This window comes from Pseudarthrobacter sp. 01T43 (assembly GCF_056398665.1).
On record NZ_JBFTPV010000026.1, the window covers coordinates 1 to 49,108 of the forward strand.

Genomic DNA, 49,108 nt, shown 5'->3' on the forward strand with positions numbered 1-49,108 from the left:
GTCCCATTCCGAACCCGGAAGCTAAGACCCACAGCGCCGATGGTACTGCACCCGGGAGGGTGTGGGAGAGTAGGTCACCGCCGGAACACCATTCAGGTCGAGACCCCCTGACACACACGTGTCAGGGGGTCTCCCACTTTAACCAGACAMACCAAAAACCCAGACCACCACCCACACCCCACACCCACCCGCGAGAGCGTCCCGGGAAAACCCGCAGCAACTGCGAGAGCCTTCCAGGAGATGTGAACATTCCCACGACCGGGGTCTGCAAGCGGATCTATGTCATGCGCCGGTGGCGTCTCGCTTAGAATTGACTGAGATGTACGGACTTCGAAGCGCTTGATTTCGGGTTGCGTAGGAGAACGAAACACGGAACGAGCGGCTGCGATTGCGCCAGTGGTCGGCTCATAACAGGAGGAATCCCCATGGCTGAGCACAACGGCGGCAATCGCGGCGGCAACGACCGCGGCCCTTTCCGCGGGACAAACAATTCCGGCGGTGAACCGCGGGGGTTCCGTTCCCGTGATGATCGGAGTTCTGAGGGTCCGAAGCGCGGAGCGGGTGGCGGTGGCGGTGAGCGTAAGCCGTTCAGTGGTGGCGGAGAGCGCAAGTCCTATGGCGACCGTGACAACAAGTCCTATGGTGATCGTCCGCGCCGTGAAGGTGAGGGTGATCGTCGCAGCTTCGGCGGCGGTGGCGGTGGCGGTGAGCGTAAGCCGTTCAGTGGTGGCGGAGAACGCAAGTCCTATGGCGACCGTGACAACAAGCCTTACGGTGACCGTCCACGTCGTGAAGGTGAAGGCGATCGACGCAGCTTCGGCGGCGGTGGCGGTGGCGGTGAGCGTAAGCCGTTCAGTGGTGGCGGAGAGCGCAAGTCCTATGGCGACCGTGACAACAAGCCTTACGGTGACCGTCCACGTCGTGAAGGTGAAGGCGATCGTCGCAGCTTCGGCGGCGGTGGAGGCGAGCGGAAGCCTTACGGCGACCGTGACAACAAGCCTTATGGTGATCGTCCGCGCCGCGAAGGCGACGGTGAACGACGCAGCTTTGGTGGCAGCGGGGGAGAGCGTAAGCCCTTCAGCGGTGGAGGCGAGCGGAAGCCTTACGGTGATCGTCCACGTCGTGAAGGCGACGGTGAACGACGCGGGTTCTCCGGTGGCGACAACCGCAAGCCCTTCGGCGACCGCCAGGACCGTGCACCCCGCAGTTTCGACCGCGGTGACTCCGGTCCCCGCCAGTTCGGACGGGACCGTGCTGAGGACCGTCCGGCGCGTGTTCCCAATGCGCGTGATCTTCGCAGCGCCAACCGACCCGATCGCGAACGTTCCCCTGAGATCGACGAGGACGTCACGGGCAAGGAACTTGACCGCGCCACCCAGCACCAAATCAAGACGCTGGAAGCCAAGAGCGCGGAGTGGGTATCCCGTCACTTGGTGATGGCCGGCCGTTTGATTGATGAAGAACCCGAGCTTGCCTTCCAGCATGCCCTCGCCGCGAGCCGGCGTGGTGGCCGGCTGGCTGCCGTCCGTGAGGCCGTCGGACTGACCGCTTACGCGGCAGGACACTACGGCGAGGCGCTGCGCGAGTTCCGGACCTACCGCCGCATCAGCGGTTCCAACGTCCACCTGCCCGTGATGGCGGACTGCGAACGTGGCCTGGGCCGGCCTGACCGTGCCCTCGACGTAGTGCGTTCCGAGGAAGCCAATGACCTGGACGCTCCCGGCAAGGCCGAGTTGGCCATTGTGGCGGCAGGAGCCCGGACAGATCTCGGCCAGCTGGACGCTGCCGTGGCTGAGCTTGAAATCGCCCAGCTGGACATCAACCGCGCGTTTTCCTATAGCCCCCGGCTGTTCCGCGCCTACGGTGACGCCCTGGCCGCGGTGGGCCGCCAGGAGGAAGCCGCCAAATGGCAAAAGCAGGCCGTGGTGGCTGAGAACGCCCTCGGTCTCGGTGTTGACGAGGAACCGGACATCGTGGATCTGGGATGGGACGAGGAAGAGGAAGCCCGCGAGGAAGCCCAGCGGCGACGCCTGCTGGAACGTGCTGCCGGAGCCACTGAGGCCAAGTCCGCCGCTTTTGCAGCCCGGACGGAAACCTCCGCTGAGACCCCTGACGGGACAGCCGGTGTGGACGCCGCCATCGATGACGTGGAATCCGACTACTTCGAGTCCGATGACGCAGAGTCTGATGAGGACTCCGTCGAATCGGATGAGCTCGACTCCGATTCTTCCGGAGGGCCGGCTTCGAATCACGACGACTCAGTCCACGAGGATTCAACCGACGCCGGCGACTTCGACGGCGGCAACGCCGACGACGCCGGCCACTCCGAGCGACAGGACAGCTAGCCTGCTATGACTGAAGTTTCCCTGATCTCCCTGTTTGACGCGCTTCTGGCAGACCTCGACGGCGTGGTGTACGCAGGCCCGCACGCCATCCCCGGCGCCGTGGAGTCGCTGCAGCAGCTGGCCGGCCTGGACATTGGCCTGGGATATGTGACCAACAATGCGTCCCGCACACCTGCACAGGTTGCTGCCCACCTCCGTGAACTGGGAGCGCCGGCGGAGGACGACCAAGTGGTCAGCTCATCGCAGGCGGCCGCCGAACTGCTGTCCTCGATGCTGCCCCCCGGAGCCAAGGTACTGATCACCGGCAGCCCGGCGCTGGCGGAGGAGATCGAGCGGGTGGGCCTCACACCGGTCAACAGCCAGGACGAGGACCCGGTGGCTGTGGTCCAGGGGTTCAACCCCGGGATTGGGTGGACGGAGCTGGCCGAGGCGTCCTACGTTGTGTCTGCCGGTGCGCTCTGGGTGGCCACCAATACGGACATGTCCATTCCGCAGCCACGCGGGATGGCCCCCGGAAACGGAACCCTGGTGGCAGCCGTCAAGGCAGCCACCGGCCAGACCCCACTCGTCGCCGGGAAACCCGAGGCCCCGCTCTTCCATGCCGCGGCCAAACGGCTTGCCGCTGAACGCCCGCTGGTAGTGGGCGACCGGCTGGACACCGACATCCTCGGCGGCAACAATGCAGGCTTTGCCACTGTGGCCGTGCTGACCGGCGTGGACAATAAAAAGACCATCCTCGCTGCGCGTACTGCAGAACGCCCGGACTACATGATCAGCGAACTCTGCGACCTCCACCGGCCCTACCCCGCCGTAAACAACACCGACGGAACGTACCGGTGCGGCGACGCCACGGCACGGGCCGAAGGGGAGACCGTCAGCGTCCAAGGCCGTGAGGATGACCTCAATGCCTGGCGGGCTGCCTGTGCCGCATGGTGGGCCGCCGTACCGGAAACCGCCGAGGCCCGGGCGCCCCAACTCGAATGGCGCACTCAGTGAATCAGTAGACTGGTCCAATGACTGAGCTGAACCACGAGCACACCCCCGAACCAGCCCAGCAAGCACCCGAATGGCCCGGGACCGCCGCACACACCATCGGCGATCCGGGGATTACGGCAATCACTGCGGCCCTGGATGGCGTCTCGGACAGGCCTGTCGCAGAACACGAGGCGGTCTATGCGGAACTGCACGATGCCCTGCTTCAGGCGCTGAACGAAGACGCTCCCAACGGCGAAGGAAAGGCCTAAGCATGGCACGGCTTGACCAGGCCCTGGTGGCCCGCGGCCTGGCGAGGTCGCGGACCCACGCCGCCGCACTGATCGCTGAGGGCAAAGTCAGCTCCGCGGGGCAGGTCCTTTCCAAAGCCTCCCTCCAGGTGCCGGAGGACAAGGACCTGGACGTCGAGCAAACCGACGAGGACAGCTACGTCAGCCGCGCCGGCCATAAACTCGCGGGAGCGCTGGATGCTTTCCCGGAGATCATCGTTGAAGGGAAAAGGTGCCTGGACGCCGGTGCGTCCACCGGCGGCTTCACTGAAGTGCTCCTTCGGCGCGGTGCGGCACACGTGGTGGCGGTCGACGTCGGGCACGGACAGCTGGTGCCGCAGCTCCGCGAGGATGCCCGGGTCGCCGTTCACGAAGGCATGAACGTGCGTTACATGACGCCGGCGGATATCGGCGGACAGGCCGAAATTACGGTGGCCGACCTCTCCTTCATCTCGCTGACCCTCGTGGCCCACCCGCTGGCCCTGTGCACACAACCTGGCGGTGACCTGGTGCTGATGGTGAAGCCTCAGTTCGAGATCGGTAAGGACCGGCTGGGCCGCACCGGGGTGGTGAACTCTGAACGCGAACGCCGGATGGCCGTGGAAAAAGTCGCCAATTCAGCGCTCGACGCCGGACTGGACCTGTGCGGATTGGCGGCAAGCCCACTGCCCGGCCAGGACGGAAACGTCGAATACTTCCTGTGGATAAAGCGCAGGATGACGCAGGACCTGCCTAAGATCGAAGAGCGCCAGGCAGCCCTTGACGGCTTGCTTGGACGAATCTGGCCGAACCACTAGAAAGCTGAACCTGATGACCAGGCGAGTACTTGTCCTTGCCCACACTGGCCGCGAGGAATCGCTGAAGGCTGCCTGGGAGGCCTGCGCCCAGCTCCATGACTCAGGAATCATCCCGGTGATGCAGGAATCCGAGCTGGCGGACATGGAAAGATTCTTCGGCCACCTCACCCAGCCGGTGGAAATTCTGCACGACCATGTGCGGCTGCCGGACGTGGAGCTCGTTATGGTCCTGGGTGGTGACGGTACCATCCTGCGCGCCGCCGAGCTGGTCCGGGAAGTCGACGTTCCGCTGCTGGGCGTCAACCTCGGACACGTAGGGTTCCTGGCCGAGAGTGAGCGGGCGGACCTGGCGCAGACTGTGGAATGGATTGCCCGCCGCGACTACACGGTGGAAGAGCGGATGACCATCGACGTGCAGGTCTGGGTCCGCGGCCAAAAGATCTGGCACACGTGGGCCCTCAATGAGGCTGCCATCGAAAAGGGCAATCGCGAACGCATGCTTGAGCTGGTCACCGAAGTGGACGAGCGGCCCCTTTCTTCCTTCGGCTGCGATGGTGTGGTGCTGGCCACGCCCACCGGCTCCACCGCCTACGCTTTCTCCGCAGGCGGGCCTGTGGTCTGGCCCGAGGTCGAGGCCCTGGTGATTGTTCCCATCAGCGCCCACGCACTCTTCGCCAAGCCCCTGGTGGTATCACCCCGGTCGCGGCTGGCAGTGGAAGTCCTCACCCGGACCGGTGCCGAGGGAGTGCTCTGGTGTGACGGCCGCCGGTCCGTGGACCTCCCGCCCGGCGCGCGCGTGGAAGTGACAAAGTCCCCCACCCCGGTCCGGCTCGCACGGACCCACCAGACGCCGTTTTCCGCCCGGCTGGTCCGCAAGTTCGAGCTGCCCATCCACGGCTGGCGCGGGCCGGTTCCCCAGTCGGATGCAATCCACACCGGCCCCATCCCGGTAGTCAGGACGCCCTCCCCGATGCCGCCGCTTCAGGTGCCCTCCCAAGACCAGCCAGAAGACGAAACCGATCCCGCGAACGCAAAGTGAACCATGCTTGAAGAACTGAGAATCCGCGATCTGGGCGTCATCACCGACGCCACCCTCCCACTGGGCCCCGGGCTCAGCGTCGTCACCGGCGAAACCGGTGCCGGCAAAACGATGGTGGTCACCGCCGTTGGCCTCCTGCTGGGGGCCAGATCCGACGCCGGGGCGGTGCGGAGCGGCGCCAAGAGCGCCACTGCGGAAGCCGTGCTTAGGCTCGACGCCGGGCACCCGGCGATTGCCCGGGCAGTGGACGCGGGTGCCGACGTCGAAGAGGTCGACGGCGGCGCGGAACTCATCCTCGCCCGCCGCCTCGGAGCGGACGGGCGCAGCCGTGCCTTCCTGGGCGGGCGTGCAGCGCCGGTGGGTGTCCTCGCCGAGATCGGCGAAACCCTCGTGGTGGTCCACGGCCAGTCAGACCAGATCCGGCTTAAGGGCGCGGCTGCACAGCGCGGCGCCCTGGACAAGTTTGCCGGCGACACACTGTCGGGCCCGCTGGGCACCTACCAGTCGCTGTACAGCCACTGGAAGGCCAGCCAGGCGGAGCTGGAAACCCTCCGCAGCGCCGCCCGGGACAGGATCCGCGAGGCCGAGTCGCTGGAAACCGCGCTGGCCGAGATTGACGAAGCGGATCCGCAGCCGGGGGAGGATGAATCCCTGAAGGCCGAGGCCATGAAGCTGGCCAACGTGGAGGAACTCAGGATCGCCGCGAGCACCGCGCACCAGGCCCTCATTGCGGAGGACTACGGTGACGCCGGCGATGCCACCACCCTCGTCGACGCCGCGAAGCGGACGCTCGAGCATGTGGCTGAACACGACGCCGAGCTGGGAGCAGCCGCTGCACGTCTGGCCGACGTGGGCTTCCTGCTCAACGACATCGCGACGGAACTGGCCAGCTATCAGGCCGGTCTGGACTCGGAGGGCCCTGAGCGGCTCGCCGAAATCGAGGACCGCAGGGCAGCCCTGGCCAAGCTGGTCCGAAAGTACGCCCCCAGCATCGACGAAGTCCTGGTCTGGGCCGAGAACGCACGCGTCCGCTTCGACGAACTGCAGGACGATTCCACCCGCATCGAAGCCCTGGACGCCGAGGTTGTCCGGGCCGAGGCGGAGCTGCGGAAGCAGGCCGCCGCCGTCAGCAAGATCCGGGCCAAGGCGGCGAAGGACCTCTCCGGCCGCGTGAGCGCCGAGCTCAAGGCGCTGGCCATGGCCGACGCCACCCTGAAGATCAATCTCGAAGCTGCCGGACAGCTAACCCCATACGGCGCTGACGAGATCTCGTTCCTGCTGCAGCCGCACTCCGGGGCCCCGGCGCGGCCGCTTGGGAAGGGTGCCTCCGGCGGTGAGCTGTCCCGTGTGATGCTTGCCATCGAAGTGGTGCTGGCAGCGGTGGACCCGGTGCCCACCTTCGTGTTCGACGAAGTGGACGCCGGCGTCGGCGGGCGTGCCGCCGTCGAGATCGGACGCCGGCTGGCCATGCTCGCCCGGCACGTGCAGGTTTTGGTGGTCACCCACCTGCCTCAGGTGGCGGCGTTCGCCGACCAACACATCACCGTCACCAAAACGTCGGTCAGGGGAGCCGACGGCGGCACCGCCACCGGGTTCACCTCCAGTGATGTTCGACTCCTCGATGGCACGGAGCGGGTCAAGGAACTCGCCCGCATGCTCGCAGGCCAGGAGGACTCCGAATCCGCGCAGGCGCACGCCCAGGAGCTCTTGGACGACGCAAAACTGCTGCCGCAGCGGGCCTGACCCGTGGCCAACCCTTGATCGCAGGGGGCCCTTCCGTGCACACTGGATCATTTGGGGAACCAGTTCCTGATCCGGGAAAGGCTCAATTGATGATAGGCTCGAATTCCGTGGTGCAGCGATCAAATTCCCGTGTAAATTCCCGGTTTCCGGGCTCGTCCAAGACGACCAAACACATCTTCGTAACCGGTGGTGTGGCGTCCTCGCTCGGTAAGGGACTGACGGCTTCGAGCCTGGGTCACCTCCTGCGGGCACGCGGCCTGTCTGTAACTATGCAGAAGCTCGATCCCTATCTGAACGTGGATCCGGGCACGATGAACCCCTTCCAGCACGGTGAAGTCTTCGTCACGGACGACGGCGCTGAAACCGACCTGGACATCGGACACTACGAGCGGTTCCTCGACGAGAACCTCGAAGGCTCGGCCAACGTAACCACCGGCCAGGTCTATTCCACCGTGATCGCCAAGGAGCGCCGCGGAGAATACCTCGGCGATACCGTCCAGGTCATTCCCCACATCACCGATGAGATCAAGCGCCGCATGCGCCTGCCTGCTGAAGGCAAGAATGCGCCGGACGTCATCATCACCGAAATCGGTGGCACGGTCGGCGACATCGAATCGCAGCCCTTCCTCGAGTCAGCCCGCCAGGTCCGCCAGGACGTCGGCCGCGGCAACGTCTTCTTCGTCCATGTCTCGCTGGTTCCCTACATCGGGCCGTCGCAGGAACTGAAGACCAAGCCGACGCAGCACTCCGTTGCGGCCCTGCGCTCCATCGGCATCCAGCCGGAGGCAATCGTGATCCGCTCGGACCGCGAAGTGCCCGAAGCCATGCGGGCCAAGATCGGCCGTATGTGCGATGTCGACATCGAAGCCGTGATCGGCTGCCCGGATGCGCCGAGCATCTATGACATCCCCAAGACCCTGCACACGCAGGGCCTGGACTCCTACATCGTCCGCGCCCTGGACCTGCCGTTCAAGGACGTTGACTGGACCAGCTGGGACAAGCTGCTCGAAGCAGTCCACAACCCCAAGCACTTCGTCGAAATCGCGTTGGTGGGCAAGTACATCGACCTCCCGGACGCCTACCTGTCCGTGACCGAGGCGCTGCGCGCCGGCGGCTTCGCCAACGACACCAAGGTCAAAATCCGCTGGGTGCCGTCGGATGAATGCGAAACCCATGAGGGCGCAGTGGCGTCCCTCGACGGCGTGGACGCCATCTGCGTGCCCGGTGGCTTCGGAATCCGCGGGCTCGAAGGAAAGCTGGGCGCCCTCAAGTACGCACGCGAAACCAAGCTGCCGGTCCTGGGCCTCTGCCTGGGCCTGCAGTGCATGGTGATCGAATATGCGCGCAACGTGGTGGGCCTCGAAGGTGCATCCTCCAGCGAATTCGAACCCGATTCCAAGTACCCGGTGATCGCGACGATGGAAGAGCAGCTGGACATTGTGGAAGGCAAGGGCGATCTCGGCGGCACCATGCGCCTGGGCCTCTACGAGGCAAAGCTCGACGAAGGTTCCGTCATCGCAGAAACCTACGGCAAGACGACCGTAAGTGAACGCCACCGCCACCGCTACGAGGTCAACAACAAGTACCGCGAGCAGATCGCAGCCAAGGGACTGGTGTTCTCCGGCACGTCACCGGACGGCAAACTCGTGGAATACGTTGAACTGCCACGCGAAGTCCACCCGTACTATGTGGCAACCCAGGCGCACCCGGAACTGAGCTCGCGTCCCACCCGGCCCCACCCGCTCTTCAGCGGGCTGATCAAAGCCGCGCTGGACCACCAGAATGCACAGAACCAGAACGCACAGGACGCACCGGCAGCCAAGCCGTCACGTACGGTTGCCGCACAGTAGAACCGAATAAGTAGAGGACGGCGCGATGCCCGGTACACCTGAGATAACCCCAGCTGCGAAGCAGGTTTCGGATGCACCGAGCCCGCGCCGTCTTTTGTCTACGGAAAAGGTCTATGAAGGCCGGATCTGGGACGTTGTCAGTGACAGCTTCCAGCTGAGCGAGACCGGCGAGGCCCTGACCCGGGATTACATCGACCACCCCGGCGCCGTTGCGGTTCTGCCGATGAACGAGGCCGGTCAGGTCCTGCTCATCAGGCAGTACCGCCACCCCGTGGGCATGGACCTCTGGGAAATCCCGGCCGGCCTCCTGGACGTGGAAGGCGAGGACTTTGTGGTGGGCGCCGCCCGCGAGCTGGCTGAAGAAGCAGACCTCGCGGCCGCCACCTGGAACGTCCTGGCCGACTTTTTCAATTCACCGGGGTCCTCCAGCGAGGCCATCAGGATCTACCTGGCACGCGACCTCACCGAAGTGCCTCACCATGAGCGCCACGAACGCACCGATGAGGAAGCGGAAATCGAATTCCACTGGATCGCCCTCGACGAAGCCGTGGCGGCCGTCCTGGCCGGACGGCTGCACAACCCGTCCGCCGTCGTCGGAGTTCTTGCCGCAGCGGCGGCGCGCGCAGACGGGTTTGCCGGACTGCGCCCCGCCAGCGCATCCTGGCCTGCGCACCCTAGCCAGCGCTGATGACGGCCGCTCCGTCAGCGGAAGCCGCAGCCCCGGAAGCCCCCGCGCCGACCGTTCCTCCCCAGACCCCCATCGACCGTGCCGTCACGGCCTATCTCCAGCACATGGGCGTCGAACGCGGTCTGGCCCCGAACACGCTGGCTGCCTACGGCCGTGACCTAGCACGGTACTCCCGCTATCTGACAGCACTGGACTGCCAAAGCCCCGACCAGATCACCCGCCACCATGTGACGGGGTTTGTGCTGGCCCTCAACGACGGTTCCGACGGCGGCACTGCCCTGGGCATCAGATCTGCGGCCAGGACCGTGGTGGCTGTCCGGGGAGTGCACAAGTTCTGGGCGCTCGAAGGGCTGACGACGACGGATCCCGCCAGCGACGTCCACCCTCCCATGCCGGGCAAAAGACTGCCCAAGGCCATCAGCGTGGACGAAGTCACCCGCATCCTTGAAGCGGCCGGCACAGACACCGCCACGGGTCTCCGGGACCGTGCCCTGCTTGAGTTCCTCTATTCCACCGGGGCCAGGATCAGCGAGGCCGTGGGATTGGACGTGGACGATATTTCCCTGCAGGACTTGGAAGCAGGGCCTGCAGTGGTCCGGTTGTTCGGCAAGGGGTCCAAGGAACGGCTGGTGCCGCTCGGCTCCTATGGAGCGCGGGCCGTGGAAGCCTACCTCGTGCGGGGCCGCTCGCTGCTGGCGGCAAAGGGCAAAGGCACACCTGCTCTCTTCCTGAATGCGCGGGGCGGCAGGATTAGCCGGCAAAGCGCCTGGACCATCCTGAAGGCGGCAGCTGATAGAGCCAACATCACCAAGGACGTGTCGCCACACACCCTGAGGCACTCCTTCGCCACGCACCTGCTGGAGGGTGGAGCGGATGTCCGTGTGGTGCAGGAACTGCTGGGCCACGCCTCGGTCACCACAACCCAGGTCTATACCCTCGTCACAGCGGACACCCTCCGCGAAATCTACGCCGCCGCCCACCCGCGGGCGCTTGGCTGACATGGCTGGCGCTCCCGTCACGTTGTGCTTTCTCACCCGCACCGTGCGCGGCGTGCCCCAGGTCCTGCTGGGAACGAAGAAAACCGGCTTCGGGATGGGCAAGATCGTTGGTCTTGGCGGCCACGTGGAGCCGGGGGAGACTGATGAAGAGGCTGCCTGCCGCGAAGTGCAGGAGGAAGCCGGCGTGGTGGTCCTTGAAACGGATCTCCGCGACGCCGGCGTGGTGGTCTTCGACTTCCCGGCCCGGCCGGACTGGAACATGACCACCCGCCTGTTCGTGGCGGAGCGCTGGGACGGTGAGCCATCTGAAAGCGTGGAGATCGCACCGGAATGGTTCGACGTCGGATCCTTGCCGGTTGAGCGAATGTGGCAGGACGCAGCCCACTGGCTTCCGCTGGCGCTGGACGGGTCCGTGCTGCGCCTCACGGTGGTCCTGAACGATGACAACGAAACCGTCCGCGAAGTGCTGGACTACTTGACCCGCTGACGCCGATACACAGACGGCGGGCCAGCCACCTTCGTATGGTGACCGGCCCGCCGTCGTACGCTGGTGGGGATTACGGCACGTGCCGTTCCTCCGGACCGTTGTATTCGCTCAGCGGCCGGATCAGCGAGTTCGCGGCGGCCTGCTCCATGATGTGCGCGGTCCAGCCAGTGATCCGGCTGGCCACGAAGAGCGGCGTGAACGTGGGGGTATCGAAGCCCATGAGGTGGTAGGTGGGCCCGGCCGGGTAGTCCAGGTTTGGCTTGATGGCCTTCGCCTCGTCCATGGCCTGCTCGAGGCCGTTGTACAGCCCCAGCAGCTCCGGCCGGCCGTAGTGGGCGATCATCTTATCCAGCGCGGCCTTCATGGTGGGGACCCGGGAATCGCCGTGTTTGTAGACGCGGTGGCCAAAGCCCATAACCTTCTTCTTTTGGGCCAGGGCGTCCTCCATCCAGGTCTTCGCCCGGGCGGCGGCCTCCTCCAGCGATTCCTCGGGCCGAATGCCGATCTCGTCGAAGGTGTGCATCACTGCCTCGTTGGCGCCCCCATGCAAAGGCCCCTTGAGGGCGCCGATTGCAGCCGTCACAGCCGAATGAAGGTCAGCAAGGGTGGAGGTTACTACCCGTGCCGTGAACGTCGAAGCGTTGAACGAGTGCTCGGCGTACAGGATCATCGAGACGTTGAAGGCTTCAATGACCTCGTCCACCGGGTCTTCACCGAATGCCATCCACAGGAAGTTGGCTGAGTAGCCCAGGTCTTCGCGCGGTTCCACCAGGTCCTGGCCGCGGCGGCGCCGCTGGTCGTAGGCGACCACTGCGGGCATGGCGGCGAAAAGATCCACGGCCTTGGCCATGTTGGCCTCCGGCGAGGAATCCTCGGCGAGCTTATGCCGCGCCCCCAGCACCGACGCTGCCGTGCGGCACACGTCCATGGGGTGTGCGGTGGTGGGCAGGGCGTCAATAACCTGTTTTACCACCGGATCGAGGGCACGGCCGGCGCGCTCGCGCTTGGTAAACTCCGCAAGCTCATCGGGGGTCGGCAGCTCGCCGTTCCAGAGCAGGTACGCCACCTCTTCGAAACTGCACTTTGCGGCCAACTCCTGGACCGGATAGCCGCGGTACAGCAGCGAGTTGGTGTCCGGGTTGACCTTGGAGACCGCGGTGTAGTCCACCACGACGCCGGCCAGGCCCTTCTTGATATCTTCAGCAGCCATGTTGAACTCCTTCGTTCTTGCGGGGGTTCGGGTCCTAGCGGACGCCGGGAATCTGGAAGTTGAAAACGCCGGTATCGAAGTGGTTATAGGCCTCATAGTCCACAAGGTCATAGAGCCGCGCACGGGTGAGCATGTTCTCCACCTGTGCTTCCTGCGACCCTGTTGCCTTGATTGTTTCCAGCGTACGCTCTGCAGCTCCCATGGCAATGCGCAGAAGGGTGACCGGGTAGATCACCATGTTGACGCCTACGGACTGCAGCTGKTCRRYSGTGAAGAGWTCGCTTTTGCCGAATTCGGTCATGTTGGCCAGGACCGGCACGTCCACGGCATCGCGGATGGCCTGGAACTCTGACAGATCCCGCATCGCCTCCGGGAAGATGGCGTCCGCGCCGGCCTCCACCAGGGCCCGGGCGCGGTCCTGTGCCGCCGCGATCCCGTCCACGGCCCGGATGTCGGTGCGGGCCATGATGAGGAAGTTGGGGTCCCTTCGCGCATCGGCTGCTGCGCGGATGCGCTTGGTGGCGGTGTCCAGATCAACGACATTCTTGCCGTCCAGGTGGCCGCAGCGCTTTGGGTTGAACTGGTCCTCGATGTGGCAGCCGGCCAGGCCGGCGTTTTCGAGTTCCTGGATGCTGCGTGCCACGTTCATGGGCTCGCCGAACCCGGTGTCCGCGTCCACCAGGCAGGGCAGGTCGGTCATGCGGGCGATTTGCCCGGCCCGGGTGGCCACCTCGGTCAGTGTGGTCAATCCAATATCCGGCAGGCCAAGGTCATTGGCCAGCACGGCGCCTGAGATGTACACACCTGCGAAGCCTTTTTCCTCGATCAGCCGTGCCGAGAGCGGACTGAAGGCGCCGGGGAACTGCTGGATGGTGCCGGAGGCGAGCATCTGGCGCAGGGCGACGCGCTTCTGCTCCGGAGTTGTCTTGGAATACAGCATGGGTTCTCCCTGTCGGAGGTCGGAAAAGGTGGGCCTAGAAGAGGCCGGCGGGTGCGTCGCTGAGGTTGATCACGCCGGGGGCGGCGGTGATGTTCAGCTGGTCAAGCTCGCCCGGGCCCAGGTCCGGGAGGCTTTCGGCGGCGGCGAGGAAACGCTCGATTTCCTCCTCGGTGACGAGCCCGGCCGCCAGTGTGCGGAACTTGTTGATGTACTGCTGGCGGGCGAAGGGCCTGGCTCCCAGCGGGTGCGCGTCGGCCACGGCGATCTCATCGGTAATGACGGTGCCGTCGTTCAGGGTGATCTCCACGGATCCCCCGAAGGCCTTCTCCGAGATGTCCAGCGAGTGGTAGCGGCGGGTCCATTCCGGGTCTTCCTCGGTGGTGACCTTGTGCCACAGCTCCACCGTGTCGGGCCGGCCGGCGCGTTCGGGGGCGTACGAATCAACGTGGTGCCAGGAGCCGTCCTGCAGGGCGACGGTGAAGATGTAGGGGATGGAGTGGTCCAGGGTTTCGCGGCTGGCCGTGGGGCTGTACTTCTGGGGGTCGTTGGCGCCGGAACCGATCACGTAGTGCGTGTGGTGGCTGGTCTTGATCAGGACCGACTTCACGTTGGCGGGGTCGGTAGCCTCCGGGTGCTCCTTGTGCAGCTTGCGGGCCAGGTCGATCCAGGCCTGGGCCTGGTATTCGGCGGAGTGTTCCTTGGTATAGGTGTCCATGATGGCGCGCTTTGCTTCGCCGGCTTCGGGCAGCGGCACCTCGTAGGAGGCATCCGGGCCATCCAGCATCCAGGCGATGACACCGTCTTCGCCTTCGTAGATCGGCACGGGGGAGGTCTGGCCGCGCATGGCACGATCCACGGCTTCTACGGCCATTTTGCCGGCGAAAGCGGGAGCGTGGGCCTTCCAGGTGGAAATTTCGCCCTTGCGGGACTGGCGGGTGGCGGTGGTGGTGTGCAGCGCCTGGCCGACCGACTGGAAGATGGTTTCGACGTCCAAGCCCAGGAGCGTGCCGATTCCGGCAGCGGCGGACGGGCCGAGGTGCGCCACGTGGTCGATCTTGTGTTTGTGCAGGCAGATGGCCTTGACCAGGTTGACCTGGATCTCGTAGCCGGTGGCGATGCCGCGGATCAGGTCCCTGCCGTTTGCTCCGACGTGCTGTGCGACGGCGAGGATCGGCGGGATGTTGTCCCCGGGGTGCGAGTAGTCAGCAGCGAGGAAGGTGTCGTGGTAGTCGAGTTCGCGGACGGCCACCCCGTTGGCCCAGGCTGCCCATTCGGGGGAGACCCTGTCGGTGATGCCGAAGACGCCGGCGCCCTTGCCGTTCGTGGTGGGTGCGTGGGTCAGTGCCTGGGCGCGGGCGGCGACGATGGGCCCGCGGTTCAGGGAAGCGATGGCAACGGAGGCGTTGTCGATGACCCGGTTGATGACCATCTCCGTGACCTCCGGGGTGACCTCGACGGGGTCGGCGGCGACCTCTGCGATTTTGTGGGCCAGCTGGTCTTCACGGGCGAGGTTCTCTTCGCTCTTGTAGACACGGACGTGGTTGAGCTTAACCATGGTGCTCCTCAGTAGGTGAGTGGGTGGCTTTGACGTGGGAAAGACTGCGGTGCAGATGAACGGTGGTGGCAGCTTCGGCGAGTTTGGCGTTACCGGCGGCGATGGCCTCGGCAATCGCGGCATGTTCGACGGCGGCCGCGTTCAGTCGCGGTGCGTCATCGGCCGCGAGGCGGCGGACCCGGACCAGGTGGACCCGCAGGCTGCGCATCGCCTGAGCGAGGTAGGAGTTGGAGATTGCGGCGTCGATCGCCTCATCGAGGCGACCTACCAGCGCGTAGTAGGCATGCCGTGCGGGATCATCCTGGCTGATCAGTTCGGGGGCACGCAGAAGGTCGGCATGAAGCTGTTCGAACACCGCGCGCTCGCCCCGTTCGGCGGCGAGGGCCGCCGCCTTGCCCTCGAGGGTTACCCGGAGTTCGAACATCTCGTCGATATCGTCCAGCGAGATATCGGTGACGACGACGCCGCGGCCGCCCGCCGCCGTCGTGAGTCCCTCGGCGTTCAGCCTGCTGAGCGCCTCCCGGACCGGGGTGCGCGACACGCCGAGGCGTTCAGATTGTTCCACTTCGGCAAGGACGGTACCTGGCGCGAGGCGCCATTCGATGATGTCTTCGCGGAGTGCCGCATAGGCTCTGTCGCTGGCTCGCAAGGTTCCCTCCCTTCATTCCGTGGATCATTCCCAGTGTATACACAAAAGCGGGTTTAGGCCCAGTCTTTAGCGCCAATAGGGTTTTCCAAGACGGTTATGTATACACAACCCTTGTGTGGCGGGAAATCTGCGCCTAGCATGGAGGGCAAATGTCAGCGTGGACGGGAGCTCATCATGGTCGGCACGAACTATCAGGAAACCTATTCGCGGAGCCTGGAGAAGCGGGACGAGTTTTGGCTGGAGGCCTCCAGGGCAGTGGCGTGGAGCAGGGAACCGTCTGAGGCGCTGGATGACTCGGCGGCCCCGCTGTACCGCTGGTTTCCAGATGGCATGCTGAACACCTCCTACAACGCCCTGGACCGCCACGTCGAAGCCGGCCGCGGTGACCAGGACGCCCTCATCTACGATTCCGCGATGCTGGGAATCAAACGCAGCTTCACCTACGCCGAGCTGACCGCACTCGTGGCACGCTTCGCCGGGGTGCTGCGCTCGCAGGGCGTGGGCAAGGGCGACCGCGTGGTCATCTACATGCCCATGATTCCCGAAGCAGCCATTGCCATGCTGGCGGCCGCGCGGCTGGGGGCGGTGCATTCAGTGGTGTTTGGCGGGTTCGCGCCGAAGGAGCTGGCAGCCCGGATTGACGACGCCAAGCCTTCCGTCATTGTCACCGCCTCGGGCGGCATCGAACCTTCCCGGCGGGTGGAGTATCTGCCTGCCGTTGCCGAAGCACTGGCACTGAGCAGCGCCGGCACGCTCCCGGTCATCGTCAAGAGCCGGGAAGGTTTCGCCACCGTATTGTCCGGCTACCCGGGATGGCTCGATTGGGACCAGGCAATGGAACAGTCGGTTCCTGCGGCCCCCGTCAACGTAGCCGCCACGGATCCGCTTTACATCCTTTACACCTCCGGCACCACTGGGACTCCCAAGGGAGTGGTGCGGGACAACGGCGGCCACGCAGTAGCCCTGTCCTGGACCATGGCGAACATCTACGACATTGGTCCCGGCGACGTGATGTGGACGGCATCGGATGTCGGCTGGGTGGTAGGCCACTCGTACATCGTTTACGGCCCCCTGCTGGCCGGCGCCACGACGGTGCTCTACGAAGGCAAGCCGGTGGGAACTCCCGACGCCGGCGCGTTCTGGCGTGTTGTCCAGGACCATCACGTGAATGTCCTCTTCACGGCACCTACTGCCCTCCGGGCGATCCGGAAGGCCGACCCGCAGGCCGCAGAGCTGGACCGCTACGACATCTCGAGCCTCCGGACGCTGTTCGCCGCCGGGGAACGGCTCGATACGGAGACGTACCGCTGGGCCGGCGCGGCGCTGGGCATCCCCGTGGTGGACCACTGGTGGCAGACCGAGACCGGCTGGGCGATTTGCGCCAACCCCCGCGGCTTGGAGGATTTGCCCTTCAAACCCGGTTCACCCACCGTGCCCATGCCCGGCTATGCCCTGAGTATCGTGGACGGTTCCGGCGAGCCGGTGGGGCAGGGGGAGGAGGGGAACATCGTCCTGGGGCTGCCGCTGCCTCCCGGCACCCTCACCACGCTCTGGCAGAACGATGAGCGCTACGTCTCCTCCTATCTGGCGGCTTTCGAGGGCAGCTACGTGACGGGCGACAGCGGCTACCGGGACGCCGATGGCTACGTCTTTGTGATGGGCCGCACCGATGACATCATCAACGTGGCCGGCCACCGGTTATCCACTGGTGCGATTGAGCAGGTCATCTCCAGCCACCCCGCTGTGGCGGAGTGCGCCGTGATCGGGGTGGCGGACCCCCTCAAGGGGCAGCGTGCCAGCGGCTACGTGGTGCTCAAAGCCGGAGTGGACACCGACGAAGCCGAGCTGGTCCGCGAGCTGGTTGCGCTGGTACGGAAGGATATTGGGCCCGTGGCCGACTTCAAACACGCAACCGTGGTGCAGGCCCTGCCCAAGACCAGGTCGGGCAAGATCCTGCGCAAGACAATGCGGCAGATCGCCGACGGCGACGAGTACGTTGTGCCCTCCACGATTGAGGACCCGGACGTGATCGGACAGTTGTTGGGCGTGCTGCGTCCGGACGGCGCCGCCTAGGACCGGTTCCAGCCGTATTCGTTCTCCGGACGCCCGGGCGTGCCGTAGCGGGGTGCCCGCGTGGCGGTGCCGGCGTCGGCAAGGTATTCGAGGTAGCGGCGGGCGGTCACCCGCGACATGCCCAGCGCAGTCATGACCTCAGTGGCCGAAACCGCGCTCCCTTGCTGTTTCAGGTACTCCTTGACGGAGTCGAGGGTGGAGCCGGACAGGCCTTTGGGCAACGGAAGTTCCGACGGCGCGCGGAGGCTTGCGAACGCCTGGTCCACTTCGCTCTGGGACGCCCCGGCCCTGCCCGCCCCGGAGGCCGGCGCCGCCAGCTGCTGCCGGAACAGCCGGTAGCTGCCCAGCTTGTCCGCAAACGTGGCATACGTGAAGGGCTTGATCAGGTACTGGACCACGCCGATGGCAACGGCGCTCCGGACGATCGCCACCTCGCGTACGGCCGTGATGGCGATGATGTCCGCCAGGATCCCCGCGGCCCGCATCCGGCGGGCAATGTCCAAGCCGTGCAGATCCGGGAGGTTCATGTCCAGCAGGACGAGCTCCACCGGTTGGCCGGCGGCCGTGAGTTCGGTCAGGAGCCTGAGCGCGGACTGGCCATCCGGTGCGGTACCTGCCAGCGAGAACCCGGGAATTCGGCCCACATAGGCAGCATGGGCGGCCGATGCCACCGGTTCGTCCTCCACCACGAGGACACGGATATCACTCACAGGACCTGCTCCTCTTGATCGATTCCGGTGGCCAGGGCCGGCAGGAAGACATGGAAGCGTGCGCCGTGCTTGCCTGTGATGGTCATGGTACCGTTCAGGCGCTGCACGGCCTGGCGGACGAGGGCCAGTCCGATGCCGCGTCCGAAAGGACCTGCTGCCTTGGTGCTGAAGCCGTGCCGGAAAATATCCTCCACGGCGGCCGGGTCCACGCCCGGGCCGGAATCCTCCACGGTGATGTCCAGGCCCTCGGCGTCGGACTCAACGGTCAGCTGCACCGACTTGGGTGCTGCGCCGTCCGCAGCCGCGTCGATGGCGTTGTCCAGCAGGTTTCCCAGGATGGTGACAAGGTCCTGCACAGCGAGGCCCGTGACTGACGCAGAGCCCTCGGCGGCGAGCGTCAGCTTGACGCCACGTTCATTCGCTTCGGCCGCCTTCCCCATGATCAGGGCGCTGAGCACAGGCTCGTCCACGGAGCTCACCATCTCATCCGTGAGCTGCTGGCTCAGTTCGAGGTCCTTGGTGGCGAATTCCAGGGCCTCCCGGGTGCGGCCCAGTTCCAGCAGTGAAACCATGGTGTGCAGGCGGTTGGCGTGCTCGTGGGTCTGGGCACGGAGGGCATTTGACAGTGTCCGCATCGTCTCCAGTTCACTGCCCAGTGACTCGATCTCCGTCCGGTCGCGGATGGTGGCAACCGTCCCGAAGACCGCGGGGCGGCGGATGCCGGGGGAGGCCGGGCCAACGGCCGGGCCCTGGTTCACCACAACGATCCGCGGACCCGTCAGGTGGATCTCGTCGTGGGCGGTCCGGCCCGATTCGAAGAGACCCTTCAGGCTCGGTGCCAGCGGGAGGTCCGCCAGCAGCGGTGGCCGTGAGGGGTCGTCGTCCGAGCCGCGCTGCTCCAGTCCCAGCAGGTCCGCGGCCTGGTCGTTGTACATCACCACCCTGCCCTTGGTGTCGATGAGGATGAGGCCCTCCCGGACGGAGTGAAGCACGGACTCGTAATAAGCGAACAGCTGCGCCAGTTGCTCCGGGCCCCAGCCCCGGGTCACGCGGCGCAAGTAACGGCCCAGCAGCCAGGAGGCCAGTGAACCGCCCACGAGCAGGGCCCCGCCGATGGCAAGCAGTGCCGGCAACCGGCCGGACAAGGCAACGTCGACAGTCCGGACGGTGACGCCGGCAGCCACGAGGGCCTTGACGTTGCCTGCAGCATCCTTGACCGGGACAACCGTCCGCACGGAAGGCCCCAGCGTGCCTGCCGTGACCTCGGTGAACACTTCCCCGCGCAGAGGAGCATCGATGGAACCGATGTACGGCTTGCCGAGTTCCTCATTCCGTGGATGTGTCCAGCGTGTCCTGTCCGGTGCCATGATCGTCACGAAATCCGCTCCGGAACCCGCCATGACGTCCAGCGCATAGGGCTGCAGCAGCGCCGTCGGATTCGGCGAGTCAGCAGCCTGCAGGACCAGGGGATTGGCGGCCACCGCGGCCGCCACCCCGGTCATCCGCCGCCCGGCTTCGTCATAGCTGCGGTCCCGGGCATCAACGTAGGTCGCAGTGCCCACGATCGCGGTGAAGGCAAGCACGATCAAGAGATTGGCCACAAACAGCCGGCGGGCGATACTCCAGCGGTGGATCATTTGTACCTTCCACGACCAATATGAACGCAACGGTGAGCTGGGTCACTGCGTACCCAATGATGGATATCACAACAGACTGACGCGATGGCCCAAAGACTGCGCCGCAGCGTCTACCAGATTATCCATAAGGAGACACATCTTGGCTTCTCAACGAGGAGAGTCAGCAGCGCCTGCAAAGGCCGCCCGCAAGGGGCTGGACAAATCGCACTACCTCTACATGGCCGTCATTGCCGCCGTCATTCTGGGAGCCGTCATCGGCCTGTTATTCCCTGAGGTCGGCAAGTCGCTGAAGCCACTGGGCGACGGCTTCATCAAGCTCATCAAGATGATGATTGCACCCATCATCTTCTGCACCATCGTCCTGGGCATCGGTTCTATCGCCAAAGCGGCCACGGTGGGCAAAGTGGGAGGCCTGGCGCTTGGGTACTTCTTAGTCATGTCCACCTTTGCGCTGGCCATCGGCCTGGTGGTGGGCAACCTCATCCACCCGGGTGAGGGGCTCAACCTGACGCCGTACGATCCCAACAAGAAGGCTGCCACGGACAGCACGGTGGACTTCCTGCTGGGGATCATCCCCAGTGATATCCCTGTCCTGCCCACCCTCCTCGCTGCCATCCTTGTCGGATTTGCCCTGCAGAAGATGGGTCCGCAGGGCGCTCCGATCCTTAAGGCCATCGGTCACGGCCAGGCACTCGTCTTCCGCATCCTCATCATGATTATGTGGCTCGCCCCGGTAGGCGCGTTCGGTGCCATCGCCGCTGTTGTCGGCGCCACGGGCTTCCAGGCAATCGTCAGCATGTTCACGCTGATGGTGGCGTTCTACATCACGTGTGCGCTGTTCATCGTGGTGATCCTGGGTGGCATCCTCCAGGTTGTGGCTGGTGTCAACATCTTCAAGCTCATGAAGTATCTGGCCCGTGAGTATCTGCTGATCTTCTCCACCTCATCCTCCGAGGCTGCGCTGCCGCGCCTCATCGCAAAGATGGAACACCTGGGTGTTTCCAAGCCGGTTGTCGGCGTCACCGTCCCCACTGGCTACTCCTTCAACCTGGACGGCACTGCCATCTACCTGACGATGGCGTCGCTGTTCGTGGCGAACGCGATGGGCATGTCGATGGATCTTGGAGCCCAGGTTTCCCTGCTGATCTTCATGATCATTGCCTCCAAGGGTGCCGCTGGCGTCACCGGTGCCGGCCTGGCCACCCTGGCTGCCGGACTCCAGGCACACGCGCCCCAGCTGCTGGGGGGCGTGGGCATGATTGTCGGCATCGACCGGTTTATGTCCGAGGCCCGTGCACTGACCAACTTCACCGGTAACGCCGTCGCTACCATCCTTATCGGGACCTGGGTCAAGGAGATCGACGGGCAGCAGGTTGTGGAAGTACTTTCAGGCCGCGCCCCGTTCGACGAGCAGACCATGATCGCAGGCCACGGCGTGCAGGCCGCTGACCAGGCCCAGCCGCCGGCCCTGGCCAACGCCTAGCCGCAGCGCTCGCTGAAACCCTTACGAACAACCACAAACCGCTTGTGCAGCCTCGGCTGCGCAAGCGGTTTGTGCGTTCGGAAGACTAACCTTCTACCTCTAGTAGAAGGTAAAGGCTCAAAATGTACACAAAGTCAAGTTCCCTCGAATACCGTGTCGGGGCCTGTAGCCTAGGTGAAAAGCAGGATCGGCGCTGGATCATCAGCGGCAGGAAAAATCACCGTCATCGAAAGTGTGGATAGATACGTGAGCAGCGAGCAGGGTTCGGCAACTCTGGAAGGCACGGAACTCGATCTGGAAGACGCCGTGATGGGTCCCACCGGGCGCCCCCACCGCGAATTTCCGGAACCCGCGCCGCTGTCGTCCCACGGTCCCGCACGCGTGATCGCCATGGTCAACCAAAAGGGTGGCGTTGGCAAGACCACGTCCACCATCAACCTGGCGGCGGCCCTGGCCGAGTACGGCCGCAGGGTCCTGCTGGTGGACTTTGACCCCCAAGGTGCACTGTCGGCCGGTCTGGGAATCAATCCCCACGAACTGGACCTGACTGTCTACAACGTCCTGATGGACCGCAAGGTGGATATCCGCGATGCCATCCACCAGACCGGCGTCGAAAACGTCGATCTGCTGCCCGCTAATATCGACCTCTCCGCCGCCGAGGTTCAGCTTGTCAACGAGGTTGCCCGCGAACAGGTCCTGGACCGGGCGTTGAAGAAAGTTGAGGACGACTACGACGTCGTCCTCATTGACTGCCAGCCGTCGCTTGGCCTGCTGACCGTCAATGCCCTCACTGCCGCGCACGGCGTGATCATCCCGCTGATTTGTGAGTTCTTCGCCCTCCGTGCGGTTGCCCTGCTGGTGGAAACCATCGACAAAGTCCAGGACAGGCTCAATCCCCGTCTGCAGGTGGACGGCGTCCTGGCCACCATGTACGACGCCCGCACCCTGCACAGCCGCGAAGTCATCAGCCGCCTGGTGGAAGCCTTCGGTGACAAGGTGTTCGAGACCGTCATCAAGCGCTCCATCAAGTTCGCCGACGCCACTGTCGCCGCCGAACCGATCACCAGCTACGCAGGGAACCACATCGGCGCGGATGCCTACCGCCGCCTGGCCAAGGAACTGATTTCCCGCGGCGGCGCACCCTAGCCAGGCCATGGCTGAGTCCAAGCCCGGCTTTGAGGTGCGGCTGGCCAACTTCACGGGTCCGTTTGACCTCCTGCTGGGTCTCATCGCCAAGCATCAGCTCGACATTACCGAGGTGGCAATCGCCACTGTCACTGATGAGTTCATCAAGTACATCAGGAAGCTCCAGAAGCTGGGGGAGGAATGGGCGCTGGACGAAGCCAGCGAATTCCTCGTCATTGCGGCCACGCTTTTGGACCTCAAGGCGGCTCGGCTGCTGCCGGCCGGCGAGGTGGAGGATGACGAGGACATCGCCCGGCTGGAGGCCCGTGACCTGCTGTTTGCCCGGCTGCTGCAGTACAAGGCGTTCAAGCAGGTTGCCGCGCTGATGGCCGAACGCCTTGAGCAGGAGGCGCAGCGGTTTCCGCGCCAGGTTGCCTTGGAGGAGCACTTTGCCGCCATGCTTCCGGAGCTGGTCTGGAAACATACGCCGCAGCAATTCGCGCGCCTGGCCGATGCGGCCCTGCAGCCAAAGGCGCCCAAGCCCATTGAGGTGGGCCTGGCACACCTTCACGGCAGTGCCGTCAGCGTCAAGGAGCAGGCCGAGATCCTGGGCCTGCGGCTTCAGTTGGGAAAGCCCCTGTCCTTCCGGGCGCTGATTGCCGACGCCGAGTCCACGCTGGTGGTGGTGGCCCGTTTCCTGGCGTTGCTGGAAATGTTCCGTGACAGGGCAGTCTCCTTCGACCAGCTCGCGCCGCTGGGCGACCTCACGGTGCACTGGATGGCAGACGGCAAAGACTGGTCGACAGAAAATTTGAGTGAAGAGTATGAGGAGCAACCGTGACTGAGCACCTTTCAGCCACCCCGCCGGCCCCTGCCATTGAGGATGGCACACAGGAATATCCGGATGTCCACGGACTCCCGGGAGGCGCCAAGGCCGCCCTCGAAGCGGTCCTGATGGTCCTGGACCAGCCTGCCACTGCCACGGAACTCGCCACGGGCCTTGATCTGACAGTCGCTGTCGTCGAGCAGTTGCTTGCGGAACTGCAGCGGGAGTATAGCGGCTATACTGTTAAAGCCCCGGACATGGACGACGCCAGCGTTGCTGGCTTCAGCTCCAGCCCCCGGGGTTTTGAATTGCGGAGCATCGCCGGTGGCTGGCGGATCTATTCCCGCGCAGACTTCGCCGACATTGTGGGCCGGTTTGTGCTTGAGGGTCAGACGGCCAGGCTGACGCAGGCGGCACTGGAAACACTTGCCGTCATCGCGTATCGCCAGCCTGTCTCCAGAGCCAGGGTGTCCGCAATTCGGGGAGTCAATGTCGATTCTGTCGTACGGACACTGACCCAGCGCGGGCTGATCGAAGATTCGGGAAACGATCCCGAGTCGGGAGCCATCCTCTACCGGACTACATCGTATTTCCTGGAACGGATGGGAATCGGGTCCGTGGCGGAACTGCCGCAGCTTTCACCCCATCTTCCGGGGCTTGAGGGCATCGCGGAGTTCTACGACGCCGACAGAATGTAGGCGGGACTATCCCGGCTGCGCACAACAGTTTTCATCAGGGCAGATAAATTCTGCATGGCTGGCTAGGGTTGTTCTTGGACAACTTGCCGGTCAACATATCGAAGGACGGGTCATGACACAGGCGGGACGCCAGGGTTCACCACGTAACAGTTCGGGACGCAACAGTTCAGAACGCAATGCCGGACAAGGCGGCGCGAGCCGCAGTACACCGGCCAGCCGCAGTTCAGCGGCGAGCGGCAATACAGCGGCGAGCCGCAACCCGGCGGCAGGCCGTAACCCTGCCCAGGGCGGCAGCGGCCGCCCCAGCGCGGCGGGTGGCGGATTCCGTGCCGGCGCCGGCAAGCGAAACGCCGGTTTCGGCGGCGGCGACCGGCCTTACAAGGCACCGAAGCCGCGCGAAGAGCCGTTCGTTGATCCCGGCGATGCCCCTGCATCTCCGGCTGGCCGCGGGGAATCCGACTGGAAGCCCGCCGCAGCCTCATCGCGGAAGCCGGCTGCCCGGAAGCCGGCTGCCCGGAAGCCGGGCGCTAAAAAAGCGCCGGGCACTCCCGGGGCGCTCAAGCCCAAGCCACGCGCCGGCAAGCCGGGGGCAGCAGCCTCACGTGCGTTTGGCAGCGAACGTTTCGGCCAGAACCTTGGCCCCGTGCGCAAGCCTTCCCGCAAGCGCGGCCCCCGCGGTGACGTTCCGCAGTCTGAGATGCACGACGCCGACGGCACCCGCCTGCAGAAGGTCATGGCCCAGGCAGGCGTGGCCTCGCGCCGCGTCTGTGAGGAAATGATCGCCGAAGGCCGCGTAGAAGTTGACGGCCAGGTGGTCACCGAGCTTGGTGTCCGCGTGGATCCCAAGACGGCAGTCATCCACGTGGACGGCCTGCGCATCCAGCTGGACGAAAACCTCGTTTACATGGTGTTCAACAAGCCCAAGGGCGTGGTGTCCACCATGGAGGACCCCGACGGACGGCCCTGCATCAGTGATTTTGTGCGGAAGACCCATCAGGGCGAACGCCTGTTCCATGTGGGCAGGCTTGACGTCGCCACTGAGGGCCTGCTGCTGCTCACGAACGACGGCGAGCTGGCAAACCGCCTGACCCACCCGTCTTACGAGGTGCCCAAGACCTACCTGGTCCAGGTCCGCGGTCCCTTCCCACAGGGAATCGGTGCCCAGCTCAAGGAAGGCGTGGAACTCGAAGACGGCTTCGCCAACGTGGACTCGTTCAAGCTGGTGGACTCCACCCCGGGCCACGTCCTGATTGAAGTTGTGCTGCACTCCGGCAAAAACCGGATTGTCCGGCGTTTGTTTGATGCTGTTGGCTTCCCGGTCCTGCGCCTGGTGCGCGTCAAGGTAGGCCCCATTGGCCTGGGCGACCAGCGCCAGGGCAGCATCCGCAACCTTGGCAAGCAGGAAGTCGGCCACCTGCTGGCATCCGTAGGGCTCTGACGCATGTCCGCATTTCGCTCACACGGGCGCGGACACCTCAACGGTCCGGTCGTGGTGATTGGCACCGGCCTGCTCGGTACCAGCATCGGGCTGGGCCTTCGGGGGCGCGGCGTGCCGGTGTTTCTCTCGGATCCGTCGCCCACCAACCAGGCCGTTGCCATGGACATCGGCGCCGGCCAGCCGTTGAACCATCTCGGTGATGAGTCGCCTGAGCTGGTGGTGGTGGCGGCACCGCCGGATGTGACAGCCACTGTTGTGGCGCAGGCGCTGACTGACTACCCGGAATCCGTGGTGGTGGACATCGCGAGCGTCAAAGCCGCCATCCTGGCGGAGCTGCAGGGAAGCGGCGCGGACATATCCCGTTATGTGGGTACCCACCCTATGGCGGGACGCGAAAAGTCCGGTCCCGTTGCGGCCCGCGGTGAGCTCTTCACGTCCATGCCGTGGGTCATTTGCCCCGGCCCGGAATCATCCGCGGCTGCCGTGCAGACGGCGCGTTCGCTGGCAACCGATCTCGGAGCGGTAGTTTCGGAGTTCACGGCCGACGAACACGACCAGGCCGTGGCCCTCGTCTCGCACCTGCCCCAGGTCATGTCTTCGCTGCTGGCCAGCCGGCTGCAGGGGACACCGCTTCACGCACTGTCCCTTGCAGGCAATGGCCTGCGGGACGTTACCCGGATCGCCGCCAGCGACCCCAAACTGTGGGTCCAGATCCTGGGCGGCAACGCGGCGAAGGTGGTGGAGATCCTCTACGGTGTTCGCGAGGACCTGAACCGGCTCATAGGCACCCTGGAGGAACCCCTTGCGCCGGGTGCCAGGCTGGACCTGGCCCAACTCATCAGCGAAGGCAACGCCGGGCAGGCCCGCATCCCGGGCAAGCACGGCGGACCGCCGCAGGCGTACGCCTGGCTGACGGTCCTTGTTGACGACAAGCCGGGCCAGATCGCCAGGCTCCTGACCGAAATCGGTGAGATCGGCGTCAACGTGGAAGACCTAAGGCTGGACCATTCGTCCGGGCAGAACGTGGGAATGGTGGAACTCTCCGTGCTGCCGAACAAGCATGACCACTTGATCGAAGCACTCAACGACCGCGGATGGCGGGTACTGCAGTAATGACACAGGAACTTCTTGACACCGTTCCGGCCTTGCGCGTCGGCAGGCCACTGGTGGTGGCCATCGACGGGCCCTCCGGCTCCGGCAAATCCAGTGTCAGCAGGGAAGTGGCCCGCAGGTTGCACCTTGCCTACCTGGACACCGGCGCCATGTACCGTGCACTCACCTGGTTCTGCGTCACCGGCGGAATCGATCTCGCCGATGCCGCCGCCGTCGAGCAGGCAGCCCGGGACCTCGTCCTGGACCTGAGCACCACGCCCCAGGCGGAATATGTGCGCGTGGGCGGGACAGACGTCACCGAGGCCATCCGCGAGCCAGCCATTTCGTCGGCGGTCAGTGCGGTGGCCACCACCTTGGGCGCCCGGACCGAACTGATCCGCCGGCAGCGTGAACTCATCGAGAAGCACCACCGCCGCATGGTGGTGGAAGGGCGTGACATCACTACCGTCGTCGCGCCCGGCGCCGAAGTCCGGATGCTGCTGACCGCCAGCGAGGAAGCACGGCTCCGCCGCCGCGGCATCCAGCTGGGCGGCACGCAGAACGCGGAGCAGCTGGCCGCCCAGGTGACCCAGCGCGACGCCAAGGATTCCACGGTGGTGAACTTCACGCAGGCTGCCGACGGCGTGGTCACGCTCGATTCGTCAGACCTGGACTTTACCGAAACCGTTGATGCCGCCCTGGTGATCGTGACGAAGGTCCTCAACCGTGACTGACCGGGCCAAGCTTCCCTCCGGCCTGACCATGGCCTGGAGCCGGCCCGTCGGCTGGTTCCTGGACCATGTGGTGTACCGGACATCCGTCACCGGCAAGCACAACGTCCCCACCGGCGGGCCGGTTATTTTTGCCGGCAACCACATCAGCTTCCTGGACGGGCCGGTGATGTTCGGCGCGTCGCCGCGCCCCATGCACATCCTCGTTAAGAAAGAGATGTTCAAAGGCTTCCTGGGCGGTGTCCTCCACGCCGCCGGCCAGCTCCCGGTGGACCGTTCCGGGGACCGGGCAGCACTGCTGTTGGGCAAGGACGTGCTCGACGCCGGCCGCTGCATTGGGATTCTCCCGGAAGGCACGCGCGGGAGCGGGCAGGCGACGGACATCAACAACGGGGTCGCCTGGCTGGCCCTGAACTCGGGGGCTCCCGTGGTTCCGGTGGCGATCCTCGGCACCCGGACCGGCAGCGAACACCTCGACACCGTCCCCAGGCCGGGGCGGCGTTTTCACGTCAGCTTCGGCAACGCCCTGACTCTTAGCCGCAACCCCGGCGAATCCGGCCGTGCTTCAATGGACAGAGCGGGATTGGAAATCCGCGCTGCGCTGGCGGGGCACGTCCAGGAGACCATCGAACACAGTGGGCAGCCGTTGCCCCACGCGGATTCCCGCACGAACTTCACAGCAGTAGCCGGGACGCCGGCAGATGACCACTTAAGGAAAGTGCAATGAGCGATACGACTCAAACATCCGGCCCCTCCGGCGCCGGCGAAGACGAATACACGCCCGCCGGCACGGACCAGGTGGCCGAGCGGCTGGCGGCCATTGGCGATGACGAAGCGGAGCTTCGCGCCGCCTCGCTCCGGGCCGGCCTGGCGGACTACGACCTCGATGAGGACGATGCCGCCCTGCTGAGCGGGGACTATGACGACGAGGACTTCGACGGCCCGGTTAAGCTCGACCCCGTCCTGGCCATCATCGGCCGCCCCAACGTGGGCAAGTCCACACTGGTGAACCGCATCCTGGGCCGCCGTGAAGCCGTTGTGGAAGATACCCCCGGTGTGACGCGCGACCGCGTGATGTACTCGGCGCACTGGAACGGGCGCAACTTCACCCTGGTGGACACCGGTGGCTGGGAGCACGATGCCCGCGGCATCCATGCACGTGTCGCCGAACAGGCTGAAATGGCCGTGGAACTCGCCGACGCCGTGCTCTTTGTGGTCGATTCGGCCGTGGGGGCCACGGCCACGGACGAGGGCGTTATGAAGATGCTCCGCCGCAGCAAGAAGCCGGTCATCATGGTCGCCAATAAGGTGGATGACTTCGCCCAGGAGGCTGACTCCGCCACCCTGTGGGGCTTGGGCTTCGGCGAGCCCTACCCCGTCTCGGCCCTGCACGGCCGCGGCGTGGCAGACCTCCTGGACCACGTCATGGACACCCTGCCGGAGTTCTCCACCATTGAGGGCCTGGAACGCTCCGGCGGACCGCGTCGCATCGCACTGATCGGCCGCCCCAACGTGGGCAAGTCGTCGCTGCTGAACAAGCTGGCCGGCTCCGAGCGCGTGGTGGTGGACAACACCGCCGGTACTACCCGGGATCCCGTGGATGAATTCATTGACCTGGGTGGCCGCACCTGGCGCTTTGTGGACACGGCTGGCATCCGCCGCCGCCAGCACATGGCGCAGGGCGCCGACTACTACGCCTCGCTGCGTACGCAGGCCGCCCTCGAAAAGGCGGAGGTCGCCGTCGTGCTCCTCGCGGTGGATGAGGTGCTCAGCGAGCAGGATGTCCGCATCCTGCAGCTGGCCATCGAGTCCGGCCGCGCCCTGGTGCTGGCCTTCAACAAGTGGGACCTGCTCGACGACGAACGCCGCACCTACCTGGAACGGGAAATTGAGCAGGACCTGGCTCACGTGGCCTGGGCGCCCCGGGTCAACATTTCGGCGCTGACCGGTTGGCACAAGGACCGCCTGGTTCCCGCCCTGGACCTTGCCCTGGAAAGCTGGGACAAGCGCATCCCCACCGGCAGGCTCAATGCCTTCCTCGGCGAACTGGTGGCAGCGCACCCGCACCCGGTCCGTGGCGGAAAGCAGCCGCGCATCCTCTTCGGCACGCAGGCATCGAGCCGGCCGCCCAAGTTCGTGCTGTTCACCACCGGATTCCTGGACCCCGGTTACCGCCGCTTCATCACCCGCAGGCTGCGTGAGACCTTCGGTTTCGAAGGCACCCCCATCGAGGTCAACATGCGCGTGCGCGAAAAACGCGGCAAGCAGCGTTAATTACGACACACCGGGGGCGTGCGGGTGGCAAAGTGTCACCGGCACCCTCCGGGATCGTGTAAGCTTTTCAAGGTGGTTCGGCCGGACTGCTGAGTTGAAATCCTGGGTAACACTGGGAGTAAACGCAGCGGAGAACGGCGGAACTGACGGGCTGTAGCGCAGCTTGGTAGCGCACTTGACTGGGGGTCAAGGGGTCGCAGGTTCAAATCCTGTCAGCCCGACCAAAGCAGAAGCGCCCCGGAGAAATTTTCTCCGGGGCGCTTCTGCTTTGTGCCGTTCCAGCGGGAATTCCGGCAGAGATTCCAGTCGACACTCCGGACAGAACCGCCTGGCCCCCATTGATGACGGCCGGCGTTCCTACTTCAGGAACCTGGACGTCCTGCGGTCCGCCAGGATCTTTCCGTGCGTCTGGCAGGTGGGGCAGTACTGCAGGGCCGTGTCCGCGAAGGATACTTCCCGGACGGTATCGCCACAGACCGGGCAAGCCTCCCCGGTCCGGGCATGGACCCGCATGTGGCTGCGCTTAACGTCTTTGAGTTCGCTGGGCGGCTTCCCTGCGGCCTCGGCCAGCGCCGTTCCCAGGACGCTGTGGATCGCGTCATACAGAACCTGCACCGTAGCGTGGTCCAGGGACTTGGCGATGGCGAAGGGGGAAATCCTGGCCGCATGCAGGATTTCGTCGCTGTAGGCGTTGCCGATCCCGGCAATAACGCTTTGGCTCCGCAGGAGGCCCTTGATCTGCTGGGAACTGGAGCCGAGAATTTCAGCCAGCGTATCGGCGTCGAACCTGTCGCTGAAGGGGTCCGGGCCGAGGGCGGCAATGCCCGGCACATTCCGGGGATCACGTACAACGTAGACTGCCAGGCTCTTCTTGGTCCCGGCCTCGGTGAGATCCATGCCGTGGCGGCCGGCCGGGCCGGTAAAGGTGAGCCTGACGGCGATGTGGCTCTTGCCCAGCCGGAGTTGCGTGTCGGTGGGGGAGTCGGTGAAACGGACCCAGCCAGCCCTGGCAAGGTGGAAGACGAAGGAAGGCCCGTCGGTGTCGATGCAGACGAACTTCCCGAACCGCCTTACACCGGCGACGGTGCTCCCCTCCAGCGCGCTGAAAGGCGGATCCGCGGTCTTCAGGACCGCGAAAGAGACGATCTGGACCTTCTGCACCACGGATCCGCGCAGTTGTCCGTCCAGGAATCCGGCCAAGCCTGCAACCTCCGGTAGTTCCGGCACGGCACTACCTGCGGTCAGTTTCCTGTGGCTGTGATCTCATGCGTCCCATCATGTCAGAACCATCCTCGAACGCCCGTGGACTTGTGCCTATACTTTCAGCGGCGGCTTGTTTCCCAGGCCCCGTTGACATTGGTGATTGACCCGATGAAAGGCCCCTGATGAGCAACATTCCCGAAGACCTGTCCTACACCGCCGAACACGAGTGGGTAACCGCACCGAATGCTGACGGCGTGGTCCGTGTGGGCATTACTGATTTCGCCCAGGACGCACTCGGAGATGTTGTTTACGCCCAGATGCCTGAGGCAGGCAGCAAAGTCACCGCGAACGAAGTGGTGGGTGAGGTGGAATCCACCAAGAGCGTCAGCGACATTTACGCCCCGGTGAGCGGCGAAGTGGTTGCCCGCAACGAATCCCTCGACACGGACTCGGCCCTGATCAACACTGATCCGTATGGTGATGGCTGGCTGATCGAGATCAAGCTCGCCGAAGCCGACGCCGTGGACTCATTGCTCAGTGCATCCGAGTACGAACAGCAGGTAGGCTGAACATAACGGGTTCATCCGGTCCGGCCAGCGGGCGTCGTCGCACGTCATTGGCCGGATGCGGGCCCGCGTCGGAACTGCGCGGTGTTTCCCGCAGCAAATGTTGAATGCAGTCGTGTGAGCTGCAGCGAAAGAGGAGGAAGCCCATGGTTGGCCACAAAAAGGACCATGCCGAAAATGATTACGGCACAGGTGCGGCCAGGGCTTCGGAGACCACCTCGATCCATCTCACCCCTGTCACTGACGAACCGACCATCGCTCCCCGGCTGTCCACCGAAGAACGGTCCTCCGTCGAGGCGCTGCCGGCCGGATCTGCGCTCCTGGTTGCCCACAGCGGACCGAATGCCGGCGCCCGCTTCCTGCTTGACTCCGACACCACCACGGCCGGCCGGCACCCGGACGCCGATATTTTCCTTGATGACGTCACCGTTTCGCGGCGCCACGTGGAGTTCCGCCGCACGCCGCGAAGCTTCGAAGTGGTGGACACCGGCAGCCTGAACGGCACCTACGTCAACCACGACCGCGTGGACAGTGTCGAGCTCAAATCCGGGAACGAAGTCCAGATCGGCAAGTTCCGCCTCACCTTCTACCTGAGCCCTGCCCGCGCAGCAGGCCGAGCCTGATTCAGGGACAGTTGCCTGTGGCAATGGCACAACCTGAACGCAGGGGACCCCAAATCCTGAACATCGGGGARGTCCTCGCCCAACTCAGCGCCGACTTCCCGGGTATGAGTGCGTCGAAAATCAGGTTCCTTGAGGAAAAGGGACTCATCAATCCGCGCCGGACCCCCGCTGGATACCGGCAATACGCAGAGAGCGATGTTGAGCGCCTCCGCTTTGTGCTTGCCCTGCAACGCGATCAGTACCTTCCCCTTAAGGTCATCAAGGACTACCTTGATGCGATTGACAGGGGAGAACGCCCCGAAAACCTGCCGCCCGGCGTCGTGGTTTCGCCTCGGATCGTCTCCGAGGAACTGGCAGCGGAGCTCCAAAACCGTGGACGGAAATTCAGCGAAGAGCAGCTGAGGGCCGAGTCCGGCGCGAGCGTCCCGCTGCTCCAGTCGCTGCTGAGCTTTGGCCTCATCAGCCACAGCAACGGCAAGTTTGATGAGCATGCGCTCCAAGTGGCCAGGGCATGTGTGCAGTTGGAAGGGCACGGCCTGGAGCCGCGCCACCTGCGTCCTTTCCAGGCCGCCGCGGAACGCGAATTTGGGCTCGTGGAGCGGGCAGTTGCCCCGTTGGCGTCCCGGCGCGATTCCGCTTCCCAGGCGCGGGCAGCCGAAGCAGCCCGCGAAATTTCCGACCTTTGCCTGGTCCTGCACCGTGCCCTGGTGCAGGACCGCATCTCCCGTATGGACATCTGATGATCGAAGTCGAGATCGTAGGCGTTCGCATCGAACTGCCTTCCAACCAGCCGCTGGTCCTTCTGCGTGAGATGCATGGTGAGCGCCACGTGCCCATTTGGATTGGAACGCCGGAAGCCAGCGCCATCGCCCTCGCCCAGCAAGGGGTAGTCCCGCCGCGTCCCATGACCCACGACCTCCTGGTGGACGTTGTGGAGTCCCTCGGGCATTCAGTTGTCAGCGTGAACATCGTCGCCGTCGAGGACAACATCTTCTACGGTCAACTCCAGTTTGAGAACGGCACCACCGTCAGTTCCCGCGCTTCAGACGCCCTCGCCATCGCGCTGCGGGCAAAGTGCCGCATCTGGTGCGCTGATTCGGTGATGGATGAGGCCGGGGTCCGCATCACCGAACACGATGAGGGCGAGGATACCGAGCCGGGCCCCACGGTGGACGAAGAGCGGGAGCTGCGGCAATTCCGCGAGTTCCTGGATGACGTGGAACCGGAGGATTTCGACGGCTGAGGTCTCATTAAGGTTAAAGTTGAGGCTGAAAGTTCCGACACGCCTTCGGGATCGGTTCAAGGTCTTTGACCTGCGGCCTCCGCGGGCCTAACGTCGAAGGTATCAAGCTCCCATTGCTTACAGCAGCCGCGCAAGTCACACTGTAAAAGTACGACCCCCGCGAATTACACACATGGACTTCATGCGTGCACTGGCTGGTGCAGTGGTCCCCGGGAGCTTATATGAAGGAGGTTCAGGTGAGTCCCAAAGGCGAAGCAGGCGGACTGAAGCAGCCCACGACGACCGGTATGGCTGTGCCCGCGAGCGGTGCCCAGGGGCTCCTGTTTACCGAAGACCTCCCTGTCCTTGACGAAGACGCAGGCTACCGCGGCCCAACGGCCTGCAAAGCCGCGGGCATCACGTACCGCCAGTTGGACTACTGGGCGCGTACCGGCCTGGTTGAGCCCGCCGTCCGCGGTGCTGCCGGCTCGGGCTCGCAGCGGCTTTATGGTTTCCGGGACATCCTGGTACTCAAAGTAGTCAAGCGCCTGCTGGACACCGGTGTTTCGCTTCAGCAGATCCGGTCGGCCGTGGAACACCTGCGCGAACGCGGCGTGGAGGATCTGGCACAGATCACGCTCATGAGCGACGGCGCCAGCGTCTACGAATGCACGTCCGCCGATGAAGTAATTGACCTTGTCCAGGGCGGCCAAGGCGTCTTCGGCATCGCTGTGGGCCGGGTCTGGCGTGAGGTCGAGGGTAGCCTGGCTTCCCTGCCCAGCGAACACGCGGCAGTGCAGTCCTTTCCCGACGACGAGCTGAGCAAACGGCGTGCGGCACGTAAAATAAGCTGACATAAGGCAGAAAAAGAGGCCACCCCGGTCTGAAATGTTCAGGCCGGGGTGGCCTCTCTTATGTCCGGGATCGTGTCCGTAAGGATCAGCGCTGGGTACGGTTGCGCAATCCGCTGCCAGCCGCGAGAAGGTTGACCAGCAGGGCATCGAACAGTGCCGCAGAGGTTTTGGCCGACTCTCCCGGCCAGTGGTGCACAGGGTGGGCGGCACCCTGGATCTGCTGCCAGTTCGCCTGCTCGGGAATCCGCGGGCTCAACAGCAGCTCGCCGAACATGGACTCCATCTCGGCGAGCCGGTAGGTGTGTTCGGACGAGCCGGTCCGTACGCGGTTGGCGATGATGCCCGCGGGAGAAAGGTTGGGGGCGAATTCCTGCTTGAAGAGCTGGATGGCGCGCATGGTCCGCTCCGTGCCGGCCACGGAAAAGAGCCCGGGCTCGGCCACGAGTGCCACCTTGTCGCTCGCGGACCAGGCCATCCGGGTCAGTCCGTTCAGGGATGGCGGGCAGTCGATGAGGACCAGGTCATAACGATCGGAACCGGCCAGGACTGACGAGAGCCGGCGGAGGTCGCGGCGGCCAAGGTCCGGACGGTCGTAGATGCCGGTATACGCGGAGCCCACGGCGACGTCCAGTACTGCCGGTCCGGATCCGTTCGCGTGCGTCCGTGCGGTCCAGGAACTGACCGCTACGTTCTCAGCCAGCTTGGCGCGGCGCGGGCTCTTAAGCATCCTGCCGATGTCCAGCTGGTCGCCGGGCTGGACGCCGAGGGCTGTGGTCGCGTCTGCATGGGGATCCAGGTCCACCACGAGTGTGGGAATGCCCGCGGCAAGCGCCGCAGACGCCAATCCTGTGGTGACGGAAGTCTTGCCGACTCCGCCCTTGAGGCTGCTGATGCTGACTACTTGCACTTGTGAGACCAAAACCTAACGCCGGATGCCGTGTTGGGGGTAATGTTTGCTCCGGAAGTGCCGAAGCCGGGCGGCCCCTGCCGCCGTACTCATCATATGTGGCCATGCCGGCGATTACCGCCTTAAGGGAGGCCGACATGGCTTCGCGGTGAGGTCAGCGGCCGGAATATGCGAGCGTCCGTCGATTCACGCGGGACATGACGGAAGTTTTTGTGACTGTGGCCACAATGATTTGTGTTTGTCCGCACAGTTCTTAGACACTGTCACCACCTATCGATACACCGGCGATGATGCAGGAGAAGTATGTTTTCCAAGATTCTGGTGGCCAACCGCGGAGAAATCGCGATCAGGGCCTTTCGCGCCAGCTACGAGCTGGGCGCCAAGACCGTTGCTGTCTTTCCCAACGAGGACCGCAACTCGATCCACCGCCAGAAGGCCGACGAGGCGTATCTGATCGGCGAAGAGGGGCACCCCGTCCGCGCCTACCTTGACGTTGCCGAGGTGGTGCGGGTGGCCAAGGAATCCGGGGCCGACGCCATCTACCCCGGATACGGCTTCCTCTCGGAAAACCCCGGCCTGGCCCGCGCCGCCAAGGAGGCGGGCATCACTTTTGTCGGGCCGCCGGCCGAGGTGCTGGAACTGGCCGGTAACAAGGTGGCAGCGCTGAAGGCCGCACGTGAAGCAGGCGTACCTGTCCTGAAGTCGAGCGAACCGTCCAAGGACGTGGACGAACTGATCGCGGCTGCCGACGAGATCGGGTTCCCCATCTTTGCCAAGGCCGTGGCTGGCGGTGGCGGCCGCGGCATGCGCCGCGTGGACACACGCGAGGCCCTGCCCGAAGCACTGCAGGCGGCAATGCGCGAGGCGGATGCGGCCTTCGGCGATCCCACGATGTTCCTGGAGCAGGCAGTTCTCCGCCCCCGTCACATTGAGGTGCAGATCCTGGCGGACGCTGAGGGGAACGTTATGCACCTGTTCGAGCGTGACTGCTCCATCCAGCGACGTCACCAGAAGGTCATTGAGATCGCGCCCGCGCCCAACCTGGACGAAGGGATCCGCCAGGCGCTTTACCGCGACGCCGTGACGTTCGCCAAAGCCCTGAACTACGTCAACGCCGGAACCGTCGAGTTCCTGGTGGACACGGTCGGCGAACGGGCGGGCCAGCACGTCTTCATTGAAATGAACCCCCGCATCCAGGTGGAACACACTGTCACGGAGGAAGTGACCGACGTCGACCTGGTGCAGGCTCAGCTGCGGATCGCGGCCGGCGAAACCCTCGCGGACCTGGGCCTGTCGCAGGAGACGGTCAAGCTCCGGGGCGCAGCTCTGCAATGCCGCATCACCACCGAGGACCCTGCCAACGGTTTCCGTCCCGACGTCGGGAAGATCACCGGTTACCGCTCCGCGGGCGGCGCCGGTGTAAGGCTCGACGGCGGCACCGTTTACTCAGGTGCCGAGATCAGCCCCCACTTCGACTCCATGCTGGTGAAACTGAGCTGCCGTGGCCGCGATTACCCGGCGGCTGTTGCCCGGGCCCGCCGTGCTCTCGCCGAATTCCGCATCCGGGGCGTATCCACCAACATCCCGTTTTTGCAGGCCGTGCTGGACGATCCGGACTTCATTGCCGGTGATGTGGCCACCAACTTCATTGACGAGCGTCCCCAGCTCCTGAAGGCCCGGGTCTCTGCTGACCGCGGAACCAAGCTGCTGACCTGGCTGGCCGAAGTGACAGTCAACAAGCCCAACGGCGAGCTCACCGTACACTCGGATCCGGCGGCGAAGCTGCCTGCCGTTGGCGATCTGCAGCCGGTGGCCGGTTCCCGCCAGCGTCTCCAGGAGCTCGGCCCGGAAGGTTTCGCCAAGGCACTGCGGGAGCAGACGGCCGTCGCGGTCACTGACACCACCTTCCGCGACGCCCACCAGTCGCTCCTTGCCACCCGGGTACGGACCCGTGACCTGGTGGCGGCCGGCCCGGCAGTCACCGCGCTGCTGCCGGAGCTCCTGTCCGTTGAAGCCTGGGGCGGCGCCACCTACGACGTAGCATTGCGCTTCCTGGGCGAGGACCCCTGGGACCGCCTGGCGGCCCTCCGGAAGGCACTGCCCAACGTCTGCCTGCAAATGTTGCTGCGGGGCCGGAACACCGTTGGTTACACACCGTACCCGGAAGAGGTGACCGAGGCTTTCGTCAACGAAGCTGCGGCCACCGGAATCGACATTTTCCGCATCTTTGACGCGCTCAATGACGTGAACCAGATGGCGCCTGCCATCCGTGCTGTCCGGGCCACCGGAACTGCAGTGGCCGAGGTGGCCCTGTGCTACACCGGCGACTTGCTGAACCCGGACGAGAAGCTCTACACCCTGGATTACTACCTGGAACTCGCGCAGCGGATCGTGGACGCCGGCGCCCACATCCTGGCCATCAAGGACATGGCCGGCCTGCTGCGGCCGGCGGCCGCGGCCAAGCTGGTGTCCGCCCTGCGCGAGCGTTTCGACCTTCCGGTCCACCTCCACACCCACGACACCGCAGGCGGGCAGCTGGCTACCCTGATGGCTGCAGTTGACGCCGGCGTGGACGCTGTGGACGTCGCGTCGGCCTCCCTGGCCGGCACCACCAGCCAGGTCTCGGCTTCTGCGCTCGTGGCGGCACTGGCCCACACCCCGCGGGACACCGGCCTGGACCTGGACGCAGTCAGCTCACTGGAGCCGTACTGGGAAGCCGTTCGCCGTGTCTATGCACCGTTCGAGTCGGGCCTGCCGGGCCCCACCGGCCGGGTCTACAAGCACGAGATCCCGGGCGGCCAGCTGTCCAACCTGCGCCAGCAGGCCATGGCGCTGGGACTGGGCGAGCGCTTCGAGGCGATCGAGGACATGTACACCGCGGCGGACCGGATCCTCGGCCGCCTGGTGAAGGTCACGCCGTCGTCAAAGGTTGTGGGCGATCTTGCCCTGCACCTGGTGGGACTCAACGCCGATCCGGCCGACTTCAACGAGAACCCGCAAAACTACGACATCCCCGACTCCGTCATCGGGTTCCTGTCCGGTGAACTCGGCGACCCGCCAGGAGGCTGGCCGGAACCGTTCCGTACCAAGGCACTCCAGGGGCGCAGCATCAAGGTCCGCGATGTTGAGCTCAGCCCCGAGGACAGCGCCGCGCTCAAGGGCGATTCCAAGGCCCGGCAGCGTACCCTGAACCGGCTGCTCTTCGACGGTCCCACCAAGGACTACCTCAAGAGCGTGGAAACCTACGGCAACATCTCTGTGCTCGACACCCGCGATTACCTCTACGGCCTCCAGCGTGGCGCCGAGCACGAGATCCAGCTCGAAAAGGGTGTCCGGTTGATTGCTTCGCTGGAGGCCGTCTCCGAGCCGGACGAAAAGGGCATGCGCACGGTGATGTGCACGCTGAACGGGCAGTCCCGGCCCGTCGTCGTCCGTGACCGTTCCGTGGTGAGCAACGTCAAGGCTGCCGAGAAGGCGGATCCTGCCCAGCAGGGCCACGTCGCCGCGCCGTTCGCGGGCGCTGTCACGGTGACGGTGAAGGCCGGCGATACGGTCAAGGCCGGTGACACCGTGGCCACCATTGAAGCGATGAAGATGGAAGCATCCATCACGACGCCGGTGGGCGGCAAGGTTTCCCGCCTCGCCATTTCAGCGGTGGAGCAGGTCCAGGGCGGTGACCTGCTCCTGGTAGTGGAGTAAGGCCCCCTACCAGCATCGCGGGGTCACTTCCCGCCCAATAAACACGGTTTATCGGGCGGGAAGTGACCCCGCGATCGTTGTCCCGCGTCAGTTGTATGACGCGTTTGTCCTATTTGACGTTGGTGGTGCGCTTCGCGGCGTACATCTCGTCGATGACTGTCTCGAAGTCCTTCATCACCTGGGCGCGCTTCACTTTCATGGACGGGGTCAGATGGCCGGACGCCTCCGTGAAGTCGGACGCGACAATCCGGAAGGACTTGATGGCTTCGGCCTGGGACACCGAACTGTTGGCCTGCGTAATGAGATCCTGCACGGCTGCCTTGACCACAGGATTCTCCACTGCCTCCTCCAGGCTGGTGGACTCGGGCAGCCCATGGCGATGCAGCCAGCCGGGGAGTGCTTCCGGGTCGAGGGTGACCAGGGCGCCGATGAAGGGCCTGTTGTCACCGACAACCAGGACCTGCGAGACCAGCGCGTCAGCGCGGATCTGATCTTCCAGGAGGGCCGGGATGACGTTTTTGCCGCCGGCAGTGACGATAATTTCCTTCTTCCGGCCGGTGATCCACAAGAAGCCATCCTCATCGAGGCGTCCGATGTCACCGGTGCGCAGCCAGCCGTCGGCAAAGGTTTCCGATGTCAGGCCGTCAAGGTTGTAGTAGCCCCGCATGACGCAGACGCCCTTGGTTAGGATTTCGCCGTCGTCGGCAATTTTGACCGAGTTGCCCGGCAGGGGCTTTCCCACCGAACCGATCTTGATGAGGGCCGGGGTGTTCACCGAAATGGGTGCGGTGGTCTCCGTCAGGCCGTAACCCTCCAGGATCTGCAGGCCGATGCCCTGGAAGAAGTGGCCAAGCCGTTCGCCGAGCGGTCCGCCGCCGGACACTGCATGGGCCACGTTTCCGCCCATGGCAGCGCGCAGCTTTCCATACACCAGCTTGTCGAACACCATGTGCTTGAGTTTCAGCCCCAGTCCCACGTGTCCGGCCTGGCGGGCCTTGGAGAACGCGATGGCGGTCTCGGTGGCCCGATGGAAGATGGCGCCCTTGCCGCCGTCCTCCGCCTTGGTCAGCGCCGAGTTGTAGACCTTCTCGAACACGCGGGGGACAGCCAGGATGAAGGTGGGTTGGTAGCTTTGCAGGTCAGCGAGAAGGTTCTTGATGTCGGGAGTGTGTGCCACGGTGGCGCCGGCGGCAACGGCGAGGACTGAAATGAAGCGCGCGAAAACGTGGGCCAGGGGCAGGAACATGATGGTTTTGGCCTGCTCATTGACGACGTCGCCCAGGATCGCCAGCGTGTTGTCGGAGAGTTCAACGAAGTTGCCGTGTGTGAGCTCGCAGCCCTTGGGGCGGCCGGTGGTGCCGGAGGTGTAGATGACGGTAGCTACGTCGCTGAGGTTGGCGGATGTCCGGCGTTCCTCAAGGTCGGCATCGCTGACATCACGCCCCGCCTCACGGACCGCGTCCAGCCCGGCGCCGTCGAGTTGCCAGACGTGCTGCAGCGCCGTGAGGCCCTCAGAACTGGCAGCCTGGCGGATGATGTCCTCGTGGTGGGCGGACTCGCCGAAGGCGGCAACGGCGCCCGAGTCGCCGAGGTTCCAGGCGACCTGCGACGGCGATGACGTCTCGTAGATTGGCACCGAGACGGCCCCGGCGAACCAGATGGCAAAGTCAACAAGCGCCCATTCGTAGCGTGTGCGGGACATGATGCCCACCCGGTCGCCGGCGGCAACACCGCTTGCGATCAAACCCTTTGCAAGCGCAGAGACGTCCGCCAGGAAGTCCTTTGCGGAGATGTCGCGCCAGGCGCCCGCGGAGTCGAGCCGGGAAAACAATGCCGGGTTGCTGGGCTTGGCGGCCTGCCGCAGCACCAGATCGGTGATGTTGGTTTCCGGTGGGACAACAACCAGTGGCGGAACACTGAATTCGCGCACTATAGCTCCTTTGATATCCGTGGACCCGCGCCGGGTGTCCCTAAAGACTAATACGCCTGCAACGTGGTCGTGCTGTCCTAAACCTACTGGCCAGTAACATGCGAGTCAAAGGGTACGGGGACGGCACGGGGCCGGCCTACCGGAACCGGGCCCGGCGTCGCGCCTAGAATGAGTCACTATGTACGCAGCGTCCCCCCGTGAGCAGGCCAGTCCGCCCAGCCGGCCGGTGCCCTGGCGGCAGCGGCCCCGGGCTGGCCGCACACAGACCTGGCGCGGGGAGGGGTTCCGCGCGAACCCGCGGCTCGGGCGCAAGGGGCTGGCGATCGGCATCGACATCGGTGGCACCAAAGTGGCCGCCGGAGTGGTGGACACCGACGGCCGGATTCTCAGCGAGGCGCGGCGATCCACGCCCGGCAGCGATCCGCGGGCCGTGGAGCGGGTCATCGTGGAGCTCGTGGACGAGCTGGGCGCCGGTCACCGGATCCGGTCAGTGGGTATCGGGGCGGCCGGCTGGATGGACCTCGACGGCGGCACAGTACTTTTCAGCCCCCACCTGGCCTGGCGCAACGAGCCTTTGCGGGCCAATCTGCAGCGCCTGCTGCGCAGGCCCGTCCTGTTGACTAACGACGCCGATGCCGCGGCGTGGGCGGAATGGCGCTTTGGTGCCGGGCAGGGGGAGAGCCGGCTGGTGTGCATCACCCTGGGCACGGGCATCGGCGGCGCGATGGTGATGGACGGCCGCCTGGAGCGGGGCCGGTTTGGTGTCGCCGGTGAATTTGGCCACCAGATCATCATGCCGGGCGGACACCGTTGTGAGTGCGGCAACCGGGGTTGTTGGGAACAATATGCCTCGGGCAATGCCCTGGGGCGCGAAGCAAGGATCCTGGCGGCGGCCAATTCGCCGGTGGCGCAGGAACTGCTGGCTGCGGTGGGAGGACAACCGGACCGGATCACCGGGGCGATCGTTACCGAGCTTGCCCTAGCCGGTGACGCCGCCTGCCGTGAGCTCCTCGACGAAGTGGGAGAGTGGCTCGGCCTGGGCCTGGCAAATCTCGCCGCGTCGCTGGACCCGGGACTCTTTGTGATTGGCGGCGGGCTCTGCTCAGCCGGGGATCTGCTGGTGGAACCGGCCCGCAAAGCGTTCGCCAGGAATCTGACGGGCCGCGGCTTCCGTCCCGCCGCCGGCATCGAACTGGCAGCACTTGGACCCAACGCCGGGCTCATCGGAGCAGCGGATCTGTCGCGCGTCAGCAGCCGCACGCGCGGCTGAGGCGCGGAACTAACACTGCCGGCGAAACCGCTCAGTCGAAAACGCTCAGTCGAAAACGCCCAGACGACACCGCTGAGTGGGGACCGCTGCGGCGAGCAGCTCAGACGCGGGCGCCGTCGTCGTTGTCGTCTTTTTCCTGGGGCAGCTTCATGATCAGGTAGACCACGGCCAGGATGAAGGCTGACACCATGCCAACTATGGCCAGCAGCGGCGCTGATCTCCAGAACATGGCCGACAGGAGCAGGGCAATTGGGCCACCCACCGCGCCAAGCCACGCAAGCATGGTCAGCGGGTCCGTTCCGGAAAGGCTTGGCGGTTCCTCCGGGACGAAGTCGCCGCCGTCGTCCTCCACCGCATAGTCCCGCGGGCTGCCCTGGATGTCATGGCCATCCTGTCCGGTGCCGGTAGCCCCGCCGGACCGTGGTTGACCGGCGCTGCCGCTCCGGGCTGCCGCCGAACGCTCGGCCGCGGACAACTCTGTGGGGGCCCGGCCGGCAAGGCCCAGGGGATCAAAGTCGCGGAAAGTTGCGGGCCGTCCGGGCGTGGTGCCTGGAGCCAGGGACGGGGTTGGACCCGGGGCATCGGGTCCTTCAGCATCTGGAATGTCCGGATCGTTTGGATTGTCCGGAGCGTTCGGCGCCGGGCCGTCCTTCGCCGTGCTCCCGTCCGCCGTGCTCCCTTCGGCGAAGCTTGTGCCCTCCAGCCGGGCAACAAGATCGAGCCAGACAGCGTCGTCCTGGTTTGCACTCTGGTCCGGCGAGCCGGAATCGGGCCTAGTCATGGGCAGCACGCTCCTTAAGATCGGCTGCCGCAGCCTCGGCCAGCACGGTCCGGATGAAGTCCACGGACCCGCGGAAAATGTCCTCGGCGTCGTTATCCAGTGTTGCTACGTGGTAGCTGTTCTCGAGTGCGGACAGCGTGAGCCGAGCGTTGACCAGGCCGCGGCGCAGGGCCACGATGCTCGAGTCTGAAACCACGTGGTCCACCGTGGAACGGAACACCCGGACAGGGGCGGTAACACGGGGGAGCAGCCGGATGGTGTCCTTGAACATTTTGTTCAGTTCATGGGCCGCGGCCACCGGCGTCCGTGGATAGGCCCCTTCGTCCATACCGGGTTTCAGGATGTCGTTGGCGATCGCCGGAGTGCTCTTCAGAACCAGCTTGAGGATGCCGGCCAGCGGGGCGCGCGGATCGTCGATGACCAGGCCCGGGTTGACCAGGATCACGCCGGTGACCGGCCTGGTGGCGGCGATCCTCAGTGCAAGCGCACCGCCCATGCTCAGCCCGGCGACGAAGACATGGTCGCACTGGGCATCGAGTTCGAGGAAAGCGTCGTCAAGGGCGGCATGCCACTGCGTCCAGCGGGTCCGCGCCAGCTCCTGCCAGCTGGTCCCGTGGCCCGGGAGCAAGGGCATGCGAACGGCGAAGCCGGCGTCGGCGAGTGACTGGGCCCAGGTACGGAGCCCATGCGGGCTGCCCGTAAACCCGTGCGAGAGAACCACTCCGACCCGGGCTCCGTCACCGCCGGCCGGGCTGCTGAACGGGCTGTGGTCCGGAAGGCTGGTCATGAAGTCTCCGAGGTGGGTTGGGCGGCGTTTGCAGTGGGGACTGGCTCTGCCGTGCCGCCGGAGCGGTCACTGGCCGACTGGTCGCTGGCCGAATGGTCGAGGAAGAACCGGATGGAACGGTTGAAGATCTCTGGAGCGTCAAGGTCAAGGGTTGCCACGTGGCCGCTGTTGTGGAGATCAACCACTTCAACCAGCCGGGGACCCAGCCGGTGCCGCAGCGTCGAAAGCGAGGTGGGCGGCACCACGGAGTCTGCCCTGGACTTGAAGACCTGCACCGGGGCGTTAACCTTGTTCAGACCGCGGACGGCTGCGCCGAACAGCTTCTTGAGCTCATGCACGGCTGCCAACGGCGTGCGCGAGTAGTCGCCGTCGTCGGTTACTGCCGCCGTCGGCTGTTCCTCCTGGAGGGGCAGCGTGGTCCGCTGGAAATACTTGAGTACCCCGATGACCCGGACGCGGCGGTCGTAGAAGCTGAGCCCCGGGTTCACCACCGAAACGCCTGCCACAGGGTGCCGGGCGGCCGTCAGCAGTGCGATGGCACCGCCCATGGACAAGCCGGCCACAAAGCAGTGGTCCGTGCGGGCGTCCAGTTCCTGGTATGCGGCTTCGAAGGTTCCGTACCAATCCCGCCAGCGGCAGCGCGCAAGCTGCCTCCAATCAGTCCCGTGCCCCGGGAGAAGGGGGACCGACACGGCAAATCCCTGCGCGGCGAGCTCCTCAGCCCACGGCATGACGCTAAGCGGGCTGCCGGTAAAGCCGTGGCAGATGGCGATCCCGGTCCTGGCGTTAGGTCCGTGGCCGGGGTAGCTGAAAGCGGCAGGCCGGGGCGGTGTGCTGCTTTCTGTCATGACTCCATCGTGTCACTCTTCGCGACAAATCTCACTAGAGTAGGGTTTCATTGAAGTGCTGGCCTGACCCAACGGAGGGCTGGCCGGCAGGCTTCCGGAGAGGTTCGACACGTGTTTTATTGGGTCATGAAAAGGATCTTCCTGGGGCCGGTGCTGCGGCTTCTTTTCCGCCCCTGGGTCAAGGGCCTGGACAACGTTCCGGCGGGGGGCGCGGCCATCATCGCTTCGAACCATCTGTCTTTTTCCGACTCCATCTTTATGCCGCTGATGGTCCCCAGGCCCGTCGTTTTCCTGGCAAAGTCCGAGTACTTCACGGGCACCGGTGTCAAAGGCCGGCTGACGGCAATGTTCTTCAGGCTCACCAACCAACTGCCCATGGACAGGTCCGGCGGGGCAGCGTCTGCGCTTTCACTGAACGCCGGCATGGATGTCCTCACCAGCGGAGGCTTGCTGGGGATCTATCCCGAGGGGACCCGGAGTCCCGATGCGCGCCTGTACCGCGGCAAAGTCGGCGTGGCCAGGCTTGCCCTGCAGGCCGGCGTCCCGGTCATTCCGGTGGCGATGATCGGGACGGACAAGGTCCAGCCGATCGGCAAACGCCTGCCCAATATCCGGCGGATCGGCATGATTTTTGGGGCGCCCCTGGATTTCAGCCAGTACGCGGACCAGGCCGATGACCGGCTGGTGCAGCGCAAAGTCACGGACGAGATCATGTTCGAGCTGATGCGGCTCTCCGGCCAGGAGTACGTGGACGAATACGCCGCCGTCGTGAAGCTCCGGCTCGCCGGCGCCGAGACGGCCGGTCCGGAAGGCAAGGACACGTCCGCCGGCACACTGTGACGCCGCTCCCGGGACGCGTGACGGCCAGGTGTTCCGAAGAGTCCGGCGCGCATTAGTCTTAGATAGTGACTGAGCTATCTGCAAAACCTGCCTTTTCGCTGTCCAGCACCGCCCAGAGCGGAGCAGCCAATTATCCTGGCCTTGATCACTGGCGGGATCTTCCGATCTCCCAGCAGCCGAGCTGGCAGGACAAGGACGTTTTCGATGCCTCGGTCCGCGAACTCTCCGTGGTCCCGCCGCTGGTTTTTGCCGGCGAAGTAGACGTCCTGCGCGAGCGGCTGGCAGCTGCGGCGCAAGGCAAAGCGTTCCTGCTCCAGGGTGGCGACTGTGCGGAGACATTCGAAGCCGCCACCGCGGACAAGATCAGCGCCCGCGTCAAAACCATCCTCCAGATGGCAGTCGTACTCACCTACGGTGCAGCGATGCCCGTCATTAAGATGGGCCGGATGGCCGGGCAGTTCGCCAAGCCCCGCTCCTCCAACGATGAGACCCGCAACGGTGTGACCTTGCCGGCGTATCGTGGCGACATCGTCAACGGGTACGAGTTCACTCCTGAATCCCGTGGCCACGACGCTGCCCGGATGCTCAGGGCCTACCACACGTCGGCTTCCACGCTGAACCTCATCAGGGCGTTCACCCAGGGCGGGTTCGCGGATCTGCGCTCCGTGCACCAGTGGAACAAAGGCTTCACAGAGAATCCCGCACACGCACGCTACGAGTCACTGGCCCGGGATATCGACCGCGCCATCAAGTTCATGGCCTCCTGCGGCGCCGACTTCGAAGCGCTCAAGCGGGTCGAATTCTTCGCGAGCCACGAAGCCCTGCTGCTGGACTACGAGCGGGCCCTCACGCGCATCGACTCCCGCACCGGGTTACCTTACGACACCTCGGCGCACTTCCTATGGATCGGGGAGCGCACACGCGAGCTAGACCACGCCCACATCGATTTCCTCTCCCGGGTCCGCAACCCGATCGGCGTAAAGCTCGGCCCGTCCACAACCGGGGACGACGCCCTGCGCCTCATCGACAAACTGGACCCGGAACGCGAGCCCGGCCGGCTGACATTCATCACGCGCATGGGCGCGGGAAACATCCGCGAGAAGCTTCCCGCCGTCGTCGAAAAGGTCACCGCTTCYGGCGCCCAGGTCCTGTGGGTCACGGATCCGATGCATGGCAACACCGTCACGTCGCCCAACGGCTACAAGACGCGCAATTTCGACGACGTCATTGACGAAGTGCGCGGGTTCTTCGAAGTGCACCACGCCCTGGGCACCGTTCCCGGCGGCCTGCACGTGGAGATGACCGGCGACGACGTCGCGGAATGCCTYGGCGGCGCSGATCCTGTGGACCAGGAAGCCTTCCTGGACARSTACGAGTCRGTSTGCGATCCCCGCCTGAACCACATGCAGTCCCTCGAGATGGCMTTCCTSGTGGCYGGAGCMCTSRCCAAGCGGTAGGCCCCACCAAGCGGTGGTCAAACAGCGGCCCCAATACAGCAAAGGCGATCCGGAACGGTTCCGGATCGCCTTTCCTGTATGCGGGGCCCTATACGACGGTCAAGGTGACCACGGAGCCCTCCGGTGCATCGCTGTCCACGGGGTTCTGGTCCCGGACAGTGCCGAAGAAGCCGCCCAGGATGTTGTTGATCTTGACCTCGAACCCGAGGGACTCCAAGGCTTTGCGGGCGGCATCGGCCTGCTTGCCAATGAAGTTCGGGACGTGCACCATCTTCGGACCCTTGGACAGGGTCAGGGTGACGGAGTCGCCGCGGATCAGGGTTCCGTTGGCAGGGGCCTGGCTGACCACGGCCCCCGCGGGGACCTTCTTGTCGTTGACGGGTTCCGGCGCAATTTTGGCGGTCAATCCGGCGTCGCTGATCGCTTTGACGGCGGCTTGCTGGGTCATGCCCCGGACATCCGGTACAGGGAGGGGCTGCGGTCCCTTGGAAACCACCAGTGCCACCGGAGTGCCGTGGCGGACTGCGGTGTCCTGGGCCGGGGACTGGGAGATGACGGTGCCCGAAGGCACTTTGTCGTCATACTGCTCGGTGACTTTGCCGAGCGTCATCCCCGCCACGCCAAGGGCATTCTTTGCCTGGTCGAGTGTCAGGCCGGTCATCGCGGCAAGCGGGAACAACTGTGGACCCTTCGAGACGAAGAGCGACACCGCTTGGAACTTCCTGACTACCTGGCCGGACGCGGGTTCCGTTCCAACCGCCAACCCTGCAGTGACGTCGTCGTCGAACACGTCTTTTGGCTCGGACTGGAAGCCCGCGGTTCTTAGGAGCTGTTGTGCCTCGGCAACGGTCTTGTTCTTGGTGTCCGGTATGGTTCCGGGCGAGCCGGGCCCCATGCCGAAGAACCAGCCCGCCGCTGTGGCCAGGATCGCCAGGACAATCACGACAATTGTCCAGATCACGGCCCGGCGGCGCGGGTTGCCTTCCCGCAAAGAGCGCGACGGCGTTGCCGCCGCCCGGGCGCGGTCCTTTTCTTCCTGGCGCTCCATGCGCTTGATGTCGCGTTTGCTGGGCGGGGCTTCCGCCGGATCCAGGGGTTCGCGGTCCTGTGGCACTTGGATGTCGAAAGCCGGGGCGCCAGCAGAGAATCCCGACGGCGGAAGCACCGTGGTGGGATTGCGCTGGCTTGAGATAATCTCCGTCGGGCGGCCTATCCGTTCCAGGGGCTCCGTACGTTCGGCAGGGAAAGGGGCGACTACCGCGGTTGCCCCGGCCGCGTCTTGTTGTCCTTCCGGCGTTGCCGCCTTTGCGGCCGGCGGGTTGATATCCAGTTGCGCGTCGCTCAAGGTTGTGCGGATGTGCCGCAGTTCAGACAAGAGCGCCGAACCGTCCACAGGACGCTCTTCAGGATCCTTGGCGGTGCACCACTGGACGAGTTCGTCCACGTCCGCGGCAAGGCCGGGGACTGCGAGCGACGGCGGGGCGACGGCCGCGTTGACGTGCTGGTAGGCAACCTGGATGGGGACGTCGCCGGCATAAGGTTGCCCGCCGGTAAGCATCTCGTAAAGCATGATGCCGGTGGAGTAGATGTCGCTCCGGGCATCGGCGGCTTTGCCGAGGACGAGCTCGGGAGCCAGATATGCGACCGTGCCGATCAGGGCGCCGGTGCTGGTTGTCGCCGTGACGGCCCGGGCCAGGCCGAAGTCGCCCACCTTGATGCGGCCGTCGTCGGCGATCAGGACGTTCTCGGGTTTCACGTCGCGGTGGATCAGCCCTGCCGCGTGGGCGGCCGCGAGCCCTTCGATGACGGGGTCGATCAGTGCAAAGGCAAGCCGGGGCGGAAGCGCCGCCTTCTCGTTGAGGACATCGCGCAGAGTATGGCCTTTGATGTACTCCATGACGATGTATGCAATGTGGCCGTCCTGTCCTTGGTCGAGGACGCCTACGACGTGCGGGTGGGAAAGGCTCGCCGCGGCCCGGGCCTCGCGCTGCAAACGGTCGAGGAAGTTTTGGTCATTGGCCAGGTGCGGATGCAGCACTTTGAGCGCCACGTCGCGGTCGAGCCGTTCGTCGGTGGCGAGATAGACGGTTGACATTCCGCCGTTCGCGAGGCGCGATCGCACCAGATAGCGCCCGTCCACGAGGGATCCGAGGAGTTGGTCCGAAACTTGTTCCTGCACCCTACGATCCTAGTTGAGCAAAAACACGGGCCCGAATCGACATGCGATCCGGGCCCGTGTTGTGCGCCGCGAGTTAGCTGAAGTTCTTCTTGAGGGCCAGGATCGAGGCGACGTAGGCCTTGGTGTCGTCGTACATGCCGTGCTTGCTCACCGAGTACTGGCCCTGGTAGTAGCCTGCGATGGCCGTATTCAAGTCCTTGCTCGTGTTGACGAGCGCCCGGATGATGGCGACGCCGGCGGTCACGTTGTCATACGGGTCGAGGATGTTGAGCTTGCGTCCCACCAATTGGGA

General features: G+C 65.0%; 44 protein-coding genes, 1 tRNA gene and 1 rRNA gene. 31 read left to right on the forward strand and 15 right to left on the reverse strand.

Features of this window, described 5'->3' with window-relative positions:
- Positions 1-86: ribosomal RNA gene (gene rrf, locus AC1DIM_RS17325) — 5S ribosomal RNA — on the forward strand; the annotation flags it as partial.
- 6 nt (positions 87-92) lie between these two features.
- On the opposite strand, the gene AC1DIM_RS17330 is transcribed toward rrf, so the two are convergent.
- The gene (locus AC1DIM_RS17330) at positions 93-1,484 is read right to left on the reverse strand and encodes a hypothetical protein (protein ID WP_477711739.1); all 1,392 of its coding nucleotides are present in this window, start codon (positions 1,482-1,484) and stop codon (positions 93-95) included.
- Between AC1DIM_RS17330 and AC1DIM_RS17335 the strand changes: the two genes are divergently transcribed.
- The 10 genes from AC1DIM_RS17335 (at position 1,449) to AC1DIM_RS17380 (ending at position 11,209) form a co-directional block, all read left to right on the forward strand.
- Positions 1,449-2,345 (forward strand): hypothetical protein, encoded by an 897-nt coding sequence (locus AC1DIM_RS17335; protein ID WP_477711740.1) that lies wholly within the window; start codon positions 1,449-1,451, stop codon positions 2,343-2,345. The two genes, AC1DIM_RS17330 and AC1DIM_RS17335, sit on opposite strands and share 36 nt — an antisense overlap.
- Positions 2,346-2,351: 6 nt before the next feature.
- A complete protein-coding gene (locus AC1DIM_RS17340; RefSeq protein ID WP_477711741.1) occupies positions 2,352-3,341 on the forward strand; it encodes an HAD-IIA family hydrolase in 990 nt (329 codons plus the stop codon).
- Positions 3,342-3,358: 17 nt separating this feature from the next.
- Positions 3,359-3,589 (forward strand): hypothetical protein, encoded by a 231-nt coding sequence (locus AC1DIM_RS17345; protein WP_477711742.1) that lies wholly within the window; start codon positions 3,359-3,361, stop codon positions 3,587-3,589.
- Between the two features lie 2 nt (positions 3,590-3,591).
- Positions 3,592-4,404: a TlyA family RNA methyltransferase gene (locus AC1DIM_RS17350; protein WP_477711743.1), complete on the forward strand. Its 813-nt coding sequence runs from the start codon at positions 3,592-3,594 to the stop codon at positions 4,402-4,404.
- Positions 4,405-4,417: 13 nt separating this feature from the next.
- Positions 4,418-5,443 carry an NAD kinase gene (locus tag AC1DIM_RS17355; protein WP_477711744.1) on the forward strand — a complete coding sequence of 342 codons (1,026 nt, stop codon included), beginning with the start codon at positions 4,418-4,420 and terminating at the stop codon, positions 5,441-5,443.
- A gap of 3 nt (positions 5,444-5,446) precedes the next feature.
- Positions 5,447-7,186: a DNA repair protein RecN gene (recN, locus tag AC1DIM_RS17360; RefSeq protein ID WP_477711745.1), complete on the forward strand. Its 1,740-nt coding sequence runs from the start codon at positions 5,447-5,449 to the stop codon at positions 7,184-7,186.
- A gap of 89 nt (positions 7,187-7,275) precedes the next feature.
- The gene (locus AC1DIM_RS17365; protein ID WP_477711746.1) at positions 7,276-9,036 is read left to right on the forward strand and encodes a CTP synthase; all 1,761 of its coding nucleotides are present in this window, start codon (positions 7,276-7,278) and stop codon (positions 9,034-9,036) included.
- Between the two features lie 25 nt (positions 9,037-9,061).
- A complete protein-coding gene (locus AC1DIM_RS17370; protein ID WP_477711747.1) occupies positions 9,062-9,724 on the forward strand; it encodes an NUDIX domain-containing protein in 663 nt (220 codons plus the stop codon).
- Complete coding sequence (xerD, locus tag AC1DIM_RS17375) at positions 9,724-10,722, forward strand: site-specific tyrosine recombinase XerD (RefSeq protein WP_477711748.1); 999 nt, start codon at positions 9,724-9,726, stop codon at positions 10,720-10,722. Before AC1DIM_RS17370 ends, xerD begins: the two co-directional genes overlap by 1 nt.
- A 1-nt stretch (position 10,723) precedes the next feature.
- On the forward strand, positions 10,724-11,209 hold the full coding sequence (locus tag AC1DIM_RS17380; protein ID WP_477711749.1) for an 8-oxo-dGTP diphosphatase: 486 nt from the start codon (positions 10,724-10,726) through the stop codon (positions 11,207-11,209).
- Positions 11,210-11,279: 70 nt separating this feature from the next.
- Here the strand turns inward: AC1DIM_RS17380 and AC1DIM_RS17385 are convergent, their stop codons facing one another.
- Genes AC1DIM_RS17385 through AC1DIM_RS17400 form a run of 4 tightly spaced genes read right to left on the reverse strand, consistent with a single transcriptional unit; the run spans position 11,280 to position 15,563 of the window.
- Complete coding sequence (locus AC1DIM_RS17385; RefSeq protein WP_477711750.1) at positions 11,280-12,419, reverse strand: bifunctional 2-methylcitrate synthase/citrate synthase; 1,140 nt, start codon at positions 12,417-12,419, stop codon at positions 11,280-11,282.
- Positions 12,420-12,453: 34 nt separating this feature from the next.
- Positions 12,454-13,359, reverse strand: coding sequence for a methylisocitrate lyase (gene prpB / locus AC1DIM_RS17390; protein WP_477711751.1), 906 nt, complete (start codon positions 13,357-13,359; stop codon positions 12,454-12,456).
- A 34-nt stretch (positions 13,360-13,393) separates the two neighbouring features.
- A complete protein-coding gene (locus AC1DIM_RS17395; protein WP_477711752.1) occupies positions 13,394-14,914 on the reverse strand; it encodes an MmgE/PrpD family protein in 1,521 nt (506 codons plus the stop codon).
- Positions 14,907-15,563: a GntR family transcriptional regulator gene (locus AC1DIM_RS17400; protein WP_477711753.1), complete on the reverse strand. Its 657-nt coding sequence runs from the start codon at positions 15,561-15,563 to the stop codon at positions 14,907-14,909. The genes AC1DIM_RS17395 and AC1DIM_RS17400 overlap by 8 nt, the downstream gene beginning before the upstream one ends.
- Positions 15,564-15,737: 174 nt before the next feature.
- On the opposite strand from AC1DIM_RS17400, the gene AC1DIM_RS17405 reads away from it, so the two are divergent.
- A complete protein-coding gene (locus AC1DIM_RS17405) occupies positions 15,738-17,636 on the forward strand; it encodes an acetate--CoA ligase (protein ID WP_477711754.1) in 1,899 nt (632 codons plus the stop codon).
- On the opposite strand, the gene AC1DIM_RS17410 is transcribed toward AC1DIM_RS17405, so the two are convergent.
- On the reverse strand, positions 17,633-18,346 hold the full coding sequence (locus AC1DIM_RS17410; protein WP_477711755.1) for a response regulator: 714 nt from the start codon (positions 18,344-18,346) through the stop codon (positions 17,633-17,635). The genes AC1DIM_RS17405 and AC1DIM_RS17410 overlap by 4 nt on opposite strands.
- Positions 18,343-19,983, reverse strand: coding sequence for a sensor histidine kinase (locus tag AC1DIM_RS17415; RefSeq protein ID WP_477711756.1), 1,641 nt, complete (start codon positions 19,981-19,983; stop codon positions 18,343-18,345). The genes AC1DIM_RS17410 and AC1DIM_RS17415 overlap by 4 nt, the downstream gene beginning before the upstream one ends.
- 139 nt (positions 19,984-20,122) lie before the next feature.
- Between AC1DIM_RS17415 and AC1DIM_RS17420 the strand changes: the two genes are divergently transcribed.
- From AC1DIM_RS17420 to AC1DIM_RS17465, 10 genes are all read left to right on the forward strand, one after another.
- Positions 20,123-21,466 (forward strand): cation:dicarboxylate symporter family transporter, encoded by a 1,344-nt coding sequence (locus AC1DIM_RS17420; protein WP_477711757.1) that lies wholly within the window; start codon positions 20,123-20,125, stop codon positions 21,464-21,466.
- Positions 21,467-21,712: 246 nt separating this feature from the next.
- Positions 21,713-22,612, forward strand: coding sequence for a ParA family protein (locus AC1DIM_RS17425; protein ID WP_477711758.1), 900 nt, complete (start codon positions 21,713-21,715; stop codon positions 22,610-22,612).
- A 7-nt stretch (positions 22,613-22,619) separates the two neighbouring features.
- Positions 22,620-23,432: a segregation and condensation protein A gene (locus AC1DIM_RS17430; protein ID WP_477711759.1), complete on the forward strand. Its 813-nt coding sequence runs from the start codon at positions 22,620-22,622 to the stop codon at positions 23,430-23,432.
- Positions 23,433-23,467: 35 nt separating this feature from the next.
- Positions 23,468-24,115 (forward strand): SMC-Scp complex subunit ScpB, encoded by a 648-nt coding sequence (gene scpB, locus AC1DIM_RS17435; protein ID WP_477711779.1) that lies wholly within the window; start codon positions 23,468-23,470, stop codon positions 24,113-24,115.
- Positions 24,116-24,227: 112 nt separating this feature from the next.
- The gene (locus AC1DIM_RS17440) at positions 24,228-25,553 is read left to right on the forward strand and encodes a pseudouridine synthase (protein ID WP_477711760.1); all 1,326 of its coding nucleotides are present in this window, start codon (positions 24,228-24,230) and stop codon (positions 25,551-25,553) included.
- Positions 25,554-25,556: 3 nt separating this feature from the next.
- Positions 25,557-26,666, forward strand: a complete 1,110-nt coding sequence (locus AC1DIM_RS17445) for a prephenate dehydrogenase (RefSeq protein ID WP_477711761.1) — start codon at positions 25,557-25,559, stop codon at positions 26,664-26,666.
- Positions 26,666-27,379: a (d)CMP kinase gene (gene cmk, locus AC1DIM_RS17450; protein WP_477711762.1), complete on the forward strand. Its 714-nt coding sequence runs from the start codon at positions 26,666-26,668 to the stop codon at positions 27,377-27,379. The genes AC1DIM_RS17445 and cmk overlap by 1 nt, the downstream gene beginning before the upstream one ends.
- A gap of 28 nt (positions 27,380-27,407) precedes the next feature.
- Positions 27,408-28,103, forward strand: coding sequence for a lysophospholipid acyltransferase family protein (locus tag AC1DIM_RS17455; RefSeq protein ID WP_477711780.1), 696 nt, complete (start codon positions 27,408-27,410; stop codon positions 28,101-28,103).
- A complete protein-coding gene (gene der / locus AC1DIM_RS17460; RefSeq protein ID WP_477711763.1) occupies positions 28,100-29,650 on the forward strand; it encodes a ribosome biogenesis GTPase Der in 1,551 nt (516 codons plus the stop codon). The genes AC1DIM_RS17455 and der overlap by 4 nt, the downstream gene beginning before the upstream one ends.
- A gap of 147 nt (positions 29,651-29,797) precedes the next feature.
- Positions 29,798-29,874, forward strand: a tRNA-Pro gene (locus AC1DIM_RS17465).
- Positions 29,875-30,007: 133 nt separating this feature from the next.
- On the opposite strand, the gene AC1DIM_RS17470 is transcribed toward AC1DIM_RS17465, so the two are convergent.
- A complete protein-coding gene (locus tag AC1DIM_RS17470) occupies positions 30,008-30,877 on the reverse strand; it encodes an Fpg/Nei family DNA glycosylase (protein ID WP_477711764.1) in 870 nt (289 codons plus the stop codon).
- A gap of 158 nt (positions 30,878-31,035) precedes the next feature.
- On the opposite strand from AC1DIM_RS17470, the gene gcvH reads away from it, so the two are divergent.
- The 5 genes from gcvH (at position 31,036) to AC1DIM_RS17495 (ending at position 34,118) form a co-directional block, all read left to right on the forward strand.
- A complete protein-coding gene (gene gcvH, locus AC1DIM_RS17475) occupies positions 31,036-31,422 on the forward strand; it encodes a glycine cleavage system protein GcvH (protein ID WP_190988958.1) in 387 nt (128 codons plus the stop codon).
- A gap of 143 nt (positions 31,423-31,565) precedes the next feature.
- On the forward strand, positions 31,566-32,042 hold the full coding sequence (locus AC1DIM_RS17480; RefSeq protein ID WP_477711765.1) for an FHA domain-containing protein: 477 nt from the start codon (positions 31,566-31,568) through the stop codon (positions 32,040-32,042).
- 23 nt (positions 32,043-32,065) lie between these two features.
- A complete protein-coding gene (ftsR, locus tag AC1DIM_RS17485; RefSeq protein ID WP_477711766.1) occupies positions 32,066-32,782 on the forward strand; it encodes a transcriptional regulator FtsR in 717 nt (238 codons plus the stop codon).
- Complete coding sequence (locus tag AC1DIM_RS17490) at positions 32,782-33,285, forward strand: bifunctional nuclease family protein (protein ID WP_477711767.1); 504 nt, start codon at positions 32,782-32,784, stop codon at positions 33,283-33,285. The genes ftsR and AC1DIM_RS17490 overlap by 1 nt, the downstream gene beginning before the upstream one ends.
- A 236-nt stretch (positions 33,286-33,521) precedes the next feature.
- Positions 33,522-34,118: a MerR family transcriptional regulator gene (locus AC1DIM_RS17495; RefSeq protein WP_477711768.1), complete on the forward strand. Its 597-nt coding sequence runs from the start codon at positions 33,522-33,524 to the stop codon at positions 34,116-34,118.
- Positions 34,119-34,203: 85 nt separating this feature from the next.
- Here AC1DIM_RS17495 and AC1DIM_RS17500 read toward each other — a convergent pair whose 3' ends face one another.
- Positions 34,204-35,025, reverse strand: a complete 822-nt coding sequence (locus tag AC1DIM_RS17500; RefSeq protein WP_477711769.1) for a ParA family protein — start codon at positions 35,023-35,025, stop codon at positions 34,204-34,206.
- 303 nt (positions 35,026-35,328) lie between these two features.
- On the opposite strand from AC1DIM_RS17500, the gene AC1DIM_RS17505 reads away from it, so the two are divergent.
- Positions 35,329-38,724, forward strand: a complete 3,396-nt coding sequence (locus tag AC1DIM_RS17505) for a pyruvate carboxylase (protein WP_477711770.1) — start codon at positions 35,329-35,331, stop codon at positions 38,722-38,724.
- Between the two features lie 109 nt (positions 38,725-38,833).
- Here the strand turns inward: AC1DIM_RS17505 and AC1DIM_RS17510 are convergent, their stop codons facing one another.
- Positions 38,834-40,654 carry an AMP-dependent synthetase/ligase gene (locus tag AC1DIM_RS17510; protein WP_477711771.1) on the reverse strand — a complete coding sequence of 607 codons (1,821 nt, stop codon included), beginning with the start codon at positions 40,652-40,654 and terminating at the stop codon, positions 38,834-38,836.
- Positions 40,655-40,832: 178 nt separating this feature from the next.
- On the opposite strand from AC1DIM_RS17510, the gene AC1DIM_RS17515 reads away from it, so the two are divergent.
- Complete coding sequence (locus AC1DIM_RS17515) at positions 40,833-41,924, forward strand: ROK family glucokinase (RefSeq protein ID WP_477711772.1); 1,092 nt, start codon at positions 40,833-40,835, stop codon at positions 41,922-41,924.
- Between the two features lie 100 nt (positions 41,925-42,024).
- On the opposite strand, the gene AC1DIM_RS17520 is transcribed toward AC1DIM_RS17515, so the two are convergent.
- Genes AC1DIM_RS17520 through AC1DIM_RS17530 form a run of 3 tightly spaced genes read right to left on the reverse strand, consistent with a single transcriptional unit; the run spans position 42,025 to position 44,340 of the window.
- The gene (locus AC1DIM_RS17520; protein ID WP_477711773.1) at positions 42,025-42,705 is read right to left on the reverse strand and encodes a hypothetical protein; all 681 of its coding nucleotides are present in this window, start codon (positions 42,703-42,705) and stop codon (positions 42,025-42,027) included.
- Entirely contained in the window at positions 42,698-43,492 is a 795-nt protein-coding gene (locus AC1DIM_RS17525) for an alpha/beta hydrolase (protein ID WP_477711774.1), read from the reverse strand. The genes AC1DIM_RS17520 and AC1DIM_RS17525 overlap by 8 nt, the downstream gene beginning before the upstream one ends.
- Positions 43,489-44,340 (reverse strand): alpha/beta hydrolase, encoded by an 852-nt coding sequence (locus AC1DIM_RS17530; RefSeq protein WP_477711775.1) that lies wholly within the window; start codon positions 44,338-44,340, stop codon positions 43,489-43,491. The genes AC1DIM_RS17525 and AC1DIM_RS17530 overlap by 4 nt, the downstream gene beginning before the upstream one ends.
- A gap of 111 nt (positions 44,341-44,451) precedes the next feature.
- Between AC1DIM_RS17530 and AC1DIM_RS17535 the strand changes: the two genes are divergently transcribed.
- Positions 44,452-45,180 carry a lysophospholipid acyltransferase family protein gene (locus tag AC1DIM_RS17535; protein WP_477711776.1) on the forward strand — a complete coding sequence of 243 codons (729 nt, stop codon included), beginning with the start codon at positions 44,452-44,454 and terminating at the stop codon, positions 45,178-45,180.
- Between the two features lie 65 nt (positions 45,181-45,245).
- Positions 45,246-46,637 carry a class II 3-deoxy-7-phosphoheptulonate synthase gene (locus tag AC1DIM_RS17540; protein ID WP_477711777.1) on the forward strand — a complete coding sequence of 464 codons (1,392 nt, stop codon included), beginning with the start codon at positions 45,246-45,248 and terminating at the stop codon, positions 46,635-46,637.
- Between the two features lie 88 nt (positions 46,638-46,725).
- Here the strand turns inward: AC1DIM_RS17540 and pknB are convergent, their stop codons facing one another.
- Together pknB and AC1DIM_RS17550 are read right to left on the reverse strand one after the other, a co-directional pair.
- Complete coding sequence (gene pknB, locus AC1DIM_RS17545; RefSeq protein WP_441438356.1) at positions 46,726-48,816, reverse strand: Stk1 family PASTA domain-containing Ser/Thr kinase; 2,091 nt, start codon at positions 48,814-48,816, stop codon at positions 46,726-46,728.
- Positions 48,817-48,889: 73 nt separating this feature from the next.
- A partial coding sequence (locus tag AC1DIM_RS17550; protein ID WP_477711778.1) for a transglycosylase SLT domain-containing protein occupies positions 48,890-49,108 on the reverse strand: 219 nt, incomplete at its 5' end.

Excerpts from the sequence above, each read along its gene's own strand:
- AC1DIM_RS17340 (WP_477711741.1), top strand. The coding sequence starts at position 2,352 with ATGACTGAAGTTTCCCTGATCTCCCTGTTTGACGCGCTTCTGGCAGAC.
- AC1DIM_RS17345 (WP_477711742.1), top strand. The coding sequence starts at position 3,359 with ATGACTGAGCTGAACCACGAGCACACCCCCGAACCAGCCCAGCAAGCA.
- AC1DIM_RS17350 (WP_477711743.1), top strand. The coding sequence starts at position 3,592 with ATGGCACGGCTTGACCAGGCCCTGGTGGCCCGCGGCCTGGCGAGGTCG.
- AC1DIM_RS17355 (WP_477711744.1), top strand. The coding sequence starts at position 4,418 with ATGACCAGGCGAGTACTTGTCCTTGCCCACACTGGCCGCGAGGAATCG.
- recN (WP_477711745.1), top strand. The coding sequence starts at position 5,447 with ATGCTTGAAGAACTGAGAATCCGCGATCTGGGCGTCATCACCGACGCC.
- AC1DIM_RS17365 (WP_477711746.1), top strand. The coding sequence starts at position 7,276 with ATGATAGGCTCGAATTCCGTGGTGCAGCGATCAAATTCCCGTGTAAAT.
- AC1DIM_RS17370 (WP_477711747.1), top strand. The coding sequence starts at position 9,062 with ATGCCCGGTACACCTGAGATAACCCCAGCTGCGAAGCAGGTTTCGGAT.
- xerD (WP_477711748.1), top strand. The coding sequence starts at position 9,724 with ATGACGGCCGCTCCGTCAGCGGAAGCCGCAGCCCCGGAAGCCCCCGCG.
- AC1DIM_RS17380 (WP_477711749.1), top strand. The coding sequence starts at position 10,724 with ATGGCTGGCGCTCCCGTCACGTTGTGCTTTCTCACCCGCACCGTGCGC.
- AC1DIM_RS17385 (WP_477711750.1), bottom strand. The coding sequence starts at position 12,419 with ATGGCTGCTGAAGATATCAAGAAGGGCCTGGCCGGCGTCGTGGTGGAC.
- AC1DIM_RS17395 (WP_477711752.1), bottom strand. The coding sequence starts at position 14,914 with ATGGTTAAGCTCAACCACGTCCGTGTCTACAAGAGCGAAGAGAACCTC.
- AC1DIM_RS17405 (WP_477711754.1), top strand. The coding sequence starts at position 15,738 with ATGGTCGGCACGAACTATCAGGAAACCTATTCGCGGAGCCTGGAGAAG.
- AC1DIM_RS17415 (WP_477711756.1), bottom strand. The coding sequence starts at position 19,983 with ATGATCCACCGCTGGAGTATCGCCCGCCGGCTGTTTGTGGCCAATCTC.
- AC1DIM_RS17430 (WP_477711759.1), top strand. The coding sequence starts at position 22,620 with ATGGCTGAGTCCAAGCCCGGCTTTGAGGTGCGGCTGGCCAACTTCACG.
- AC1DIM_RS17440 (WP_477711760.1), top strand. The coding sequence starts at position 24,228 with ATGACACAGGCGGGACGCCAGGGTTCACCACGTAACAGTTCGGGACGC.
- AC1DIM_RS17445 (WP_477711761.1), top strand. The coding sequence starts at position 25,557 with ATGTCCGCATTTCGCTCACACGGGCGCGGACACCTCAACGGTCCGGTC.
- cmk (WP_477711762.1), top strand. The coding sequence starts at position 26,666 with ATGACACAGGAACTTCTTGACACCGTTCCGGCCTTGCGCGTCGGCAGG.
- AC1DIM_RS17455 (WP_477711780.1), top strand. The coding sequence starts at position 27,408 with ATGGCCTGGAGCCGGCCCGTCGGCTGGTTCCTGGACCATGTGGTGTAC.
- der (WP_477711763.1), top strand. The coding sequence starts at position 28,100 with ATGAGCGATACGACTCAAACATCCGGCCCCTCCGGCGCCGGCGAAGAC.
- gcvH (WP_190988958.1), top strand. The coding sequence starts at position 31,036 with ATGAGCAACATTCCCGAAGACCTGTCCTACACCGCCGAACACGAGTGG.
- AC1DIM_RS17480 (WP_477711765.1), top strand. The coding sequence starts at position 31,566 with ATGGTTGGCCACAAAAAGGACCATGCCGAAAATGATTACGGCACAGGT.
- AC1DIM_RS17490 (WP_477711767.1), top strand. The coding sequence starts at position 32,782 with ATGATCGAAGTCGAGATCGTAGGCGTTCGCATCGAACTGCCTTCCAAC.
- AC1DIM_RS17505 (WP_477711770.1), top strand. The coding sequence starts at position 35,329 with ATGTTTTCCAAGATTCTGGTGGCCAACCGCGGAGAAATCGCGATCAGG.
- AC1DIM_RS17515 (WP_477711772.1), top strand. The coding sequence starts at position 40,833 with ATGTACGCAGCGTCCCCCCGTGAGCAGGCCAGTCCGCCCAGCCGGCCG.
- AC1DIM_RS17520 (WP_477711773.1), bottom strand. The coding sequence starts at position 42,705 with ATGACTAGGCCCGATTCCGGCTCGCCGGACCAGAGTGCAAACCAGGAC.
- AC1DIM_RS17525 (WP_477711774.1), bottom strand. The coding sequence starts at position 43,492 with ATGACCAGCCTTCCGGACCACAGCCCGTTCAGCAGCCCGGCCGGCGGT.
- AC1DIM_RS17530 (WP_477711775.1), bottom strand. The coding sequence starts at position 44,340 with ATGACAGAAAGCAGCACACCGCCCCGGCCTGCCGCTTTCAGCTACCCC.